General features: G+C 76.2%; 57 protein-coding genes (1 of these 57 cut by a window edge). 29 read left to right on the top strand and 28 right to left on the bottom strand.

Annotation, left to right across the window (positions count from 1 at the left end; translation table 11 throughout):
- Positions 1-190 precede the first annotated feature (190 nt).
- On the bottom strand, positions 191-406 hold the full coding sequence (locus tag LY71_RS16155; protein ID WP_106279724.1) for a hypothetical protein: 216 nt from the start codon (positions 404-406) through the stop codon (positions 191-193).
- Between the two features lie 107 nt (positions 407-513).
- Between LY71_RS16155 and LY71_RS16160 the strand changes: the two genes are divergently transcribed.
- The 12 genes from LY71_RS16160 to gcvP all read left to right on the top strand — a co-directional run bounded on the left by LY71_RS16160 (position 514) and on the right by gcvP (position 13,165).
- Positions 514-1,386 (top strand): PP2C family protein-serine/threonine phosphatase, encoded by an 873-nt coding sequence (locus LY71_RS16160; RefSeq protein WP_170121395.1) that lies wholly within the window; start codon positions 514-516, stop codon positions 1,384-1,386.
- 174 nt (positions 1,387-1,560) lie between these two features.
- The gene (locus LY71_RS16165) at positions 1,561-3,630 is read left to right on the top strand and encodes an elongation factor G-like protein EF-G2 (protein ID WP_106279510.1); all 2,070 of its coding nucleotides are present in this window, start codon (positions 1,561-1,563) and stop codon (positions 3,628-3,630) included.
- 125 nt (positions 3,631-3,755) lie between these two features.
- Positions 3,756-4,418 (top strand): cardiolipin synthase ClsA, encoded by a 663-nt coding sequence (clsA, locus tag LY71_RS16175; RefSeq protein ID WP_245887945.1) that lies wholly within the window; start codon positions 3,756-3,758, stop codon positions 4,416-4,418.
- Entirely contained in the window at positions 4,415-5,299 is an 885-nt protein-coding gene (locus LY71_RS16180; protein ID WP_106279512.1) for a DUF881 domain-containing protein, read from the top strand. Before clsA ends, LY71_RS16180 begins: the two co-directional genes overlap by 4 nt.
- Before the next feature lie 3 nt (positions 5,300-5,302).
- Positions 5,303-5,635: a small basic family protein gene (locus LY71_RS16185; RefSeq protein ID WP_091107512.1), complete on the top strand. Its 333-nt coding sequence runs from the start codon at positions 5,303-5,305 to the stop codon at positions 5,633-5,635.
- Positions 5,632-6,561: a DUF881 domain-containing protein gene (locus LY71_RS16190; RefSeq protein WP_106279514.1), complete on the top strand. Its 930-nt coding sequence runs from the start codon at positions 5,632-5,634 to the stop codon at positions 6,559-6,561. Before LY71_RS16185 ends, LY71_RS16190 begins: the two co-directional genes overlap by 4 nt.
- A 41-nt stretch (positions 6,562-6,602) precedes the next feature.
- Positions 6,603-7,007 (top strand): glycine cleavage system protein GcvH, encoded by a 405-nt coding sequence (gene gcvH, locus LY71_RS16195; RefSeq protein ID WP_106279516.1) that lies wholly within the window; start codon positions 6,603-6,605, stop codon positions 7,005-7,007.
- A 262-nt stretch (positions 7,008-7,269) separates the two neighbouring features.
- Positions 7,270-7,788 carry an oxoglutarate dehydrogenase inhibitor Odhl gene (gene odhI, locus LY71_RS16200; RefSeq protein ID WP_211297376.1) on the top strand — a complete coding sequence of 173 codons (519 nt, stop codon included), beginning with the start codon at positions 7,270-7,272 and terminating at the stop codon, positions 7,786-7,788.
- Between the two features lie 4 nt (positions 7,789-7,792).
- Positions 7,793-8,602 (top strand): transcriptional regulator FtsR, encoded by an 810-nt coding sequence (ftsR, locus tag LY71_RS16205; RefSeq protein ID WP_106279518.1) that lies wholly within the window; start codon positions 7,793-7,795, stop codon positions 8,600-8,602.
- 89 nt (positions 8,603-8,691) lie between these two features.
- On the top strand, positions 8,692-9,177 hold the full coding sequence (locus LY71_RS16210; protein ID WP_091107506.1) for a bifunctional nuclease family protein: 486 nt from the start codon (positions 8,692-8,694) through the stop codon (positions 9,175-9,177).
- Positions 9,178-9,433: 256 nt separating this feature from the next.
- Positions 9,434-10,009 carry a MerR family transcriptional regulator gene (locus tag LY71_RS16215; RefSeq protein ID WP_106279520.1) on the top strand — a complete coding sequence of 192 codons (576 nt, stop codon included), beginning with the start codon at positions 9,434-9,436 and terminating at the stop codon, positions 10,007-10,009.
- 162 nt (positions 10,010-10,171) lie between these two features.
- On the top strand, positions 10,172-13,165 hold the full coding sequence (gene gcvP / locus LY71_RS16220; RefSeq protein WP_106279522.1) for an aminomethyl-transferring glycine dehydrogenase: 2,994 nt from the start codon (positions 10,172-10,174) through the stop codon (positions 13,163-13,165).
- A gap of 69 nt (positions 13,166-13,234) precedes the next feature.
- Here gcvP and LY71_RS16225 read toward each other — a convergent pair whose 3' ends face one another.
- Positions 13,235-13,879 (bottom strand): DUF5701 family protein, encoded by a 645-nt coding sequence (locus LY71_RS16225; RefSeq protein WP_106279525.1) that lies wholly within the window; start codon positions 13,877-13,879, stop codon positions 13,235-13,237.
- Positions 13,880-13,992: 113 nt separating this feature from the next.
- On the opposite strand from LY71_RS16225, the gene LY71_RS16230 reads away from it, so the two are divergent.
- On the top strand, positions 13,993-14,787 hold the full coding sequence (locus LY71_RS16230; RefSeq protein ID WP_106279527.1) for a hypothetical protein: 795 nt from the start codon (positions 13,993-13,995) through the stop codon (positions 14,785-14,787).
- A gap of 79 nt (positions 14,788-14,866) precedes the next feature.
- Here LY71_RS16230 and LY71_RS16235 read toward each other — a convergent pair whose 3' ends face one another.
- Together LY71_RS16235 and coaA are read right to left on the bottom strand one after the other, a co-directional pair.
- Complete coding sequence (locus LY71_RS16235) at positions 14,867-15,067, bottom strand: DUF5999 family protein (protein WP_091367566.1); 201 nt, start codon at positions 15,065-15,067, stop codon at positions 14,867-14,869.
- Between the two features lie 269 nt (positions 15,068-15,336).
- Complete coding sequence (coaA, locus tag LY71_RS16240) at positions 15,337-16,299, bottom strand: type I pantothenate kinase (protein WP_106279529.1); 963 nt, start codon at positions 16,297-16,299, stop codon at positions 15,337-15,339.
- A 114-nt stretch (positions 16,300-16,413) separates the two neighbouring features.
- On the opposite strand from coaA, the gene LY71_RS16245 reads away from it, so the two are divergent.
- Positions 16,414-17,214: a GNAT family N-acetyltransferase gene (locus LY71_RS16245; RefSeq protein WP_106279531.1), complete on the top strand. Its 801-nt coding sequence runs from the start codon at positions 16,414-16,416 to the stop codon at positions 17,212-17,214.
- A 15-nt stretch (positions 17,215-17,229) separates the two neighbouring features.
- Here LY71_RS16245 and LY71_RS16250 read toward each other — a convergent pair whose 3' ends face one another.
- Positions 17,230-18,096: a serine hydrolase gene (locus LY71_RS16250; protein ID WP_245887947.1), complete on the bottom strand. Its 867-nt coding sequence runs from the start codon at positions 18,094-18,096 to the stop codon at positions 17,230-17,232.
- A 155-nt stretch (positions 18,097-18,251) separates the two neighbouring features.
- A complete protein-coding gene (locus LY71_RS16255) occupies positions 18,252-18,791 on the bottom strand; it encodes a YbhB/YbcL family Raf kinase inhibitor-like protein (RefSeq protein ID WP_106279535.1) in 540 nt (179 codons plus the stop codon).
- A gap of 199 nt (positions 18,792-18,990) precedes the next feature.
- Here LY71_RS16255 and LY71_RS16260 point away from each other — a divergent pair, with 199 nt between their 5' ends.
- The gene (locus LY71_RS16260; RefSeq protein ID WP_106279537.1) at positions 18,991-19,725 is read left to right on the top strand and encodes an HAD family hydrolase; all 735 of its coding nucleotides are present in this window, start codon (positions 18,991-18,993) and stop codon (positions 19,723-19,725) included.
- Complete coding sequence (locus tag LY71_RS16265; RefSeq protein ID WP_106279539.1) at positions 19,722-22,094, top strand: glycoside hydrolase family 65 protein; 2,373 nt, start codon at positions 19,722-19,724, stop codon at positions 22,092-22,094. The genes LY71_RS16260 and LY71_RS16265 overlap by 4 nt, the downstream gene beginning before the upstream one ends.
- Before the next feature lie 27 nt (positions 22,095-22,121).
- Here the strand turns inward: LY71_RS16265 and LY71_RS16270 are convergent, their stop codons facing one another.
- On the bottom strand, positions 22,122-22,826 hold the full coding sequence (locus tag LY71_RS16270; protein ID WP_106279541.1) for a M50 family metallopeptidase: 705 nt from the start codon (positions 22,824-22,826) through the stop codon (positions 22,122-22,124).
- 210 nt (positions 22,827-23,036) lie between these two features.
- Here LY71_RS16270 and LY71_RS16275 point away from each other — a divergent pair, with 210 nt between their 5' ends.
- From LY71_RS16275 to LY71_RS16285, 3 genes are all read left to right on the top strand, one after another.
- Positions 23,037-23,684 carry a LysE family translocator gene (locus LY71_RS16275; RefSeq protein WP_211297377.1) on the top strand — a complete coding sequence of 216 codons (648 nt, stop codon included), beginning with the start codon at positions 23,037-23,039 and terminating at the stop codon, positions 23,682-23,684.
- A 928-nt stretch (positions 23,685-24,612) separates the two neighbouring features.
- On the top strand, positions 24,613-24,777 hold the full coding sequence (locus LY71_RS23550; protein ID WP_170121396.1) for a hypothetical protein: 165 nt from the start codon (positions 24,613-24,615) through the stop codon (positions 24,775-24,777).
- Between the two features lie 552 nt (positions 24,778-25,329).
- Positions 25,330-25,572 (top strand): hypothetical protein, encoded by a 243-nt coding sequence (locus tag LY71_RS16285; RefSeq protein ID WP_091107458.1) that lies wholly within the window; start codon positions 25,330-25,332, stop codon positions 25,570-25,572.
- A 27-nt stretch (positions 25,573-25,599) separates the two neighbouring features.
- On the opposite strand, the gene LY71_RS16290 is transcribed toward LY71_RS16285, so the two are convergent.
- Positions 25,600-26,037 carry a hypothetical protein gene (locus LY71_RS16290; RefSeq protein ID WP_245887948.1) on the bottom strand — a complete coding sequence of 146 codons (438 nt, stop codon included), beginning with the start codon at positions 26,035-26,037 and terminating at the stop codon, positions 25,600-25,602.
- Between the two features lie 107 nt (positions 26,038-26,144).
- Between LY71_RS16290 and LY71_RS16295 the strand changes: the two genes are divergently transcribed.
- From LY71_RS16295 to LY71_RS16320, 6 genes are all read left to right on the top strand, one after another.
- The gene (locus LY71_RS16295) at positions 26,145-26,921 is read left to right on the top strand and encodes a glycerophosphodiester phosphodiesterase family protein (protein WP_211297378.1); all 777 of its coding nucleotides are present in this window, start codon (positions 26,145-26,147) and stop codon (positions 26,919-26,921) included.
- A complete protein-coding gene (locus tag LY71_RS16300; protein ID WP_245887949.1) occupies positions 26,918-27,817 on the top strand; it encodes a lysophospholipid acyltransferase family protein in 900 nt (299 codons plus the stop codon). The genes LY71_RS16295 and LY71_RS16300 overlap by 4 nt, the downstream gene beginning before the upstream one ends.
- A 123-nt stretch (positions 27,818-27,940) precedes the next feature.
- Positions 27,941-29,284, top strand: a complete 1,344-nt coding sequence (locus LY71_RS16305) for an MFS transporter (protein ID WP_245887951.1) — start codon at positions 27,941-27,943, stop codon at positions 29,282-29,284.
- Positions 29,281-30,018, top strand: a complete 738-nt coding sequence (locus LY71_RS16310) for a thymidine kinase (RefSeq protein WP_106279547.1) — start codon at positions 29,281-29,283, stop codon at positions 30,016-30,018. Before LY71_RS16305 ends, LY71_RS16310 begins: the two co-directional genes overlap by 4 nt.
- Positions 30,019-30,209: 191 nt before the next feature.
- On the top strand, positions 30,210-30,554 hold the full coding sequence (locus LY71_RS16315; protein ID WP_091367591.1) for an RNA polymerase-binding protein RbpA: 345 nt from the start codon (positions 30,210-30,212) through the stop codon (positions 30,552-30,554).
- A gap of 124 nt (positions 30,555-30,678) precedes the next feature.
- Complete coding sequence (locus LY71_RS16320; protein WP_106279549.1) at positions 30,679-31,227, top strand: dihydrofolate reductase family protein; 549 nt, start codon at positions 30,679-30,681, stop codon at positions 31,225-31,227.
- Positions 31,228-31,236: 9 nt separating this feature from the next.
- Here LY71_RS16320 and LY71_RS16325 read toward each other — a convergent pair whose 3' ends face one another.
- From LY71_RS16325 to LY71_RS16340, 4 genes are all read right to left on the bottom strand, one after another.
- Positions 31,237-31,731, bottom strand: a complete 495-nt coding sequence (locus LY71_RS16325; protein WP_106279552.1) for an FxsA family protein — start codon at positions 31,729-31,731, stop codon at positions 31,237-31,239.
- Positions 31,732-31,783: 52 nt separating this feature from the next.
- On the bottom strand, positions 31,784-32,578 hold the full coding sequence (locus LY71_RS16330; RefSeq protein WP_106279554.1) for a polyprenol monophosphomannose synthase: 795 nt from the start codon (positions 32,576-32,578) through the stop codon (positions 31,784-31,786).
- Positions 32,575-34,158: an apolipoprotein N-acyltransferase gene (lnt, locus tag LY71_RS16335; RefSeq protein ID WP_245887952.1), complete on the bottom strand. Its 1,584-nt coding sequence runs from the start codon at positions 34,156-34,158 to the stop codon at positions 32,575-32,577. Before lnt ends, LY71_RS16330 begins: the two co-directional genes overlap by 4 nt.
- A gap of 191 nt (positions 34,159-34,349) precedes the next feature.
- On the bottom strand, positions 34,350-35,867 hold the full coding sequence (locus LY71_RS16340; protein ID WP_106279558.1) for an amidohydrolase: 1,518 nt from the start codon (positions 35,865-35,867) through the stop codon (positions 34,350-34,352).
- Between the two features lie 54 nt (positions 35,868-35,921).
- Between LY71_RS16340 and LY71_RS16345 the strand changes: the two genes are divergently transcribed.
- Positions 35,922-36,455: a GNAT family N-acetyltransferase gene (locus tag LY71_RS16345; RefSeq protein WP_106279560.1), complete on the top strand. Its 534-nt coding sequence runs from the start codon at positions 35,922-35,924 to the stop codon at positions 36,453-36,455.
- Here LY71_RS16345 and LY71_RS16350 read toward each other — a convergent pair.
- The gene (locus tag LY71_RS16350) at positions 36,452-37,321 is read right to left on the bottom strand and encodes a lysophospholipid acyltransferase family protein (protein WP_106279562.1); all 870 of its coding nucleotides are present in this window, start codon (positions 37,319-37,321) and stop codon (positions 36,452-36,454) included. The genes LY71_RS16345 and LY71_RS16350 overlap by 4 nt on opposite strands.
- A gap of 30 nt (positions 37,322-37,351) precedes the next feature.
- Positions 37,352-38,500 carry a carboxylate-amine ligase gene (locus LY71_RS16355; RefSeq protein WP_106279564.1) on the bottom strand — a complete coding sequence of 383 codons (1,149 nt, stop codon included), beginning with the start codon at positions 38,498-38,500 and terminating at the stop codon, positions 37,352-37,354.
- A gap of 146 nt (positions 38,501-38,646) precedes the next feature.
- Between LY71_RS16355 and LY71_RS16360 the strand changes: the two genes are divergently transcribed.
- Positions 38,647-39,504 carry a hypothetical protein gene (locus LY71_RS16360; RefSeq protein WP_106279566.1) on the top strand — a complete coding sequence of 286 codons (858 nt, stop codon included), beginning with the start codon at positions 38,647-38,649 and terminating at the stop codon, positions 39,502-39,504.
- Positions 39,505-39,522: 18 nt separating this feature from the next.
- Here LY71_RS16360 and LY71_RS16365 read toward each other — a convergent pair whose 3' ends face one another.
- The 3 genes from LY71_RS16365 to LY71_RS16375 all read right to left on the bottom strand — a co-directional run bounded on the left by LY71_RS16365 (position 39,523) and on the right by LY71_RS16375 (position 43,503).
- Positions 39,523-41,700, bottom strand: a complete 2,178-nt coding sequence (locus LY71_RS16365) for an intein-containing Rv2578c family radical SAM protein (RefSeq protein ID WP_211297379.1) — start codon at positions 41,698-41,700, stop codon at positions 39,523-39,525.
- Between the two features lie 212 nt (positions 41,701-41,912).
- Positions 41,913-42,389, bottom strand: a complete 477-nt coding sequence (locus LY71_RS16370; protein ID WP_106279568.1) for an Lrp/AsnC family transcriptional regulator — start codon at positions 42,387-42,389, stop codon at positions 41,913-41,915.
- Positions 42,364-43,503, bottom strand: a complete 1,140-nt coding sequence (locus LY71_RS16375) for a M24 family metallopeptidase (RefSeq protein WP_106279570.1) — start codon at positions 43,501-43,503, stop codon at positions 42,364-42,366. The genes LY71_RS16370 and LY71_RS16375 overlap by 26 nt, the downstream gene beginning before the upstream one ends.
- A 76-nt stretch (positions 43,504-43,579) precedes the next feature.
- On the opposite strand from LY71_RS16375, the gene LY71_RS16380 reads away from it, so the two are divergent.
- A complete protein-coding gene (locus tag LY71_RS16380; RefSeq protein ID WP_106279741.1) occupies positions 43,580-44,500 on the top strand; it encodes a 5'-3' exonuclease in 921 nt (306 codons plus the stop codon).
- Between the two features lie 16 nt (positions 44,501-44,516).
- On the opposite strand, the gene LY71_RS16385 is transcribed toward LY71_RS16380, so the two are convergent.
- The 8 genes from LY71_RS16385 to LY71_RS16420 all read right to left on the bottom strand — a co-directional run bounded on the left by LY71_RS16385 (position 44,517) and on the right by LY71_RS16420 (position 52,837).
- A complete protein-coding gene (locus LY71_RS16385; protein WP_106279572.1) occupies positions 44,517-45,140 on the bottom strand; it encodes a DUF4333 domain-containing protein in 624 nt (207 codons plus the stop codon).
- A 138-nt stretch (positions 45,141-45,278) separates the two neighbouring features.
- The gene (locus LY71_RS16390; RefSeq protein ID WP_106279574.1) at positions 45,279-48,128 is read right to left on the bottom strand and encodes a DEAD/DEAH box helicase; all 2,850 of its coding nucleotides are present in this window, start codon (positions 48,126-48,128) and stop codon (positions 45,279-45,281) included.
- A gap of 216 nt (positions 48,129-48,344) precedes the next feature.
- Entirely contained in the window at positions 48,345-49,256 is a 912-nt protein-coding gene (locus LY71_RS16395; protein ID WP_106279576.1) for a diacylglycerol/lipid kinase family protein, read from the bottom strand.
- 62 nt (positions 49,257-49,318) lie between these two features.
- A complete protein-coding gene (tatC, locus tag LY71_RS16400; protein WP_245887954.1) occupies positions 49,319-50,266 on the bottom strand; it encodes a twin-arginine translocase subunit TatC in 948 nt (315 codons plus the stop codon).
- Between the two features lie 20 nt (positions 50,267-50,286).
- Entirely contained in the window at positions 50,287-50,577 is a 291-nt protein-coding gene (tatA, locus tag LY71_RS16405) for a Sec-independent protein translocase subunit TatA (protein WP_106279580.1), read from the bottom strand.
- Positions 50,578-50,662: 85 nt separating this feature from the next.
- Entirely contained in the window at positions 50,663-50,875 is a 213-nt protein-coding gene (locus tag LY71_RS16410; protein ID WP_106279582.1) for a hypothetical protein, read from the bottom strand.
- Between the two features lie 10 nt (positions 50,876-50,885).
- The gene (locus LY71_RS16415; RefSeq protein WP_211297380.1) at positions 50,886-51,863 is read right to left on the bottom strand and encodes a helix-turn-helix transcriptional regulator; all 978 of its coding nucleotides are present in this window, start codon (positions 51,861-51,863) and stop codon (positions 50,886-50,888) included.
- Positions 51,860-52,837 carry a helix-turn-helix transcriptional regulator gene (locus LY71_RS16420; RefSeq protein ID WP_106279584.1) on the bottom strand — a complete coding sequence of 326 codons (978 nt, stop codon included), beginning with the start codon at positions 52,835-52,837 and terminating at the stop codon, positions 51,860-51,862. Before LY71_RS16420 ends, LY71_RS16415 begins: the two co-directional genes overlap by 4 nt.
- A 114-nt stretch (positions 52,838-52,951) precedes the next feature.
- Here LY71_RS16420 and LY71_RS16425 point away from each other — a divergent pair, with 114 nt between their 5' ends.
- Positions 52,952-54,058: a DUF3866 family protein gene (locus LY71_RS16425; RefSeq protein WP_106279586.1), complete on the top strand. Its 1,107-nt coding sequence runs from the start codon at positions 52,952-52,954 to the stop codon at positions 54,056-54,058.
- 67 nt (positions 54,059-54,125) lie between these two features.
- On the opposite strand, the gene pafA is transcribed toward LY71_RS16425, so the two are convergent.
- The 3 genes in view from pafA to prcB are tightly spaced (at most 56 nt apart) and all read right to left on the bottom strand, a layout consistent with a single transcriptional unit that may run on beyond the window.
- On the bottom strand, positions 54,126-55,484 hold the full coding sequence (gene pafA, locus LY71_RS16430; protein WP_106279588.1) for a Pup--protein ligase: 1,359 nt from the start codon (positions 55,482-55,484) through the stop codon (positions 54,126-54,128).
- A gap of 56 nt (positions 55,485-55,540) precedes the next feature.
- Positions 55,541-56,464 carry a proteasome subunit alpha gene (gene prcA, locus LY71_RS16435; protein WP_106279590.1) on the bottom strand — a complete coding sequence of 308 codons (924 nt, stop codon included), beginning with the start codon at positions 56,462-56,464 and terminating at the stop codon, positions 55,541-55,543.
- Between the two features lie 5 nt (positions 56,465-56,469).
- Positions 56,470-56,965, bottom strand: the 3' portion of a protein-coding gene (prcB, locus tag LY71_RS16440; protein WP_106279592.1) for a proteasome subunit beta. Its footprint extends 347 nt past the window's final position; 496 of the gene's 843 nt are visible here — the last part of the coding sequence; its start codon lies beyond the right edge, outside the window — the gene reads right to left on this strand; its stop codon occupies positions 56,470-56,472.

The raw sequence follows: 56,965 nt of genomic DNA on the forward strand, positions 1-56,965 counted from the left end.
CAACCGCGTGGAGATCACCTTCGGCGAGCTCACCGACCGCATGGAGCTGGCCCGCCACGGCGCACACACCTTCTGGGGACTACTCACCCGCACCGCCGCCGTCATCGCAGCACATACCCTGCTGCGGACATGCCAGACCGAGCTCGAAGCCGGATAGATCAACCCACATAAGGCGCCTCAGGCGGGGGCCTCAGGCGGGGGCGATGCGGCGGCAGTCGGGACAGGGGTCGGCCGAGCCCAGCCCGCGCCGCCCCGACCACGACCCCTGGACGACGGCGACCGGCGTCCCGCAGGCGGCCACCCACGGCGGCGGCCCATCGGCGGCCGGGCGGGGCACCGCGTGCGCCCGGTCGCTCTCCTGGTCCCGCCCCGCCGCGTACCCGGCGGCCGCCTCCGCGCTCGTCACCGCCCCAGTCTGACCGCCGGCCACCCGGGGTGGGCGCGGGCGGGCTCCCCGTGGGCGGCGTGCGCCGTCCCGCTCCGGAACCGGCCCGCCGAGGCCATGCTGTCGCCGTGACCGCGCCCGTGACGCCGCTGCCGTGGTTCCCGGCGGCCGAGGCGCCCGGCGGGACGCGGTCCCCGGCCCCCGGCGGCGCCGTCGACCGGCTGGTCCTCGACCCCGCCGCGGTCGCGCTGGCCGGCCCGCGCGGGCAGGTCCAGGACGCCGGCCTCGCCGCGCCCACGCTGCTCGTCGTCGCCGACGGCGTGGGCGGCGGCAACGGCGGCGCGCAGGCCGCGCGGCTGGCCGTCACCGAGGTGGCCCGCCGGGCCGCCGCCGCGCGGGAGACGGGCGAGGACGGCGCCCCCGACGCCGGCCTGGCCGCCGCGGTCGCGGCCGCCGACGCCGCCATCCGCTCGGCCGCCTCGGCCGATCCCGCGCTGGCGGGCATGGCGACCACCTGCACCGCCGCCGTCCTCACCCGCGACGGGCGCGTCGTCGTCGCCCACGTCGGCGACAGCCGCGCCCACCTGCTGCGCGGCGGCGTGCTCACCCGGCTGACCACCGACCACACGCTGGTGCAGACGCTGGTCGCCTCCGGGGAGCTCACCCCCGAGCAGGCCGCGGCCTCCCCGATGCGCTCGGTGCTGCTGCGCGCGCTGGGCGGCTCGGCCGACCCCGGACCGGCCGACCTCCTCGCCGTCCGGGCCGAGCCGGGCGACCGGCTGCTCCTCTGCTCCGACGGGCTCTCCGGCGTCGTCCCGGCCGCGACCCTGCAGCGGGTGCTCACCGCCGAGCGGCGCCCCGCGGCCGCCGCCTCCCGGCTGGTCCTGGCCGCGCTGGCGGCCGGCACCCGCGACGACGTCACCGTCGTCGTCGGCGACGTCGCCCCGGCCGGCTGGGCGGGCGGCACCGCGGCGGTCGCCGTGGGCGCCGCCGGCGGCTGAGACGGCACGAGCGGGGGTCTTGCCCGGCGCGTCTCCACGGGGGCAGGGTGTGACGCGAGACACATCCCGTGACGACCCGGGAGGCCGCGGTGGGCGACCCAGCAGTCGACAGGACCGATCCCGACAGCGAGGGACCCGGCCGCCCGGCCGGGGACGACCGGCCGGGCGGCCGCCGTGGGTAGGGACGTCGTCCCGGCGCCGGCTCCCCGGGAGCCCGCGCGGGTCCGCAACGTGGCGCTGGTCGGGCACGCCGCCGCCGGCAAGACCACCCTCGCCGAGGCGCTGCTCGTGGCCACCGGGGCGCTGCCGCGCGCCGGGCGGGTCGAGGACGGCACCACCTGCCTGGACAGCGACGACGTCGAGGTCCGCCAGCAGCGCTCGGTCACCCTGGGCGTGGCCACCGTGGAGCACGACGGCACCCGCATCACCCTGCTCGACACCCCGGGCAGCCCGGACTTCGTCGGGGAGCTGCGGGCGGGGCTGCGGGCCGCCGACGCCGCCCTGTTCGTCGTCTCGGCCGTCGGCGGGGTGGACGCCTCCACCGTGGCGCTGTGGGAGGAGTGCGCGGCCGTCGGCATGCCCCGGGCCGTCGTCGTCACCCAGCTCGACCGGGCCCGCGCCGACGCCGAGGAGACCGTCCGGCTGTGCCAGACGGCGCTCGGGGCCGGCGTCTACCCGGTGCACCTGGTCGACCGCGGGCCCGACGGCGCCGTGCAGGGCGTGGTGAACCTGCTGCAGCCCGGCGCGCAGGCCCCCGACGCCGACCGGCTCCGCAGCGAGCTGATCGAGGGGATCATCGGCGAGAGCGAGGACGAGGCGCTCATGGAGCGCTACCTGGCCGGCGACGAGCTGGTCCAAGGCGACCTGATGAGCGACCTGGAGACCGCGGTCGCGCGCGGCCACTTCCACCCCGTGCTCTGCGCGGCGCCGCTGCTGGGCATCGGCCTCGACGCGCTGCTGTACCTGGTCGTCAACGGGTTCCCGTGCCCGGTGGAGCACGGCTGCCCGCCGGTCACCCGCCCGAACGGGGCGCCGGCGCCGGCGCTGTCGTGCGACCCCGACGGCCCGCTGGTGGCCGAGGTGGTCAAGACGACGACCGACCCCTACCTGGGCCGGGTGTCCCTGCTGCGGGTGTTCTCCGGGACGCTGAGCCCCGACACCCCGGTGCACGTCTCCGGGCACGGCGGCGCCGACCGCGGCCACCCCGACCACGACGCCGACGAGCGGGTCGGCGCCATCTCCTCCCCGCTGGGCGCGGCGCTGCGGCCGGTGGCGGCCTGCCCGGCCGGCGACGTGTGCGCGGTGGCCCGGCTGACCTCGGCGGAGACCGGCGACACGCTGTCCTCCCCGGGCGACCCGCGGCTGGTCCCGCCGTGGGAGCTGCCGGTGCCCCAGCACCCGGTCGCCGTCGAGGCCGCCTCGCGCGGTGACGAGGACCGGCTCGGCCCCGCGCTGACCCGGCTCGCCGCCGAGGACCCGACCCTGCGCGTGGAGCGCTCCCGCGACACCGGCCAGCTGCTGCTGTGGTGCGTGGGGGAGGCCCACGGTGAGGTGCTGCTCGAGCGGCTGCGCACCCGGCACGGCGTCGCGGTGACCACCGTGCCGGTGCGGGTGCCCATGGTGGAGACCCTCGCCGGCCCCGCGCGGGCCACCGGCCGGCTGGTCAAGCAGTCCGGCGGGCACGGGCAGTACGCCGTCGTCGTGGTGGAGGCCGAGCCCGGGGAGCCGGGGTCGGGCATCACCTTCGAGCAGCGCGTCATCGGCGGCGCGGTCCCGTCGCAGTACCACGGCAGCGTGGAGAAGGGGATCCGCGCGCAGGCGGCCAAGGGCGTCCACGACGACCGGCCGCTGGTCGACGTCCGGTTCGTCCTCGTCGACGGCAAGGCCCACTCGGTGGACTCCTCCGACGCGGCCTTCCAGTCGGCCGGGGCGCTGGCCGTGCGGGAGCTGGCCGCCGCCGCCGGCACGCAGGTCCTCGAGCCGTGGTGCGAGGTGGCGGTGACGGTGCCCGCCGAGCACGTCGGCGCGGTGATGAGCGACCTGTCCGCCCGCCGCGCGCGGGTGACCGGCAGCGACGCCGACCCCGACCGGGACCGCACCACCGTGCGCGCCGAGGTGCCCGAGCTGGAGCTGCTCGGCTACGCCGGGGCGCTGCGCTCGGTCAGCCACGGCACCGGGTCGTTCACCCGCCGCCCGCTGGGTCACGAGCCCGCGCCGGCGTCGCTCGTCGCGGTGCCCGTCTAGCGTCGGCCCCGCTGCGGAGCCCCGGAGGGGCCCCGTCCGGAGGCTCGCCGCGAGCTCGCGAGTGGTGAGGGGGACGGGGTCCTTCTACTAGCCTCGGGCACGGTGTGCAGCGGGGTGGAGGAGCAGTGACGTCGTCGCAGGGGCCGTCGGCCGCCGTGCCGGTGTCCGGCGTCGACCGCAACACGCTGCCCCGCCGCGTCTGGACGGTGCCCAACGCCCTGTCGGTGCTGCGGCTGCTCGGCGTCCCGCTGTTCCTCTGGCTGCTGCTGGGCCCGGAGGCCGACGGGTGGGCGGTCGTCGTCCTCATGGTCGCCGGCGTCACCGACTACGCCGACGGCAAGCTCGCCCGGGTGCTGGGGCAGTCCAGCCGGCTGGGCGCGCTGCTCGACCCCGCCGCCGACCGCCTCTACATCGTCTCGACCCTGATCGCCTTCGTGCTCCGCGACGTCGTGCCGCTGTGGTTCGTGGCGCTGCTGGTGGGCCGCGAGCTCGTGCTCGGCGTCATGCTGCTGGTGCTGCGCCGCCACGGCTACCCGCCGCTGCAGGTCCACTACCTGGGCAAGGCGGCCACCTTCATCCTGCTCTACGCCTTCCCGCTGCTGCTGCTCGCCGACGGGGACGGGGCGCTGGTCGCCGTCGTCACCCCGGTGGCCTGGGCGCTGACCATCTGGGGTGGCGCGCTCTACCTGCTCGCCGGCGTGCTCTACGTCGTCCAGGTGCTCGCCCTGGTGCGCGCCGAGCGGGCCGTCCCGGTCCGGGCGGGCACCGCGCCCCGTCCCGCGCCGTGACCGCCCCCCGCGGCGGCGGGGGCGTGCGGTCGATGGGCGCCTCGCTGCTCGACCAGGTGCTCGCCGAGACCCTCGACCCGGCCTACGCCCGGGCCGCCCGGGTCCGCGCCGCCCGCGGGGACGACGTCGGACCCCCCTGGCGGCGCCGGCTGGGCCCCGCGGCGGTCGCGCTCACCATGGTCGCCGCCGGCGTGCTGGCCGCGGTGACCTGGCACCAGGCCGCCTCGGGCGCCGAGGGCCGCCAGGAGGTGCGCGCCGCGCTGGTCACCGAGATCGAGGCCCAGTCGGCGACCACCGACGGCCTCGCGGCCGAGCTCGAGGCGCTGCGCCGGCGGGCCACCGGCGCGCGCGAGGACGCGCTGGCCGCCACCGCCCAGGGCCAGCGCGCCATCGACGACCTCGACGCCGCCGAGCGGGCCGCCGGCCTGGTGCCGGCGACCGGGCCGGGGCTGCTGGTCACCCTGGCCAATGCGGAGCCCGACGCCGACTCCGACCCGGTCGGCGGCGCGGGCAGCGAGGACAGCCGCGGCCGGGTCCAGGACGGTGACCTGCAGCTGGTGGTCAACGCGCTGTGGGCCTCCGGCGCCGAGGCGGTGTCGATCAACGGCCAGCGGCTGGGCCCGACGACGGCCATCCGCTTCGCCGGGGAGGCGGTCCTCGTGGACTTCCGCCCGGTCACCAACCCCTACGAGGTCAGTGCCATCGGCGACCCGGACGAGCTCCGGTCGCGGTTCCTGGCCAGCCCCGAGGTCGGCGCGCTCGCCGTCGTCTCGGACCTGTACGGCCTGCGCTTCGAGTTCGCCGAGGAGGACGAGCTGTCCGTGCCCGCCGGGGGAGTCCCCGAGCTGCGATCCGCCGCCCCGGCCGGAACGGGGGGCTGAGGCGTGCTGCCCGTGATCGGCCTGGCCGTCGGCATCGTCCTGGGCCTGGTGTTCGACCCGACCGTGCCGGTGGGGCTGCAGCCCTACCTGCCCATCGCGGTGGTGGCCGCGCTCGACGCGGTCTTCGGCGGGGTCCGGGCGCGGCTGGACGGCATCTTCGACGCGAAGGTGTTCGTCGTGTCCTTCGTGTCCAACGTCGTCGTCGCCGGGCTGATCGTCTTCCTGGGCGACCAGCTGGGGGTCGGCGCCCAGCTGTCGACGGCGGTCGTCGTCGTGCTGGGCATCCGCATCTTCGGCAACGCCGCGGCCATCCGCCGGCACGTGTTCCGGGCATGAGCGACACCCCGCGTCCCGACGACGCCGACCGGCCCGCACCTCCGGTCCAGGAGTCCGCTCCGCCGGTGGAGGCACCCCCCGGGGAGCCGGCCATCGTGGAGCCGGCCGCCGAGGAGCCGGCCATCGTGGAGCCGGCCGCCGAGGAGCCGGCCACCGAGGAGCCGGCCACCGTGGAGCCGGCCGCCGAGGAGCCGGCGACCGAGGAGCCGGCCGCCCCGCCGGTGCCCGGCCCGGCCCGGCGCCGGCAGCGGCGGGTCGCCGCCGCGCTGATCGCCGTGCTCACCCTGCTGCTGGGCTTCGCCATCGCCGTGCAGGTGCGCAACACCGACACCGGGGAGGCGCTGGCCGCCGCCCGCGAGGAGGACCTCGTCGGCATCCTCGACTCCCTCGACGCCCGCGAGGCGCAGCTGCGCGAGCAGATCGCCGACCAGCGCGCCGCGCTGCGCGAGCTGTCCGACACCGACAGCCGCACGGCCGCCGCCCTGGAGAACGCCGCTGAGCGCGCCGACGCGCTGGCCGTCCTGAACGGGACCGTCGCCGCCGAGGGCCCGGGGCTGGTGATGACCATCCGCGACCCGCAGGGCCGGGTGCGCGTCGCCGACCTGCTCGACGCCGTCCAGGAGCTGCGCGGCGCGGGCGCGGAGACGATGCAGATCGACGGCGTCCGGGTCGGCGTGTCGACCGCCGTCACCGGGGAGCCGGGCGCCCTGCGGGTCGACGGCCGGCCGGTGACCGCACCCTACGAGGTCGTCGTCATCGGCTCGCCCCAGGACCTGCAGACGGCGATGAGCATCCCCGGCGGCGTCGTCGACCGGGTCGGCCGGCAGGGCGGCAGCGTCGACGTCGAGCAGCGCGACCGCGTCCTGGTCGACGCGTTGCGGCCGCTCGACGAGCCTCAATACGCTCAACCGCAGCCGGGCGACTGACCCGCACCCACACCACCACGACCTCCCGGAGACGACGCCGCATGACCACGCCCGACGACCGCCGCTACACCGACCAGCACGAGTGGGCGCTCGTGCAGGGGGGCGGGGACAGCGGCACCGTGGTCCGCGTCGGCATCACCGACCACGCGCAGGACGCCCTGGGCGACATCGTCTTCGTGCAGCTGCCCGAGGTCGGCGCCGAGGTGACCCCCGGCAACCCGATCGGCGAGGTGGAGTCGACCAAGTCGGTCTCCGACGTCTACTCGCCGGTGGCCGGCGTCGTCTCGGCGGTCAACGAGACCCTCACCGACACGCCCGAGACGGTCAACGCCGACCCCTACGGGCAGGGCTGGCTGGTCGAGATCACCGTGTCCGGGAACGGCGCCGACCCCACCGCCGACCTGCTCGACGCGGCCGCCTACCAGGCGCTGGTCGACGCCTCCTGACCACCCCCGGGTCCCCGGAGGGACCCCCCGCGATCACTATGCTGCCCTCGGGAACGGGCCCCGCCCCGACCCGCTGGGACTGCTGTGACGTCGCCCCGACGACCGGTTGACCCTCGGGTCGACCGCTGGTTCCATGACCAACGGCCCGCCGTGCCCCGTGCGGCGGCCGACCCACGAACGGACCGTCCGGTCCGTCGTCCGCCGGCCGCCCGCGGCAACCCCCTCGCCCGCGGCGGTGCCCCCTGCACCGGAGGAGACAGACGTGCACTGCACTCGCTGTGGCCACGACAACCCCGAGGGCAGTCGCTTCTGCGCGCAGTGCGGCGCCGCCCTCTCCCAGGAGCGCGTGGGCGAGTCGACCAGCGTGATCCCCAAGGTCGGCGGCGAGGACTCCGGTGAGGTCCCCGAGGTCTCCGAGCCCGCTCCCGACGCGCACGCCGGCGCCGTGGAGTCGCTGCCGGCCGGGTCGGCCCTGCTGGTGGTCAAGCGCGGCCCCAACGCCGGCAGCCGCTTCCTGCTCGACCAGGACGTGACCACGGCCGGCCGCCACCCGGACAGCGACATCTTCCTCGACGACGTGACCGTCAGCCGCCGCCACGTGGAGTTCCACCGCGAGGGCAGCGGCTTCTCCGTCCACGACGTCGGCAGCCTCAACGGCACGTACGTCAACCGCGAGCCGGTCGACGTCGCGACGCTGGCCGGTGGCGACGAGGTGCAGATCGGCAAGTTCCGCCTCGTCTACCTGACCGGCCCCCGCACCGGCGAGCCCGCCGCCCGCTGAGCCGGTGCCCGGAGCGCCCGCCAGCGCGTCCGGGGACGGCGCCGCCGACGCGCGTGCCCCGCGCCTGACCATCGGCGCGGTGCTGACCGCCCTGCGCGACGACTTCCCCGACGTCACGATCAGCAAGATCCGGTTCCTCGAGAGCGAGGGCCTGGTCTCCCCGCAGCGGACGCCGTCGGGGTACCGGAAGTTCTCCCGGGCCGACGTCGACCGGCTGCGCTACGTGCTCACCGCGCAGCGCGACCACTACCTGCCGCTGCGGGTGATCAAGGAGCACCTCGACGCGCTCGACCGCGGGCTGCCGGTGCCCGGCACCGGCCCCGCGGCGCCCGGCACCACCGCGTCCGGCAGCACCGCGCCGGGCCCGGCCGCCGACGAGCGGCCGGCCGGGCGGCCGGCCGACCGCCCGGCCGCGTCGGCCCCCGCCGGGCCGCCCGCCGAGCGCCCGCCGATGCCCGCCGACGAGTTCGCCCGGGCGGCGGGCCTGGAGCCCGGGCAGCTGGCCGACTGCGTGCAGTACGGCCTGCTGGCCCCCGACGCCGACGGCCGCCACCCGGCCGGCGACCTGCCCATCGCGCAGGCCGCCGCCGGCCTGGCCCGGCACGGCATCGAGCCGCGCCACCTGCGGGTGTTCCGGACCGGCGCGGAGCGTGAGGCGGTGCTGGTCGAGCAGCTGCTCGCGCCGGTGCTGCGGTCGCGCTCGGAGGACGCTCGGGCCCGCGCCGCCGAGGACCTGGCGCAGCTCGCCGGCCTGTCCGCGCAGCTGCACCGGGCCTTGCTCGAGGCACGCCTCCGGGACCTCCTGCGCCCCTGAGTGCGGCGTACGGTGGACCTGCCGCCGGAGGCCGCCCGTCCGCGCCGACCCGGCGTCCACCCGTACGCCGCAGCTGAGGGAGCAAGACCGTGCAGGAACTCAGAGTCGTCGGGGTCCGGGTCGAGCTGCCCGGCAACCAGCCCATCCTGCTGCTCAAGGAGACGCAGGGGGAGCGCTACCTGCCGATCTGGATCGGGGCGGTGGAGGCCGCGGCGATCGCGTTCGAGCAGCAGGGGGTGCGGCCCGCGCGGCCGATGACCCACGACCTGCTGCGCGAGGTCGTGCGCACCCTCGGGGCCGAGCTCGAGGCGGTCAACATCACCGAGATGCGCGACGGCATCTACATCGCCGAGCTGGTCTTCGGCGACGACCGGGTGGTCAGCGCCCGGCCCTCGGACGCCGTCGCCCTCGCCGTGCGCACGGGGGCGCCCATCTACGGCGCCGAGGAGCTGCTCGACGAGGTGGGGATCGAGATCCCCGACGAGCAGGAGGACGAGGTCGAGAAGTTCCGCGAGTTCCTCGACCAGATCTCGCCCGAGGACTTCGGCGCCGGGTCCGGTTCCGGCGGCTCCTGACCGGGCGGGGCGGGTGGGACCCCGCCCGTCCCGTCCGTCACACGCGTCCCGACCGGCGCGGACGGGCTACAGCAGCGCGACGCACCTGCCGATACCACCCCTCTGGGGTGCTTGCGGCGACACGCCGCCCGCGTCAGTTGACCGCCCTGGGGGCCCGGCTTACGGTCGCGGACAACACCGGTGTGATCCGTGGGGAAGCGGATCTGACCGGGACGCCCGCCGCGACCGTGGCGGCACGCGAAGGAGGACCGCTGACGTGAGCGACCAGAGCGAGGGCTCCCAGGGTCAGCTCTTCAGCGACGCCGCCGTCGGGGCACCGGACTACGACCAGGTCGACAACGACCTGGTCGGGTACCGCGGCCCGACGGCGTGTGCCGCGGCCGGGATCACCTACCGCCAGCTCGACTACTGGGCCCGTACCGGACTGGTCGCACCCTCGGTGCGCAGCGCCACCGGCTCGGGGACTCAGCGGCTGTACTCGTTCCGCGACATCCTGGTGCTCAAGGTGGTCAAGCGGCTGCTCGACACCGGGGTGTCGCTGCAGAACATCCGCAGGGCCGTCGACCACCTGCGCAACCGCGGCACCAAGGACCTCGCCAACGTCACGCTGTTCTCCGACGGCGCGACGGTCTACGAGTGCACCTCGGCCGAGGAGGTCGTCGACCTGCTCGCCGGCGGCCAGGGCGTGTTCGGCATCGCCGTGTCCGGCGCGCTGCGCGAGCTGTCCGGGGAGCTGGCCGAGCTGCCCGCCGAGCGGCTCGACGGCGCCCCGCTGCACGCGGCCGAGGACGAGCTGGCGCAGCGTCGTCAGCGCCGCGCGCAGACCGCCTGACCCACCGCGGGCCGCCCGGACCGCACCGCGGCCCGGCGCCGCGCCGCGCCCCACTGCCGGCGTTGCTCGCGCCGTGCCCGTGCGGCAGCACCCCCGCTGCGCGGGGACGACCGGCGATCCGGCCGGGACGGCGGTGCGGATCCCGCTGGTAGCGTCGGGACAATGGCGGACGCTGCTGCTGGCCCCCTCCCGTCACTGTCCGCGCTGAGCCCGGCGGGCTCGTTCGCGGCCCGGCACATCGGCCCCCGCGCCGACGAGACCGCCGCGATGCTCGAGACGGTCGGCTTCGACTCGCTGCGGTCGCTGGTCGACGCGACCGTCCCCGAGGTGGTGCGCGACCGCGACGACCTGACCCTGCCCCCGGCCGCCGACGAGGCCGCCGTGCTCGCCGAGCTGCGCGAGCGGGCCGCGGCCAACGAGGTCAGCGTCCCGATGATCGGCCTGGGCTACTCCGGCACGGTCACCCCGGCGGTGATCCAGCGCAGCATCCTGGAGAACCCCGCCTGGTACACCGCCTACACGCCCTACCAGCCCGAGATCAGCCAGGGCCGGCTCGAGGCGCTGCTCAACTTCCAGACGATGGTCGCCGACCTCACCGGCCTGCCCGTCGCCGGCGCCTCGATGCTCGACGAGGCCACCGCCGCGGCCGAGGCGATGACCCTGGTCCGCCGCGCCGGGCGCGCCCGGGCCGGCGCCGTCTTCGTCGTCGACGCCGACACGCTGCCGCAGACCCTCGCGGTGCTCGAGACCCGCGCCGAGCCGCTGGGCATCGGCCTGCACGTCGCCGACCTGTCGCAGGGCTGGCCCAACGACCTGCCCGAGGCCGGCGCGTTCGGCGTCCTGGTGTCCTACCCCGGCGCCAGCGGCGCGGTCCGCGACCACCGGGCGCTGGCGCAGGCCGCGCACGCCGCGGGCGCGGCGGTCGTGGTGGCCGCCGACGTGCTGGCGCTGACCCTGCTCGAGGCGCCCGGGGAGTGGGGTGCCGACGTCGCCTGCGGCAGCACCCAGCGCTTCGGCGTCCCGCTGGGCTACGGCGGGCCGCACGCCGGCTACCTGTCGGTGCGCGAGGGCCTGGCCCGCCAGCTGCCCGGCCGGCTGGTCGGGGTGTCGGTGGACGCCGACGGCGACGTCGCCTACCGGCTGGCGCTGCAGACCCGCGAGCAGCACATCCGCCGCGAGAAGGCGACGAGCAACATCTGCACCGCCCAGGTGCTGCTCGCCGTCATGGCCGGCACCTACGCCGTCTACCACGGGCCCGAGGGCCTGACCGCGATCGCCGCCCGCGTGCACCGCAGCGCGCTGGCGCTGGCCGGCTGGCTGCGCGCCGGCGGCGTGGAGGTCGTGCACGACGCCTTCTTCGACACGGTGCAGGCGCGCGTGCCCGGCCGGGCCGACGAGGTGGTCGTCGCCGCCGCGGCGCGCCGCATCGACCTGCGCCGGGTGGACGCCGACACCGTGGCGGTGGCCTGCGACGAGACGACGACGCCGGCGGTGCTGCGCGAGGTGGCCGCGGCGTTCGGCGTGGCCGCGGACGACGCGGCGCTGGACGACGACGGCCCCGACGCCCTGCCCGACGCGCTGCGCCGGCGCACCCCGTTCCTCACCCACCCGGTCTTCTCCGCGCACCGCTCGGAGACGGCGCTGATGCGCTACCTGCGCGCGCTGTCGGACAAGGACCTGGCGCTCGACCGCACGATGATCCCGCTGGGCTCGTGCACGATGAAGCTCAACTCCGCCGTCGAGATGGCCGCGATCACCTGGCCGGAGTTCGCCGGGCTGCACCCCTTCGCGCCGGCCGGGCGGGCCCGCGGCTACCGGCGGCTGATCGACGAGCTGTGCACCTGGCTGGCCGAGATCACCGGCTACGCCGCCGTGAGCGTGCAGCCCAACGCCGGCTCGCAGGGCGAGTTCGCCGGGCTGCTGGCCATCCGCGGCTACCACCGCTCGCGCGGTGAGGAGCACCGCGACGTCTGCCTGATCCCGAGCTCGGCGCACGGCACCAACGCCGCCAGTGCGGTGATGGCCGGCATGCGGGTGGTCGTGGTGGCCTGCGACGAGGCCGGCAACGTCGACCTCGCCGACCTGCGGGCCAAGGTCGACCAGCACGCCGTCCGGCTGGCCGCGATCATGGTCACCTACCCGTCGACGCACGGGGTCTTCGAGACCGACATCCGCGACATCTGCGCGGCGGTGCACGACGCCGGCGGCCAGGTGTACGTCGACGGCGCCAACCTCAACGCGATGGTCGGGCTGGCCCGGCCGGGGCGCTTCGGCTCCGACGTCAGCCACCTCAACCTCCACAAGACGTTCTGCATCCCGCACGGCGGCGGCGGCCCGGGCGTCGGCCCGATCGGCGTCCGGGAGCACCTGGTGCCCTTCCTGCCGGGGCACCCCCTGGTCGACACCGGCGGGCAGGGCCCGGCGGTGTCGGGGGCGCCGTGGGGGTCGGCCGGGATCCTGCCGATCTCGTGGGCCTACCTGCGGCTGATGGGCCCCGACGGGCTGCGGCGGGCCACTGAGCACGCGGTGCTGGGCGCCAACTACCTCGCCGCCCGGCTGCGCGAGCACTTCCCGGTGCTCTACACCGGCGCCGGCGGGCTGGTCGCCCACGAGTGCATCCTCGACCTCCGCCCGCTGACCCGGGCGACCGGCATCACCAACGACGACGTCGCCAAGCGGCTGGTCGACTTCGGCTTCCACGCGCCGACGATGAGCTTCCCGGTGGCCGGCACGCTGATGGTCGAGCCCACCGAGAGCGAGGACAAGGACGAGCTCGACCGGTTCGTCGAGGCGATGGTGACCATCCGCGGCGAGATCGAGCAGGTGGCCACCGGCGGGTACGACCGCGAGGACAACCCGCTGCGCAACGCGCCGCACACGCTCAAGATGCTCGCCGGCGACTGGGACCGGCCCTACGACCGGGCCGCCGCGGTATTCCCGGTGTCCTCGCTGACCACCCGTGGCTACCTGGCCCCGGTGCGCCGGATCGACCAGGCCTTCGGCGACCGCAACCTGGTCTGCTCCTGCCCGCCGCCGGAGGCGTTCGCCGAGCCGGAGCCCGCGCACGCGCCGCAGACGCACGTGCCCGACCGCGGCGAGGGCGCCCCCGACGACCTCGGCACCGCCGCCGACGTGGTGGGCGCAGGCCAGGCCTAGTCCCCGCGAGACCTGCCCACCGGGGGGCGTCCCGCGCCCGGGAGCCCCCGCTGTGCGCAGATCTCGCGCTCAGGGCAGCGGGGTGCGGCCGGCGGCCGAGGCGATGCCGAGCCAGGTGTGCCGGTTGCCCGCCCAGCACCAGCCGACCTTGGCCGTGCCCCGGCGCTGCGGTCCGTCGCGCCCGGTGCCGTTGCTGATCCACAGCGCCGGCGTGCGGGCGTCCAGCGACCCGTCCGGCCGCCGCAGCCGGGAGCAGATGGTCATCGTGCAGGCGTTGCGCTCGAGCACCTCCGGGCACTGCAGCAGCCAGGTCAGCCCCTCGGTCACGGTGAGCGGCGTCCGCCCGGCCGCACGGATCCGCGGCAGCGTCTCGTCCGGACTGCAGTTGCGGTGGGCGTCGCCGCGGTCGGGGTCGCGCAGCGCGTAGGCCGGGCCCGGTGGCGGGTCGGCGTCGGCCGCCGGCGTGAAGTCGTCGAGGTCGGTCATGTCCACGACCACGAACGCGGGCCGGTCCCGCCAGCGCACCGCGGGCACCAGCGCCGAGGCCGGCACCCGGTCGGGCGCGAGCACCAGCAGCGCGTCGCGGGGGCACCCGGCGGCGGCCGCCCGCAGCCCGGCGGCGGAGAGCCCGACGCGCTCGTGCAGGCCCAGGGCGACCAGCCGGTCGGCCTGGGCGGCGGGGGAGGGCAGCGTCAGGGGGACGGCGCGGGTCACGGGACACCTCCGGGGAGGGGACGGCGGACCGATCGGCAACGCACGGGGGTCCGCTCCGGTTCCTCCCGACGACGGGTCGACGCCCTCCCGCCCCCGGGGGGACGATCGGCGGCATGGGGCGCAGCGGGCGGCGGGGACGGACCACGACGGCACGGCCGACGACGGCACGGGCCGCGACGGCGTGGGCGGCCCTGGCGGCCGGCGCGCTGCTGACCGCCGGGTGCGCGGGCGCTCCCGACGCCGCGGCCCCGGTCGGCCCGGCGGCGACCACCTCTGCGTCGGGTGCGGCGTCGGCCGACGACCTGCGCGACCGGCTGCTGCCCGCCGCGGACTTCGGCGCCGACGCGACCGTCGTCGGCGTCACCCTGGAGCAGGCCGGCACGGGCCTGTCCGGCCTGCTGGGGGACCGGCACGGCGGTGCCGGCGGGGACGCGGCGGCCCCCACCGTCGAGCCGGCGCCGTGCGGCTCGGCGCTCGAGGCGCTGTCCGCAGCCGGTGGCGGGGACGGTGCGGGCGACGCGCCCGTGCTGGCGGGCCAGGCGGCGCTGGGGCCGCAGGCGCGGACGCTGCAGGTGCTCTCCGAGTCCCCCGCGCTCGCCGGCGTGCAGCTGCCGGTCGACCAGCTCCTGGCGGCCTGCGCGACGGTCACGGTGACCGCGGCGGACGGGCAGAGCGCGACGATCGGGCTGGCCGAGCTCGACGCCCCCGAGCTGGGGGACGCGAGTGCCGCGCTGCGGGTGACGGTCGACCGGGCGGGCCAGGACACCCTGACCGCGCTGGTCGGTGTCGTGGTGGACGGGAGCCGGGGGCTGCTGCTGGCGCAGACGGGCGCGCCGGGCGCGGGCGCCCCGGACGAGGAGGCCTTCACGGCGCTGCTCGGCGACGCCGTCGAGACCGCCGCCGGCTGAGCGCAGGGCGCCCCCGGGGCCTGCGGACCCCGGGAGCGCCCGGTGACGCGCTGGAACGCCCCCGCAGGAGGGTCCTGCGTCAGGCCGGGACGAGTCCGGTGCGCCACTCGTGGTGGTCGGGGACGGCGCGGCCGTCGGGGAGCAGCTCGCCGTCGTCGTCGAAGAGGACGACGCCGTTGCACAGCAGGCTCCAGCCCTGCTCGGGGTGGCTGCTCACGACGGCGGCGAGGTCACGCGCCTCGCTGCTGGGGTCGGGGCACGGGGTGGGGTGTACGCACATCAGGATCGACTCCCGATCGGCCGGCGGGGAGGCCGGGGTGACTGGTGGTGAGCGTCCGACTACCGGACGTTCCGAGTGTGCGCCGCCGATCTGGCTTGGTGCGGTGACGAACCTCACGACCTGACCCCAACGGGTCGTCAGCACCTGCCAGGGCGGGTGGCGGCCGGAGCGACGACATCGACTTCCCCCTGTACCGTTATCCCCAACACAACTGCGCGCACAACGGTTTGGACAGCGCGATGGGGACACCGAAGGAGGGGGAGTGGACGTCACAGCTTGCGGAGCAGGACGCGGCGCACCGAGTGGTCGGCCGCCTTGTGCAGCACCAGCCGGGCGCGGGACCGGGTGGGCGCGATGTTCTGCCGCAGGTTGGGGCCGTTCACCGCGTCCCAGATCGACAGGGCGGTGGCGCGGGCGTCGTCGTCGCTGAGGCCGGCGTAGCGGTGGAAGTAGGCCGAGGAGTCGGCGAAGGCGGTGCGCCGCAGCGCGAGGAACCGCTCCACGTACCACTGCTGGACGTCGGACTCGGCGGCGTCGACGTAGACGGAGAAGTCGAAGAAGTCCGACAGGAACACCTCGGGCACCCGGCCGTCGTCGCGGCGGCCGGCCTGCAGCACGTTGAGCCCCTCCAGCACGAGGATGTCGGGCCGGTCGACCACCTGGCGCTGTCCGGGCAGCACGTCGTAGCTCTGGTGGGAGTAGACCGGCGCGCTGACCTCGCCGCGGCCGGACTTCACGTCGGCGAGGAAGCGCACCAGCGCCCGCCGGTCGTAGCTCTCGGGGAAGCCCTTGCGGGTCAGCAGCCCGCGCTGCTCGAGGACGGCGTTGGGCCACAGGAACCCGTCGGTGGTGACCAGGTCGACCCGCGGCGAGCCCGGCCCGGCGGCCAGCAGCGTCTGCAGCAGGCGCGCGGTGGTGCTCTTGCCGACGGCGACGCTGCCGGCGACGGCGATGACGTAGGGCACCTTGGCGGTGGTGTCACCGAGGAAGCGGCTCTGCGCGGCCCACAGCCGTTGGCTGGCGGTGACGTGCAGGGCGAGCAGCTCGGCCAGCGGCAGGTAGACGGTGGCGACCTCGCGCAGGTCGATGCGGTCGCCGAGGCTGCGCAGCGCGCGCAGGTCGGCCTCGTCCAGCGGCAGCGTCCGGTCGCCGGCCAGCGCCCGCCACGTGGCGCGGTCGAACGCCGCGTAGGGCGAGATCTGGGTACGGGTCCCTGCCGTCACGCCGCCCATCGTGCCGCCCGTGCTCCTGCGGGCGGGTCGCCGGGGTCCCCCCTCGGGGGGAGTCCGCGCCGGGGACGGCGTCGCGCGCGGGCCGCCGTCACGGCCCGCGTCTAGGGTGCCGGTGTGCCGCCCCTCCCCGGCCTGCTCGACCGCGTCGAGCAGTACGCCGCCGCCGCGCCGCTGGCCGACGCGCGGATCGTGCCGGTCGGCGCCCTCGACGTCCCGGTCGGCTCGCCGGCCTGGCCCTATCCGGCGCGCCCGCGGCCGGGGACGCGCACCGTGGGGGCCGAGGACGTGCGGCGGGCGGTGGCGCTGCAGGACGAGGCGGGGCTGCCGGCCGCGGTCGAGTGGGTGGTCGAGCGCACGCCGTCGCTGGCGGCCGCCGCCCGCGCGGCCGGTCTGGTGGTGACCGAGTTCCCGCTGCTGGTCGCCGACGACCCGGTCGAGCTGCTGCTGCCGCACGGGGTGCGGCTGTACCTGGTGGGCGCGGAGGACCCGCTGCTGCCCCGGTACCAGGAGTTGCTGGAGTCGGCGTTCGCGCCGGACGTCGAGGCGGCCGGGACCCCGGACGGCGCGGACGCCGAGGACGCGCGCACCGCGGTGCTGCGCGAGCGGGTGGCCACCGGGCGCACGGTGGTGATGGTGGCGACCGAGGACGGCCGGCCGGTGGCGGTCGGCGCCCACCAGCCGGTCGACGTCGGCGGCCGGGAGGTCAGCGAGGTCGTCGGGGTCGCCAGCTCCCCGCGCCGCCGGGGCCGCGGCGTGGGCGCGGCGCTGGCCTCGGCGCTGGTGGCGCACGCCCGCGAGACCGCCGACCTGGTCTTCCTCACCGCCGGCGACGACGACGTGGCCCGCACCTACGAGCGGGTCGGCTTCGCGTGGCTGGGCGCCACCGGCGTGGCCGACCGGCCCGCCCCGCGCTGAGCCCGGTGCGCGCCGTCAGCCGGCGGTCGGCGACGGCAACGCGGCAGCGGCCGCGGTGAGCGCGGCCGTCGCCCGCGCGTAGGACACCCCGCGGGGCACCTCGCTGAGCAGCACGACCACCCGGCTGCCGACGATCCCCACCGAGTGCAGGTGCCGCTGGCCGCTCAGGCAGCACATCCAGCCCTGCTTGACCGCGGTGGACGGCGGCGCGGTGCCGAAGACACCGAAGCGCTGGTCGAACCCGTCGGCGGCGACCGGGGTGGCGCTGCGCATCCAGGTCAGCAGCGTGGCGGCGTCGGCGGGGTCGGCGACCAGACGCAGCGTGCCGAGGAAGCGGGCCAGGTCGCGGGCGGTGGTGGTCGTCTCGCCCCACTGGCTCGGGTCGGCCGGGGGAGCGGTGCCGCTCAGGCCGTAGCGGGCGGCCACGTCGCGCACCATCTGCGGGCCGCCGAAGCGGTCCCACAGCTCCGAGGCGGCCGGGTCGTCGGACGCGCTGACCATGTCCTGCAGCAGCCGCCAGTCCCGCTCCCCGAGGGTCACGGCGCCGGTGCGGGCCCGGTGCAGCAGGTCCTCGGCGAGGAACAGCTTGACCAGCGAGGCGGTGGGGAGGGGCTGGGCGGCCGCGGTGCCGTTGTCGGCGGTGCGCAGCACGAACCGGCTCCCGGGGCCGTCCAGCGCCGGCTGGGAGAGTCCGGGGGCGGCGGGGACCAGGGCGGAGACCGCGACGGCGAGCGTGCTCCCGGGGACGTCGTAGGCGCCGACCACGGCGGGCACCAGCCCCGGCGACGGGGCCCGGGCCGGCGGCGCGGCCGCGGCGCGGCCGGGACCGCCGAGGAGCATCGAGGCCAGGAGCACGGCCAGCACGATCACGGGGACGAGCACGCGCCGCGACGCCGGACGGGCCGGCACGGGGGGCTCGGGGGCCGGCCGGGGGAGCTCCCGGGACACCATGATCCCTGGATACCCGGTGCCGGCCCCGCGCGCGGCCCCCGTCGGGGGACGATCCCGTTACCCTTTCGTGTCCTGACGGAGCGTCGTCACTCCTGGGAGTAGACCGGTACCAGGACAGCGCGGGCCAGGGTGTGCCCGAAGAGGTTGAACCCGTGGAACGCCGGGGAGGCGTCCTCGGGCACGCCCATGTCCTCCACGTCGAGGGCGTGCACCACGGTGAAGTAGCGGTGCGGGCCGTGCCCGGCCGGGGGAGCCGCACCGACGTAGCCGGGGAAGCCCGCGTCGTTGCGCAGCTGCCGTGCGCCGGCCGGCAGCCCCGAGCCCTCCCGGTCGCCGGCGCCGGCGGGCAGCTCGGTGACCGAGGCGGGCAGGCCGGTGACGATCCAGTGCCAGAAGCCGCTGGCCGTCGGGGCGTCGGGGTCGTAGACGGTGACGGCGAACCCCTTGGTCTCCGCCGGGAAGCCCGACCACGACAGCTGCGGGGAGCGGTCCTCACCGCCGGCGCCCATGACCCCGCTCACGTGCGGCATCGGCAGCACCTCACCGTCGCGGACGTCGGTGCTGGTCACCGTGAACGACGGGACCGGGGGCAGGGCGTCGTAGGGGTTCGGGGGCCGCTCGGCCATGGGGGTCCTCTCCTCGGGTCCGGGGCGGCGCGTCCTGCCGCCTCCGCCGACCCTAGTGAAAGGACCCCGCTGCCCCCCACCGCTCGCAGGCTCGCGGCGGGCCCCTGCAGCGGGGCCGGAGGGTGCCGCGCCCCCCGGCGCCGGCACCCGGCAGGGTGCTCGACGGGTCCCCCGCCGCGTGCGCCGGTAGCGTCGTCGCGTGCTCGGACTCCCCGACGGCATCCGTGCCTGTCTCTTCGACATGGACGGCGTGCTCACCCGCACCGCGACGGTGCACATGGCCGCGTGGAAGCGCACGTTCGACGAGTACCTGCGTGCCAGCGACCCGCAGGCGCCGCTGTTCACCCAGCTGGACTACAACCGCTACGTCGACGGCAAGCCGCGGGCCGACGGCGTCCGCGACTTCCTGGCCAGCCGCGGCATCACGCTGCCCGAGGGCAGCCCCGACGACCCGGCGTCCGCGGCGACCGTGCACGGCATCGGCCGCCGCAAGAACGAGCTGCTGCTGGCCGAGCTCGCCGAGAACGGCGTCGAGGTCTACCCCGGCTCGATGGCCTACCTGCGCGCGGCCCGGGACGCCGGGCTGGCCACCGCGGTGGTCACCGCCTCGGCCAACGGCGAGCAGGTGGTCGCCGCCGGCGGGTTCGCCGACCTCATCGACGCCCGCGTCGACGGCGTGGTCACCGCCCGCGAGGGGCTGCGCGGCAAGCCCGCCCCCGACACCTTCCTCGCCGGCGCGCGGGCCCTGGGCGTCGAGCCCGCCGAGGCCGCCGTCTTCGAGGACGCCCTGGCCGGTGTCGAGGCCGGCCGGGCCGGGGCCTTCGGCCTCGTCGTCGGGGTGGACCGGGTGGGCCAGGCCGAGGCGCTGCGCGCGCACGGCGCCGACGTCGTCGTCACCGACCTCGACCAGCTGCTCGACGGCGGTGCCCGGTGACCGAGGGCCGGCCCAGCTTCCCGATCGAGCCGTGGGCGCTGACCGAGATCGGCCTCGACCACGCCTCCCTCGGCGTCCACGAGTCGGTGTTCGCGCTGGCCAACGGGCACATCGGCATGCGCGGCTCGTTCGAGGAGGGCGAGCCGATCGTCGTCCCGGGCACCTACCTCAACGGGTTCTTCGAGGAGCGGCCGCTGCCCTACGCCGAGGCCGGCTACGGCTTCCCCGAGCAGGGGCAGACCGTCGTCAACGTCACCGACGGCAAGCTCGTCCGGCTGCTGGTCGGCGACACCCCGCTCGACCTCGACTACGGCGAGATCGTCGAGCACCGCCGCACCCTCGACCTGCGCCGCGGGGTGCTGCGGCGGGTCACCGAGTGGCGCTCGCCCAACGGGCGCACGGTGAAGGTCACCAGCACCCGGCTGGTGTCGCTGCGGCGACGCTCGATCGCCGCGATCGAGTACTCGGTGGAGTGCACCGACGACCGCGGCGACCTCTACGTGGCGCTGCAGTCGGACCTGCTGGCCAACGAGCCCGTCGACAGCGGCACCGAGGGCGACGACCCTCGCGCGGCCGCCGCGCTGCGCCGCCCGCTGGTCAACGAGCTGGCCGTGGGCCGCGGCCAGCGCGCGGTGCTGGTGCACCGGACGCGGCGCAGCAAGCTGCGGATGGCCGCCGGCATGGACCACGTCGTCGACGTCCCCGACACCGCCACCCAGGACATGGAGGCCGGCGAGGACCTCGCCCGCTTCACCCTCGCCGCCCGGCTGCCGCAGGGCTCCTCGCTCAAGCTGGTCAAGTACCTGTCCTACGGCTGGAGCTCGCGCCGCTCGGCCGCGGCGCTGCGCGACCAGGTGGAGGGCGCGCTGGCGACGGCGAAGCTGGCCGGCTTCGAGCGGCTCATGCGCGAGCAGAAGGAGGTCCTGGACTCCCACTGGGCGCTGGCCGACGTCGAGATCGACGGGGACGGCGAGCTGCAGCAGGCGGTGCGGGTCGGCGTCTTCCACGTCCTGCAGGCGGCCCTGCGCGCCGAGCGCCAGCCGATCCCGGCCAAGGGGCTCACCGGCCCCGGCTACGACGGGCACACCTTCTGGGACACCGAGACCTACGTGCTGCCCGTGCTGACCTACATCGCGCCCGACGCCGTCCGCGACGCGCTGCGGTGGCGGCACTCCACGCTGGACCTGGCCCGCTCCCGGGCCCGCGAGCTCGGCCGGCAGGGCGCCGCCTTCCCGTGGCGGACCATCCGCGGTGAGGAGACCAGCGGCTACTGGCCGGCGGGGACGGCGGCCTTCCACATCAACGCCGACATCGCCGACGCCGTCGTCCGCTACCTGCACGCCACCGGCGACGAGGAGTTCGAGCGCGACTTCGGCGCCGAGCTGCTGGTGGAGACCGCCCGGCTGTGGGCGTCGCTGGGCCACTTCGACGCCGAGGACGGGTTCCGCATCGACGGGGTGACCGGGCCCGACGAGTACACCGCGGTGGTGGACAACAACGTCTACACCAACCTCATGGCGCAGCGGAACCTGCGCGAGGCGGCCGCGGCGGTCGAGCGCCAGCCCGACGTCGCCGGCCGGCTGGAGGTCACCGAGGAGGAGGTCGCCCACTGGCAGCGCGCCGCCCGGCTGATGCGCGTGCCGTGGGACCCGCGCCTGGGCGTGCACATGCAGTCCGAGGCGTTCACCCACCACGAGGAGTGGGACTTCGCCGCGACCCCGCCCGACCACTACCCGCTGCTGCTGCACTACCCGTACTTCGAGATCTACCGCAAGCAGGTGGTCAAGCAGGCCGACCTGGTGATGGCGCTGCACCTGCGCGGCGACGCCTTCACCCACGAGGAGAAGGTCGCCGACTTCGCCTACTACGAGGCGCGCACCGTGCGCGACAGCTCGCTGTCGGCCGCCCAGCAGGCGGTCGTGGCCGCCGAGACCGGGCACCTGGAGCTGGCCTACGACTACTGGGGCGAGGCCGCGCTCACCGACCTGCAGAACCTGCACGGCAACGCCGGGCACGGTCTGCACATCGCCTCGCTGGCGGGGGGCTGGATGATCGCCGTCGCCGGGTTCGGCGGCATGCGCGACCACGACGGCCGGCTGCTGTTCAGCCCGCGGCTGCCCTCGCGGATCGAGCGGCTGCGCTTCCGGCTGGCCTACCAGGGCCGCTGCCTGCAGGTGACCATCGAGAAGGAGCGCACCACCTACTGCCTGCGCGACGGGGAGCCGCTCGACATCCACCACCACGGCCGGCGGGTCACCGTGGGCGACACCGACCTGGTGCTCGACAACCCGCCCGCGCCGGAGGTGGCGCCGGTGTCCCAGCCGCCGGGCGCCGCGCCGCGCCGCCGGGGCAACGGCCGCCGCGACTAGCGGGCGGACCCGGGTGCGGGTCCGTGCTCAGCCCACCAGCAGCCAGGTCGCGGCCAGGGCCAGGGCGGCGACGTCGACGAGCAGGAAGACGGCCACCCACACGACGCCGGGGACGTGGGTGAGCCGGGCGAGCTGGTCGGCGTCAGAGTCCGGGGCGCCCCGGCGGCGCCGTTCGGCCTGCAGCTCGAGCACCGTCCGCGGCGCGGCGAGCAGCAGGAACCAGGTGACGACAGCGGCGAACGCGGCCTGCGCGGCCGCCGGCAGCCAGCCGGTGACGCCGACGAGGACGGCGCCGGTCACCAGCACCGCTCCCAGGCCGAAGAAGTTGCGGATCTGCAGCAGCAGCAGCGCCAGGAGGGCGAGCACGGCCCACAGCACCCCGACCGCGTAGCCGGCCGCCAGCAGCGCGGCGGCGCCGAGACCGAACAGCCCGGGGCCGACGTAGCCGGCCAGCAGGGTGAGCACCATGCCGGGACCGGTGGGGCGTCCGGCGGACACGGTCAGCCCCGAGGTGTCCGAGTGCAGCCGCATGCCGGCCAGCCGGCGGCCCGTGGCGACCGCGGCCAGGCCGTGCGCGCCCTCGTGGGCGATGGTCACCACCGTGCGGGCCGGCCGCCACAGCGCCGGGCTGGCCACCACCACGAGCGCGACCAGGGCGGTCAGCACGAGCACCTCGAGGGGGAGCGACACCTCGGCGGTCGCGCGGGTCCAGAGACGGTCGAGGGCGTCCACGGCGGCGAGTGAACAGCACGACCCTGGAAGCAGGCCGGATAGACGTCATGGGCACCGTGGGTGTCGCTGTCACGGGGACACCCGAGGTCGGCGCCCAACCCTCCCTCTGACCGTTATCCCCAACTAGCTCGCGACAACTGATCACAGGAAAGACAAGCGCGACGAAAACGGGTCGCACTCGCCGAGTGGCGACTGCGACCATCCGCGGACGTGGACGCCGTCGCACCGCTGGGAGCCGTTCCGGCCTTCCTCGGTGTCGTCCTGCTCATCGCGGCGACACCGGGTCCGGCGGTCGCGCTGATCGTGCGCCGTGCCGCGCTGCGGGGGGCAGCCGCCGCGGTGCCCACCGTGCTGGGCCTCGAGGTGGGGCTCCTGGTGTGGGCGCTGCTCGCCGGCGCCGGCGTCGCGGCCGCGGTCGCTGCGTCCGAGGCTGCCTACCTGGTGCTGCGCGTGGCCGGGGCCGTGGTCCTGCTGTGGCTCGGCGGCCGCGCACTGTGGCGCGCGTGCCGAGGGGACGCGGACGCACCCGGGTCCGGCGGGGGAGGGGAGCGGGCCGGCGCGGCCCGACGGGCGTTCGGCGAGGGCGTGGTGGTGCAGCTGGCCAACCCGAAGCTCGCCGTCCTCGTGGTGGCCCTCTACCCGCAGTTCGGATCCGCGGACGGTCATCCGCTGCTCACCGCGGGGGTGCTCGGCCTGCTGCAGGTCGCCGTGGAGTCGGTGCTCTACCTGGCGCTGGCGGCCGGCGTCGGCCGGGCCGGTGCGTGGTTCCGGCGTCCCCGGGTGCGCCGAGGGCTGGACGCCGTCGCCGGCACCGTGCTCGTCGGCATGGGCGTCCGCGTCGCCGGCACGGCCCGCTGAGCCGGGCGACACGTCCGCCCGAGCGCATCCCGCACCAGGAGCTGCCGGGCGGGCAGCATGCGCTGCCGGGACCGGCCGACGGCGGTCGTGCTCCGTTCGCCACCGACTGCACCGTGTACCGTTATCCCTAACAAACTCGCCAACAAACTGGTGAGCGCGCACTCGTCAACAACAGCGACACGCCGACCTTTCCGCCGTCGTGAGGTCGATGGGGTGACCGCTGGGCGTTGCGCGCGTGTCAGGTGTCCCTCCATGGCACGTCGACCGACGCCGGCACCGGAACGCCGGACCGGGGGAGGGCGTCGAGGCACGCGCCGCGGTGACGACCGACCGGCGCGGCGTGCCGCGAGCTGAGCAGAGTGATCCTCCCGAGGACCAGCGGGACGCCCAACCAGGCGTCGATGACGCTCGAGAGGACGCTCACGAGCGGGCCTCCGGCACAGCCGGCCAGCGCGCTCGGCACGACGGCGGCCGTGTCGGCACCGTGGACGGTCTTGGCCGCCAGGTCGCACCCGAAGACGTCCCGGCCGAGCGGGTGCACCACGACGGCGTCTCGAGGGAGGCACCCAGGTCGCAGGACCGCGGATCGGCGGCGGTGGACATGCCCGGCGCCACCGCCATCGCCGCAACACCCTGGTTCGTCGCCGTGACGCAACTGCCCGGTGACCCGGTGCGGGCGCTGTGGTCTCTCGCCACCGCCACCGGAGCTCCACGCGCGGATCCGCACCGACCTCCGCCTCGACCAGCCGCTGGCCGTGCCGTACGGCGTGCACCTGCGCGACCTGGTGACGGGGGACTGAGGCCGGGGTCTGCCGATCCTGCACGCGGACGCCGTCGCGCCCGGGCCGGCCGTCGTCGACGTGCTGACGGTGACGACGCCGGTGAGCGCGCTCGTCGTGGGGCTGGTCGTCGTGGAAGGGTGTTCGGCATGCCCGGCGTCGGTGACGCGATCCTGGGCGCCATCGAGGGTGGTGACCCGGCGCTGCTGGTCGGGCTGGCGACGGTGGTGATCGCCGCGGTCATCGTGACCACCGCGATCGCCGACGTCCTCGAAGCGGCCCTGGACCCTCGGCTCCGCCCGGACACGACGTGACGGAGGAGTGGCTGTCAGGACGTGGTCGAGCGGGGTCCCGACGCCCTGGTTGACATAATGTGCATTATCGGCACGCGATGGAGAGGTGGCAGGAGGGGCTCCGTGGAGCTCCGACGGGCCGCTCCCTGCCGGCCTGATCGACACGTCGACACCCGCGACGACGCCGCGTGTCGACGACCGGAACGTGGTGCGTCGGCCCTTGGCGGCGTGCACCCGAGGCCGGGCGCATCCGTCGTCCCGTGTCGTCGTCCCGTGCCACTTGCAGCATCGCCACCGGTGCAGCGTGCCGTCCTGATGCCCGACGTTCGGCCTGCCGGCTCCCGCCGGCCCGCGGCGTCGACCCGCCTAGGGTCCGTCCCGCCGACACCCGCCCGTCCGGCCGTCACGTCCGGTCCGGGCGTCCGATCGGTCCACCCGGACCTCGGCCGGCCGACGGCCCGCCCCTCCCTGGCACCCACCGACACCACCGTCATTGCGTCACTGTGACGCAATGACGGTGGTGTCGGTCGCTTCGACGGGCGGTCCGTGCGGGTGCTCCGTAGGGTCGACGACATGGAACTCCGACGTCCGATCGCCGCACTGATGACCGCGCTGGCACTGTTCGGCGGCGGTGCCACGCTGACGGCGTGCGGCGACCCGGCCGGCACGGACCGCAACGACGGCACGACCGACGACAGCGAGAACACCAGCGGCGAGGACCCCTCGGAGGAGTCGCAGGACAACCTCCCGGACAACAGCAACCCCGACCCGGGCGCCCCGGAGGACCAGGACGACGACACGCAGGACCCGGACTGACCGGCAGCCCGCGCGGGGACGCGGGGATCAGCCGGCGGCGCGCTCGGTGACCCAGAGCTTGTCCAGCCGGCCCGTGGAGTGCACCAGGTCGGCCAGCGAGCGCTCGAGCTCGGCCTTGGTGTGCCGCTCGGCCAGCAGCGTCTGCACGTCCTCGATGGCGCAGCGCAGCTGGTAGAGCCGGTCCTGCAGGCCGTCGAGCTCGGCGCGCTTGACCAGCACGACGTCGCCGGGCAGGCCGGCCTGGGCGGTGGCGTTGCGCTGCTCGTAGGCGCGCTGCCGGCAGGCCTGCCCGCAGTAGAGCCGGGGCCGGCCGACCGACCCGGCTTGCGGGAGCACCCGGCGGCACCAGCCGCAGCGGCGCTCTGCGCCGCTCCCCTGCCGCCCCTCCACCGGGGCGTCCGTCTCCAGCTGCGTCGTCGTACCGACCGCCTTCCCCACCGTCCTGCGGGCGCGCTGCTCTGCCACGGCCCGCACGGTAGACGGAGCCACCGACAGTCCCGGCGGACACGCCCCGCGACGCGCTGCCGGAGGGCCCGTCCGGCGTGTCGGGCGGCGACGCTAGCGTGTCGGCCGTGCCCCCCGCCCGGTTCGCCTACCTCGACGGACCGACACCGCTGGCGATGGCCCACCGGGGCGGGGCGATCGAGCACCTGGAGAACACCCGGCCGGCGTTCGAGGCGTGCGTGGCCATGGGCTACCGGTACCTGGAGACCGACGTCCGGGTGACCGCCGACGGCGTGCCGGTGGTGTTCCACGACCCGACCCTCGACCGGGTCACCGACCGCACCGGCCGCATCGAGCACCTGCCGTGGGCGGAGGTCGCCACCGCGCGCATCGGCGGCCGGGAGCCGGTCATGCGCCTCGAGGAGCTCTTCGGCGCCTGGCCCGACGTGCGGTTCAACCTCGACATCAAGGCCGCCGGGGTGCTGGCGTCGCTGGTCCCCCTGGTGCGGCGGACCGGGGTGGCCGACCGGATCTGCCTCGGGTCGTTCTCCGACGCCCGGGTGGCCGCGGCCCGCCGGCTGTTCGGCCCCTCGGTGTGCACCTCGCTGGGCCCGCGCGGGGTCGCCGCGCTGCGGCTGTCGTCCTACTCCCCCCGCGCCGCCGGGCTGGTGCGGCTGCCGGCCGGCTGCGCGCAGGTGCCGCTGCAGCTGGGGGGCCGGGCGCTGGTGGACGAGCGGTTCGTCGCCGCCGCGCACGCCCGCGGCCTGCAGGTGCACGTGTGGACGGTGGACACCCCGGAGGAGACCGCGGCGATGCTCGACCTCGGGGTCGACGGGATCATGACCGACCGCCCGGCGATGCTCAAGGACGTGCTGGAGACCCGGGGCCAGTGGACGCCGCGGTGAGCGGGTGGGCCGAGTGGCTGGGCACGGCGGTCCGGGAGTGGCGGCCGACCCCACCGCCGCTGCCCGACCACCTCGAGGGCATCCTGCGCGCCGGCGACCCCGAGTGGTTCGCCCGCGAGCTGGCCATCGCCGCGGCGCCGCCGTGGGAGGTGTGGCTGTTCCTGCTGCGCCGGTTCTCCTGGCTGGTCGACCTCGTCGGCCGGGTCGAGGTCACCGGGTCGATCCCCGAGGAGCTGCGCCGCGGTCCGCTGCTGCTGGCGGCCAACCACGTCGGCGACTTCGACCCGTTCGTCATCGCGGTCGCGCTGTACCGCCTCGGCGTCGTCCCGCGGATCATGGCCACCGGCGGGATCATGGCCGCGCCGGTCGCCGGCCCGCTGCTCGAGCGCGCCGGCGGCATCCGGGTGGAGCGCGGCACCGAGGTGGCCCGGCACGCGGTGCGGGTCACCGAGGTGGCGCTGGTGCACGGCGGGCACGTGGTGGCCTACCCGGAGGGGCGGGTCGGCCTGGCGCCCGACGGCTGGCCCGAGCGCGGCCGCACCGGCATGGCGCGGCTGGCCCTGGGCGTGCGGGTGCCGGTGATCCCGGTCAGCCAGTGGGGTGCCCAGGAGGTGCTGCAGTACGGCAACGACTGGGGCAAGCTGCGCACCCTGGCGCGGTCGCTGGTGCAGCGGCCGGTGCTGCGGGTGCACGTCGGGCCGCCGGTGTTCATGGAGGACCTGGAGGTGGGCCGGGTCGGTGACGCCAACCGGGCCCGGATGCGCATCGCCGCCGCGATCACCCGGGGGCTGGTGCCGCTGCGGGCGGCCGGCCCTGAGCTGCACCCGGACCCGACCCGGCCGACGACGGGTGCGGCGGCCTTCCCCGGCGGCGTCGTCCCCGACGACATCCCGTGACCGGACGGTGCTGGACCGCAACGGTCCCGGCTGACACCCTGCGCTCGTGACCGAGCTGGCGAGGTCACGCGGAAGCACAGCACCGTCGGTCACGACGCCGACGAGCGCAAGCGAGGAGGAGTCGTGACCGCCCCCGTCGCCGCCCGCACCGTCGATCCCGCGCTGCGCCGGGAACGCCTGGGCTGGTACTCCTACGACTGGGCGATGTCGGTGTTCAACACCAGCGTCACCACGGTCTTCCTCGGGCCCTACCTGACGTCGGTGGCCGAGGACGCGGCCGGGCCCGACGGGCGGCTGCCGTTCCTGGGCCTGTCGATCCCGCCGGGCAGCTGGTTCTCCTACGTGCTGTCGGTCTCCGTCGTCCTGCAGGTCGTCGTCCTGCCGCTGACCGGTGCCGTCGCCGACCGCACCGGCCGCAAGCGGCACCTGCTCGGGGCGCTCGCGGCGCTGGGCGCGCTGGCGGCGACCTGCCTGTTCTTCGTCGCCGACGGCCGCTACCTGCTGGGCGCGGCGCTGTTCGTGGTCGCCAACGTCAGCTTCGGCGCGGCGACCGTCGTCTACTACTCGTGGCTGCCCGACCTGGCCGCGCCCGACGAGCGCGACGCGGTGTCCAGCCGCGGCTGGGCGTTCGGCTACGTCGGCGGCGCGCTGCTGCTGGCCGTGCACCTGGGGCTCTTCCTCGGCGCCGGGTCACTGGGGCTGACCGAGGGCGAGGCGGTGCGCATCTGCCTGGCCACCGCGGGCCTGTGGTGGGGCCTGTTCACCCTGGTCACCGTCTCGCTGCTGCGCGACCGCCGGCCCCGGGAGGCCGCCGCCGGGCCGGCGACCAGCGGCTTCCGCCAGCTGTGGGGGACGCTGCGCGAGATGCGGGCGTTCCCGCTGACGCTGTGGTTCCTGGGCGCCTACCTGCTGTTCAACGACGGCGTGCAGACCGTCATCTCGCTGTCGGCGACGTACGCCACCGAGGAGCTGGGGCTGTCCCAGTCGGTGCTCACCGGCGCGATCCTCATGGTGCAGGTGGTCGCCGTGTTCGGGGCGCTGGGCCTGGGCCGGGTGGCGGCGCGCTACGGCGCCAAGCGCACGGTGCTGGGCTGCCTGGTGGCCTGGACGGCGGTGCTGGTGGCCGCCTACACGCTGCAGGAGGGCGCGGTCGCGCAGTTCTACGCGCTCGCCGCGGTGATCGGGCTGGTGCAGGGCGGCACCCAGGCGCTGTCGCGGTCGCTGTTCAGCCACCTGATCCCGGCGGGCAAGGAGGCGGAGTACTACAGCTTCTACGAGATCAGCGACCGCGGGACCAGCTGGCTGGGGCCGCTGGCCTTCGGCCTGACCTACCAGCTCACCGGCTCCTACCGGTACGCGATCATCAGCCTGGTGGTGTTCTTCCTCGCCGGCTTCCTGCTGCTGGTGCGGCTGCCGATGCGCCGCGCGGTGCTCGCGGCGGGCAACACGCCGCCGGAGCGCCTGTGACCGACCCGTCCGTCCCGCCGGCGGCCGTGCCCGCCGCCGGCGACCGCCGCCGCGCGCCCGCACCGGCCCACCTGCGCTTCTTCCACGGCCCGATGGACTGCGGCAAGTCCACCCTCGCCCTGCAGGTCGACCACAACCAGAGCCGCCAGGGCCGCTCCGGGCTGCTGCTGACCCAGGGCGACCGCTCGGCGCGGCCGCTGATCAGCTCCCGGGTGGGCCTGTCGCGCACCGCCGTCGAGGTCGACGCCGGCACCGACCTGCTGCTGCTGGTGCGCAGCCACTGGGCCGAGGGCCGCCGAGTGGACTACCTGATCGTCGACGAGGCGCAGTTCCTCACCCCCGGTCAGGTCGACCAGCTCGCCGAGCTCGTCGACGCCTCGCACGTCGACGTCTACGCCTTCGGCCTGACCACCGACTTCCGCGCCCGGCTGTTCCCGGGCACCCAGCGGCTGCTGGAGGTCGCCGACGACGTGCAGCGCATCCAGGTCGAGGTGCTGTGCTGGTGCGGCCTGCCCGGCCTGCTCAACGCCCGCGTCGCCGACGGCGCCATGGTGCGGTCGGGCGCCACCGTCGTCGTCGCCGACACCGCACCCACCCCCGCCCCCGGGGACGGCGACGGCGACGGTCCCGAGCCCGGCTCGGAGGTGCACTACCAGGTGCTGTGCCGGCGCCACCACGTGCTCGGCCAGCTCGGGCCCACCGCGGCCGGTCCGGGGCAGCTGGCCCTCCCCTGAGTCGGGTGGTCCCCCGACCGGGGGGTGCGCGCAGCGGCCGATACCACTCCATGCGATGATGGGGAACCGACTCAGCGGAATCTCTTCGCGAAATCCGTCGTTGGTCCCTTTCGACTCCCCTGCGCAGTGGGTACTCCCTGCTGCGACGTGGACTCCTGACCGACACCCGAAGCACGAGAGGACGGTGTGCCATGGGCGAGCGTTCCCTGCGCGGCAGCCGACTGGGCAGCGTGAGCTACGAGACCGAGCGGAACACCGCTCCGATCGAGCGGCAGTACGCGGAGTACAAGTGCCCCACGGGTCACCAGTTCACCGTGCCGTTCGCCGACGACGCCGAGGTGCCCGACACCTGGGAGTGCAAGTTCGACGGCGCCGCCGCCAAGCTGGTGGGCGGCAGCGAGCCGGCCCCCAAGAAGGTCAAGCCGCCGCGGACCCACTGGGACATGCTGCTCGAGCGGCGCTCCGTGGAGGACCTCGAGGAGGTCCTCGCCGAGCGCCTCGAGGTGCTGCGCGGCCGGCGGACCCGCGCCAGCTGACACCCGCACCACGCGCGACGGCCCCGGTGGGACACCCCACCGGGGCCGTCGCGCGTCCGGGGACCGGTGAGTTCCCACGCTCCGGCGGGTCTGCACCGGCAGCACCCCACCGAGGAGGACCACCGTGGCGCACCTGATCGCCGGCACGACGATGTCCCTGGACGGCTACGTCGCCGACCCCCACGGGGACTCCGGTGTGCTGTACGCCGACCTCGGTACCCCGGCCGGCAGTGCGTACCTGGCGGCGTCACAGGCCGAGACCGGGGCGGTGCTCATGGGCCGGCGCACCTACGACGGCGCGCCCGACCCCGACTCCTACGCCGACGACTACGAGTACCAGGTGCCGATCGTCGTCCTGACCTCGCGCCCGCCGGCCACCCCGCCGCGGCGCAACGACCGGCTGTGGGTCACCTTCTGCGGCGACCTGCACGAGGCGGTCGGCACCGCCCGGGAGCTGGCCGGGGAGAAGGCGGTCACCGTCGTCGGCGGCGCCGACCTCAACCGCCAGCTGCTCGCCGCCGGCCTGTTCGACGAGCTGCAGGTCGACGTCGTGCCGGTGCTGCTCGGCGGCGGCCTGCGCGCCTTTCCCGGCGTGGCTCCCGGCCGGCTGGAGGCGACCGGCGTCGAGCAGGTGGGCGAGCGCACCTGCCTGCGCTTCCGGCCCCTGCCCTGAGCCCGACCGTCAGGCGCGCGGGCCGGCGTCGACCACGTCGCCGGCCACCTCCCCCTCGATGACGTGCACCCGCGGACCGGCCGCCGTCGCGCCGGGCACCCGGGTGCTGCGCACCCGCACCGGGCCGGCGGGGAGGAGCCCCAGCCGGGCGGCCAGGCCGCGGCCGACCAGCGTGCGCACCAGCGGCCGGGTGGGCGGCAGCAGGCACAGCAGGCCGACGACGTCGCCGAGGAAACCCGGCAGCACCATCAGCGCGCCGCCGACGGCGACCAGTCCCCCGTCCCCGATCGTCCGGCCTCGCTGCAGGGGCCCGCCGCGGGCGTGCGAGCGGAGGGGGGCAGCGAGGTCCTTCAGCTGGCGCGCCATCAGCACCCAGCCCAGCACGGTGGTGGCCAGCGCGACCAGCACGGTCGCGCCGACGCCGATCCAGCTCGCCACCAGCACGAAGACGACGACCTCGGCGAGCGCCCACAGCCCCGCCAGCACCCGTACCCGTCGACCCACAGCCCGTCCCACGGCTCTCCTCGGCCCGGCCTCGCGGGCGGCCCGGGTCCGCCTACCGGACCTCGCTGGACCGCCCGCGGTCGCGGACCCGTCCTGGCACGGCGCGGGGGACCCGGCCCGGCAGGCGGTCGGCCAGCCGGTCCTGCAGGCCCCACCACGTGACCCGCACCAACGCCTCCTCAACGATCGAGGCGGTCATCTTGCTCCTGCCGAACTCACGTTCGCTGAAGGTGATCGGCACCTCGGTCACCCGCGCGCCCGCGCGCACCGCCCGCCAGGCCCAGTCCACCTGGAAGCAGTAGCCCTGGCTGGCCACCTCGTCGAAGGGCAGCCGGTCGACCAGCTCCCCGCGGACGGCGCGGAACCCGCCGGTGGCGTCGGCCAACGGCAGCCGCAGCGCCGAGCGGGTGTAGCGGTTGCCCAGGCGGGAGAGCAGCAGCCGCCGGCGCGGCCAGTCCTCCACCCGCCCGCCGGGCACCCACCGCGACCCGAGCACCAGGTCGGCGTCCTCCAGCGCGGCGAGCAGCAGCGGCAGCTGCTCGGGGTGGTGCGAGCCGTCGGCGTCCATCTCGACCAGGACGTCGTAGCCGTGCGCGCGGCCCCAGCGGAACCCGGCGACGTAGGCCGGGCCGAGGCCGGCCTTCTCCGTGCGCCGCAGCACGTGCACCCGCGGGTCGCCGGCGGCCAGCTTCTCGGCGAGGTCGCCGGTGCCGTCGGGTGAGCCGTCGTCGACGACGAGCGCGTGCGCGGCCGGCACGGCGGCGTGCAGCCGGTCGAGGATCGGCTCGAGGTTCTCCACCTCGTCGTAGGTCGGGACGACGACGAGGACCCGTGAGGGGCCGCTCACCGGCTCCCCCGCCGCGCGCGCACGGCGACGGCGAGCACCGCGCCGGCGCCCAGCGCGGCCAGCACCCACTCGGGGCCGGCGCCCAGGCGCTGCGCGAGCGTGGTGGTGTCGCGCCGGGCGATCTCCTCGACGAACACCGCCGAGGTGAACAGCTGCGACTGGCGCACCAGGGTCCCGTCGGGCGCGATCACCGCGGAGATGCCGCTGGTGGAGGCCAGCGCCACCGAGCGGCCGGTCTCCACCGCCCGCACCTGCGCGGCGGCGACCTGCTGGGCGCTCTCGTCGCTGTAGCCGAAGGTGGCGTTGTTCGTCTGCACGACGAGCAGCTCGGCGCCGGCCTCCACGGTGTCGGCCACCAGGGAGTCGTAGACCACCTCGAAGCAGATGACGTCGCCCACCCGCGCGCCGCCCGTCTCCAGCACGCCGACCTCGCTGCCCCGGGTGAAGTCGCGGCGGACCAGGTCGACCTTGTCGCTGAAGAAGCGGAAGAAGGCGCGGGCGGGCACGTACTCGGCCAGCGGCACCGGGTGGCGCTTGACGTAGGTGTCACCGGGACCGGTCCCCGGCTCCCACACGATGCCGGTGTTGCTCAGGTACTGCCCCGGGCCGTCGACGACGGCGCCGACCAGGATCGGCGCGCCGATCGCGTCGGCGGCGCCGCTGATGGCCCGGGCGGCGTCGGCGTTGGTGTAGGGGTCGATGTCGGAGCTGTTCTCCGGCCAGACCACCAGGTCCGGCTGCGCCCGGTCCCCGGCGGCCACCGCGGCGGCCAGCTGCAGGGTCTGCTGCACGTGGTTGTCCAGCACCGCCCGGCGGCGGGCGTTGAACTCCAGGCCGGCCGCGGGCACGTCGCCCTGCACGACGGCGACGGTGACCGTCGGCCCGCCCGCGGTGAGCGAGCTGCCGGGCAGCGGCAGCCAGGCCAGCCCCCCGAGCAGCGGGACGGCGAGCGCGCCGGCCACCGCCGCGGCCGCCGGGCGCAGCGCCGGTCCGCGGACGGCGGCGAGCACGGCCGCGGCCAGCAGCGCGCCGCACAGCGCGACGGCGAAGCCGACCAGCGGCACCCCGCCGTAGGCGGCCAGCGACAGGAACGGCCCGTCGGTCTGGCTGAACCCCAGCCGGCCCCACGGGAAGCCGCCGAACGGCAGCCGGCCGCGCAGCGCCTCGTCGGCCACCCACAGCGCCGCCGTCCACAGCGGCCACAGCCGCAGCCGCGAGGTGGCCGCCGTCGCCGCGCCCAGCAGCGCGAGGAACAGCGCCTGGGAGACGGCCAGCGCCAGCCACGGGACGGCGCCGACGTAGGTGCCGCTCCACGACAGCAGCGGCACGAAGAAGGCCAGTCCGAACACCAGGCCCAGCCAGGCGCCGCCGCGGGCGCGCTGCCCGTGCACGGCCACGGCCAGGGCGGCGGTGGCCGGCACCGCCAGCAGCGGCAGCGACCATCCCGGGAAGGCCAGCAGCAGCAGGAGGCCGCCGGCCGCGGCCAGCGCGGTGCGCCACGGCACGCGGCGTCGGGCGGCGGGCGGCCGGTCGGGGCCGGTGCGGGGCCGCTGCGTGTCCGGCGCGGCTGCTGCGGGCACCCTCGGCCTCCCCGCGACGTGGTGCTCCGGGCGGGCCCGGGCCTCCGGCTGGCGCCCGCCGCGCGGCGGACGCGGACCACCGCGTGGTCCACCGACCAGCATCCCATCCCCGTGCGCGCTCCCGGCCGACCGACCGGCGGCGTCCCCGGCCCGGGCGGTGCCGGCCGGTCGCTACAGCGACCGCAACACGGTCACTGCAGCGGCTGCCCCGCCACCACCAGTGCCCGGCAGCCGGGCCGCTCGCGGGCGTCGAGCACCCCGGACAGCGTCGCGCCGGTCGCCCAAAGGGCCAGGTCGGCCGGGGCGCCCGTCGACAGCGGCCCGGCGGGGACCTCGGCCCGGACGGCGTGCCAGCCGCCGTGCGTGGCGGCGTCGAGCGCGTCGAAGGGCCGCAACCCCGCGCCGGGGGTGCGGTGGTCGACGGCGGCGTGCACCCCGCCCCACGGGTCCATCGGGGTGACCGGGGCGTCGCTGCCCAGCGCGAGGGCGACCCCCGCGTCGGCGAGGTCGGCGAACGGGTTGGTCGCCAGCGCCCGCTCGACCCCCAGCCGCTCGGCGTACATCCCGGCGTCCCCGCCCCACGCCGCGTCGAAGGCCGGCTGCACGCTGGCCACCACGCCCCAGGCCCGCATCCGCTCGGCGGCGCCGGGAGGCGGCATCTCCACGTGCTCGAGGCGGTGCCGGCAGGCGCGCACCGCGGCTACCCCGAGCTCCTCGACCACCGCGCCGACCACGTCGAGCACCTGGGCCACCGCGGCGTCGCCGATGCAGTGGAACCCGGCCTGCACGCCGGCCTCGGTGCAGGCCCGCACGTGGTGCACCAGGGAGGCGGCGTCGAAGCGCAGCGCGCCGGAGGTGTCCGGGCGGTCGCGGTAGGGACCGCCCAGCGCCGCGGTGTGCGATCCGAGCGCGCCGTCGCAGAACAGGTCGCCGCCGGCGCCGGCCAGTCCCAGCTCGCGCACCAGGTCCAGGCCGCCGCGCTCGGCCAGCTCCCCCCAGTAGCCCACCACCCGCGGGCCGGGCCGCTCGCCGGCCAGCGCCAGCAGTGCCCGCAGGTCCTCCGCACTGGACACCTCCGGCCCCGCCATCTCGTGCACGGTGCCGATGCCCAGCCGCGCCGCCTCGGCCAGCGCCGCCGCCTGCGCGGCCGCCCGCTGGAGGCCGTCCACGGCGCCGTACGCGGCCTGCCGGGCGGCGTGGTGGGCGTCGAGGCGCAGCTGCCCGTCGGGCGAGAAACCGGGCAGCTCCCGGATCCCGGGCACGAGGTGCAGCAGCGCGGTGGACACCGTCGCGGAGTGCACGTCCACCCGGGCCAGGTAGGCCGGCCGGTCGCCGACGACGGCGTCGAGGTCGGCGCGGGTGAGGCCACGGCCCTCCGGCCAGCCGGTCTCGTCCCAGCCGGTGCCCAGCACGATCCCCGGCGGCGCGGCGCGCACCGCGTCGGCGACGGCGGCGACCGCCGCGGCGAGGCTCGACCTCGAGTGGAGGTCGAGACCGGTGAGCGCCAGGCCGGTGGCCGTGGCGTGCACGTGCGCGTCCACGAACGCCGGGGTGAGCAGCGCGCCCTCCCCCGCCAGCACCCGGCCGGCGCGCGGGGCGTCGGCGGCGTCCCCCACCCAGGCGATCCGGCCGTCGACGGCGTGCACCGCCCGGCCGCGGCGGTCCCCGACGGTGACGTCGGTGATCAGCAGGTCCGGTGCGGCGCTCATGCCGCGAGCATGACGGCGGCGCGTGAGCGACCCGGCCCCGGGTAGGCAGCGACGATGCCGGACGGCGACGGGGAGCTGCGCACCGAGCGGCTGCGGCTGCGCCCGTGGACCACCCGCCCCGACGACCTGGCCCGCCTCACCGACCTCTACGGCCGCGAGGAGGTCACCCGCTGGCTGGGCGGGCCCCCGTCGGTCGGCCCGGTGGAGCTGGTGGCCCGCTGGGCGCAGGTGTCCCGCGCCGACCCCCGCTGCGGCGTCTGGGCGGTCGAGCCGCACGCGGACCCCACCCGGGTCGCCGGCACGCTGCTGCTCAAGCCGCTGCCCGACGGCGTCGGCGAGGTCGAGGTCGGCTGGCACCTGCACCCCGACAGCTGGGGCCGCGGGTACGCCACCGAGGCCGCCCGGGCGGTCGTGCAGGAGGCCTTCGGCGCCGGCCTGCCCGAGGTTTACGCCGTGGTGCGGCCGGGCAACGAGGCGTCGCTGGCGGTCTGCCGGCGGCTGGGCATGGCCCCGCTGGGGCGGCTGCGCCGCTGGTACCACGTCGAGCTCGAGGCCTTCCGGCTCATCGCGCCCCCCGTCGTGGACTAGGCCGCCCGGCCGCCGCGGCGCAGCCGGGCCCGCAGCCGCGCCCGGCGGGAGGTGCGCGCCCGCTGCCGCTGCCCGGCGGCGTCGGCGCGGTCGCGGGCCGTGGCCTCCTCCAGCGTGGGCGCGGTACCGCCCAGGTGCACCGGCAGCCACCACCTGTCCTCGGGCCCGGCGGGCTGCTGCGGATAGCTGCGCTGCGCCTCGTCGAGCAGCGCCTCCATCGCCGTCCGGGTGCGGGCCAGCAGCGCCGCCGGCGCCTCCCCCGGCTCCGGCCACAGCGGCTCGCCCAGCAGCACGGTCACGGCCTTGCCGCCCGACAGGTCGACCGGGTGCTTCTTGGTGGCCACCCGGTGCCCGCCCCACACCGCCGCCGGCAGGATCGGCACCCCGGCGTCGATGGCCATCCGCGCCGCGCCGGCCTTGAGGTCCTTGAGCGTGAAGCTCTGGCTGATCGTCGCCTCGGGGAACACGCCGACCAGCTCGCCGTCCTTGAGCGCGCGGACGGCGGCGTCGAACGCCGCCGCACCGGCCTTGCGGTCGACCGGGATGTGCCGCATCGCCCGCATGAACGGCCCGGAGAACCAGTGGCCGAACACCGCGGCCTTGGCCATGAACCGCACCAGGCGGTGCTGCGGCAGGGCGGCCAGGCCGAGGAAGGTGAAGTCGAGGTAGCTCACGTGGTTGCTGCTGACCACCGCCCCTCCGGTCGCCGGCACGTGCTCGGCGCCCCGGACGTCGAAGCGCAGCCGCAGCAGGCGGAACACCACCAGCGCCAGCCGGACGACCAGCCGGTAGGGGCGGTCCCGCGGGTCGGGGCGGGGGCCGAACAGGTCGCGGCGGACGACGTCCCGCCAGCTCGCGGTGTACACGGCGGGGACGATAACGGGCGCGGACGGGCGTCACCCGCCGGGCGACCCCGTCGCGGTGAGCCCCACGGCCGCCCGCACGACCGCGGCCAGGTCGCCGCTGTCCCCGAACACGCGGCGCTGCAGGTCGGCGCCGGTGCCGCGGGCTAGGACCGCCGCCACGCCGTCGGCCACCCGCGCCCCGTCGCCCGCGTCCGCCAGCGCCGGACCGGCGTGCTCGAGCAGCGCGCCGACGACGTCCGCGGCGGGGGCGGGGCGGCCGGTGAGCGGGTGCAGCAGGTCGCCGCTGGTGCCCGACCGCCCGGCCCGCCAGGCGGCCACCCGCAGCACGTCGGCCCGCACGTCGGGCGCCGGCACACCCTCGCGCCACTCCCGGGCGGCAGTCTCCACCAGGCCGCGGACCAGGCCGGCGTGGGTGACGGCGTCCTCGACGCGCAGGCAGACGTCGGCGACGCGCACCTCGACGGTGGGCCAGGTCTGCGACAGGCGGGCGTCGAAGTAGACCATCCCCGCGTCGACGATCGTCCCGGTGGCCACGAGATCGGCGACCACCCGGTGGTAGCCGGCGGCGTCCCCGAACCGCTCCGTGGCGCCGGAGGAGGGCCAGCGGTTCCACGCCTGGGAGCGGAAGCTCGCGTAGCCGCTGTCGCGGCCCAGCCAGAACGGCGAGTTGACGGTGAGCGCGGTGAGCACCGGCAGCCAGACCCGGATCCGGTCGAGGACGGCCACCCCCTCCTCGTCGTCGGCCACCGAGACGTGCACGTGGCAGCCGCAGGTCAGCTGCTCGAGCGCGGTGAGGCCGAAGGTCGCCGCCATGAGCTCGTAGCGCTCCCCCGGCGTGGTCACCGGCTCCACCGACACCGGGGAGCTGGCCAGCGCGGCCACCCGGGCGCCCACGGCCCGCGCCGCGGCGTCCGCCCGGCCGCGCCAGTGACGCAGCTCCGCGGTCACCTCGGCCAGGTCCGTGCACACCCGGGTGCCCAGCTCGACCTGCTGCTGCATCAGCTCGGGCACCAGGTGACCCGGCGACCCGGCAGGCCCGTCCTCGGCGCGGTCGTGCTCCTCCGGGGTCTCCCCCTCCCCGCGCCGGGAGGCCACCGCGAGCGCCTCCGGGCCCAGCGGCACCGGCACGCCCGACGGGTCGACGACCAGCAGCTCCTCCTCGACTCCCAGCGTGCGCACCGGCACATCGTCGGCGTGGTCGCCGGCCTCCGCACCGCGGACGGGGTGAGGACCCGGCACGGGGGGTTGCGGGGTTGGTGTTTTCCCGCTGGTTGTCTCCACGGTTGTTGTGGCCCTTCGTTGGGGATAACGGGTATGGTGGGGAGGTGGACAAGGGTTGGCAGCACCCCCTCCCGGAGATGCCGGCGCCCCCGGCGGCCCGGGCCTGGCAGCGCCTGACGCCCCCGGAGGGCTATGCCGTGCAGTGGCGACGGCTGATCGACGCCGCACTGGAGCTGGGCCTGGGCCCCGAGGACCTGGCCGCCGGCGGCATGGACGACGTCGCCGCGGCCCGCGGGTGGAAGCCGGCCACCGTCACCCTCTACAGCAAGGTGGCGCGCTACGGCGGCGTCCCGCTGCCCGTGCCGCCCACCCCGGAGCCCGATCCGCGCTCGCTCGACCTCCGGCCGCTGACCGAGGTGCGCAGCGAGGACCCCGAGCACCTCCGCACCGTCGTGTGGTGCGCCATCGCCCTCGGCTGGCCCGCCCCGGTGGGCACCTTCCGCGACCTGCGCCGCGAGCAGGTGCACCCCACCGCGCGCCGGCTGGTGGTGCACACCGACGACGGCGAGTGGTCCGTGCCCGGCGCGCTGCTGGCCTGGCACGCGTGGGAGGAGGTGCGCAGCCGCTTCCCCGCCCTCGCCGACAGCCCGTGGGTGCTACCGGCGCTGCGCCGCGGCCCCGGCTACACGTCCACGGTGGGCGGGCGGCTGTCCAGCCAGGCGTTGCAGGTCACCTTTACCAAGCACGCCGTCCGGACGGCGCTGTACCTGCGCGCCACCACCACCGGGGCCCGGCGCGCCCGGGCCGAGGCCCTGGCGGCCGTGTACGAGACGCTGTCCTACGACTCCTACCGCCGGCTGGCCCTGGCCGGCGGGGTCGAGCCGGTGGCCGAGCGCGGCGCGGTGCGGGCCGAGCGGGCCGCCCGGGCCAACCGGGCGTCCGCCGCCCCACCGGCCGGTTGAGCCCCTCCCCCACCAGGGTCACAGCAGCGCGAGCTGCCCGGGGACGGCCTCCTCCCGCGCCGCCCGCGTGCGGCTCCGCCGCGCCGCGGGCGCGGTGGTCCGGCCGGCCGGCGGGAGGCTGCCGGCGGGGAACGCCGCCTCGTCGTCACCGGGGACGCCGGAGGCCGCCGCGCCGTCGACCCCGCGCGCTCCGCCGCTCCCCTGTCCGGCGAGCCCGTGCCGGCGCAGCAGCGGGGCGACCCGCGCGGCCAGCCACGACCGGTACTCCACCGTCACGTAGGCCCCGCCGCGGTAGAGCTGCCGATAGCGGCCCACCAGAGCGGGGTGCTCGCGGGCCAACCAGGCGGAGAACCACTCCCGCGCGCCGGGCCGCAGGTGCAGCGGGACGACGGTGACACCGGTCGCGCCCGCGGCCGCGATCGCCTCCAGCGCGGCGTCGAGGTCAGCCAGCCGGTCGGTGAGGCCGGGCAGCACCGGGGCGAGGAAGACGCCGCACGGCAGGCCGGCGTCGGTCACGGCGCGGACCAGGTCCAGCCGGGCCCGCGGCGAGGGGACCCCGGGCTCGAGGCCGGCGTGCAGCTCCTCGTCCCAGATCGCCAGGGAGACGCCGAAACCGACCGGCACGTCCCGCGCCGCCGCGGCGAGCAGCGGGACGTCCCGCCGGGCCAGCGTGCCCTTGGTGAGGACGGAGAACGGCGTCCCGGAGTCGGCCAGCGCGCGGATGACACCGGGCATCAGGCGGTAGCGGCCCTCGGCCCGCTGGTAGGGGTCGGTGTTGGTGCCCAGCGCCACGTGCTCGCGCCGCCAGGAGGGCCTGGCCAGCTCGCGGCGCAGCACCTCGACGAGGTTGGTCTTGACCACGATCTGGGTGTCGAAGTCCCGCCCGGCGTCCAGGTCGAGGTACTCGTGCGTCGACCGGGCGAAGCAGTTGTGGCTGATCACGCCGTTCGCGACGAAGTCGCCGGTGCCGGTGGTGATGTCGAACATCGGCACCTCGACGCCCAGGTCCCGCACCTCCACGACGCGGAGGTCGGCGTCACTCTTCACCGCGACGCCGTCGATGCTGCACTTGCGCCGGATGGCCGGGTCGACGAGGTGGATGAAGCGCAGGTGCTCGCGCAGCCCTCCGCGCACCCGGACGGAGGCCAGGCCGTTGGCCAGCCGACGGTCCTCGAGGACGGCGTCGAAGCCGAAGGCCGCCAGCGCCGCCCGGGTGCGGTCGAGGATCTCGGTGTCGGTGTTGCTGATCCGCAGCGCGTGGGCGCTCCGCCCGCCCTCGGCGTCGAAGATCCCGGCGAGGAACCCCCGCTGCCAGGCCGCACTCACGACGTCGGGCCACGCGACGAGGTCACCGATCCGGGCGACGGCTGCCGCGGACGACGTGCGGATGGCGGTCATGCCACGCCGGGTGTCGGTGGCGGCCGAGAAGGCGAACCGGTCGGTGTGCACCCCGGCCTCGCTCAAGTAGGCCTGCGTACGGTCCAGCCCCTCCACGTCGGCCAGCGCCAGCCGGAAGCGGTACTGGTCACCGTGCCGGCGGCCGGGGCGCTCGTACCGGTAGACGCCGAGGTGCCCGTCCCCGCGCACCATCCCGGTGAGATAGCCCCGTCGGTAGTCCGCGCACACCCTCGACGCGGCTCCGGAGGACCCGAACCCCAGCAACTCGTCGTTGGTCGTCAGGTGCGGTCGGCGGGCCCGCCCCGACGTCGTCCCCCGTACGTACTTCCAGCCCCGCGCACTGAGGAAGCGGTGGTCACCGCTCGCGACGAGCTCCGTGCCGTCGGCCAGCACCACCCGATGAGCCGGCTTCACGGTGCCCCAGTGCGCGAGGACCTCGGTCTCGACGTAGTGCCGGTAGGTGCCGCGTCGCTCCGTCCCGACGATGCGGTCGCCCACGCGCAGGTCAGCGATGGGCCGCTGGCGGCCGTCGGCCATGAGGACGAGGGTGTCCCCGGCGAGGCAGTACACGCACTGGTGGAGGCAGCCCCGGTAGGGGTTGATCGTGTAGGAGAACGGCACCCGGGAACCGTCCGGCACCTTGTTCAGCGCCGAGCGGGCCAGCACCTCGTGCAGCGTCACACCGGGGAACTCGGACACCTCGACGCTGCGCAGCAGGCCACGAGCACTCGGCATGCCGGGCAGCAGCGTCCCGTCCCCGTCGTCGAGCCGCTGACCGTCCCACCGCACGGCGCCCATGCGAACACACGTTCGACTCCCTGTCCAGGCGTCCCCTCCGTGTCGCGGCTTCTCTCCCAAGGAGTCCTGGTGGTTGTAGGACTTAGTTGGGGATAACGGTCATCAACCGGTGTCGGTGGGCTTCCTCCCGCAGTGCCGGCGCTGCGGGACCGGCGCCGGACGAGGAACGCCGGCACCGCGCCCCGGGACGGCGACACCCGCGAGGACGGGCCTCAGAGCGGCGGGCGGTCCTCGTAGAAGGTCGAGAGGACGACGGTCGTGCGGGTGTTGACGTTCGCCGTCGCCCGGATCTCCCGCAGCAGCGCCTCCAGGGCCTCCGGCGAGGCCACCCGCACCTTGAGCAGGTAGCTCTCCACCCCGGCCACCGAGTGGCAGGCCTCGATCGCGTCGAGGTGGGCGAGCTTGGCCGGGGCGTCGTCGGCCTCGGCCAGGTCCAGCGGGGTGATCGAGACGAACGCCGTCATGCCCAGGCCGAGCTTGCGGGCGTCGACGCTGGCCCGGTACCCGGTGATCAGCCCCCGCTGCTCGAGGCGCCGCACCCGCTGGTGCACCGCCGACACCGACAGGCCCACCCGCTCGGCGAGGTCGGTGTAGCTGGCCCGGCCGTCGCGGGCCAGGGCGGCCAGCAGCGCCCGGTCGACGTCGAGGGCGGCGGCCCCGGGCTCAGCCGGGGAGGACGACGAGCTCACGGGGACCCCGGTTGAGTGCGCGCACGCCCTCGTCGGTGCAGACGACGATGTCCTCGATCCGCGCGCCGCAGCGCCCGGCCAGGTAGATGCCCGGCTCCACGGAGAAGGCCATCCCGGCCTCCAGCGGCAGGTCGTTGCCCGCGACGATGTAGGGCGCCTCGTGGGTGTCCAGGCCGATGCCGTGCCCGGTGCGGTGGATGAAGTGCTCACCCCACCCGGCGGCGGCGATCCGGTCGCGCGCCACGGCGTCGACCTGCTCGGCGGTCACCCCGGGGCGGACGGCGGCCACCGCGGCCTCCTGCGCGTCCTGCAGCACGGCGTACCACTCGGCCACCTCGGCGCCCGGCTCGCCGCCGACGGCGTAGGTGCGGGTGCAGTCCGAGCGGTAGCCGGTGGCGGTCTGCCCGCCGATGTCGACCACCACGAGGTCGCCGGCCTGCACCACCCGGTCGGAGAGCTCGTGGTGCGGACTGGCCCCGTTGGGCCCGGAGCCGACGATGGTGAAGTCGACGCCGACGTGTCCCTCGGCCAGGATCGCCGCGGCGATGTCGGCGCCGACCTCGGCCTCGGTGCGGCCCACCCGCAGCCACTCCCCCATCCGGGCGTGCACCCGGTCGATCGCCGCGCCGGCCGCGGCGAGCTCCTCGACCTCGGGCGCGGTCTTGACCATGCGCAGCCGGTCGACGACCGGGGTCGCCAGCTCCAGCGTGGAGCCGGGCAGCGCACGGTGCACGCCGAGCGCGTGCTCGGCCCAGGTGCGGGCACCCACGGCCACCCGGGTGGGCGCGGCGCCGAGCCGGGCGGTGACCTCCGCGGCGAGCAGCGCGAAGGGGTCGTCGGTCTCGTCCCAGGCGCGCAGCTCCAGGCCCAGCGCGCCGGCCGGGCTGGCGTCGACCATCGGCGCCTCCAGCCGCGGGACGACCAGCAGCGGGTCGCCACTGCGGGGCACCACCAGGGCGGTCAGCCGCTCCATCGCGTGGGCGTCGTAGCCGCACAGGTAGCGCAGGTCCGACCCCGGCGTGAGCACCAGGACGTCGACGCCGAGCTCCGCGGCGACGGCCCGCGCGGCGTGCACGCGGTCGATGCTGACGAGGGCCCCCGTGCTGTCTGCCACGCCGGGACACTAACCCGGGTGGCGACCGCGCCCGCCGGTGTTCCCCGGACCGTTACCGTCCCCGCCCGTGACGACGATGCTGCTCGACGCCGCGAGCCTCTACTTCCGGGCCTTCTACGGCGTCCCGACCAGCGTGACCGCGCCCGACGGCCGGCCGGTCAACGCCGTCCGCGGGTTCCTGGACATGACCGCCCGGCTGCTCACCGCGCACGCCCCCGACCGGCTCGTCGCCTGCTGGGATGACGACTGGCGCCCCGCCTTCCGGGTCGAGGCGCTGCCGTCGTACAAGGCGCACCGGCTCTCCCCCGACGGCGGGGAGGAGACGCCCGAGGAGCTCGGCCCGCAGGTGCCGGTGCTCGTCGACGTCCTGGCCGCGGCCGGCATCGACCGGGTGGGAGCGCCGGGGTACGAGGCCGACGACGTCATCGGCACGCTGGCCACCCGCGCGCGCGGGCCGGTCGACGTCGTCACCGGCGACCGTGACCTCTTCCAGCTGGTCGACGACGCGCGCGGCGTCCGGGTGCTCTACACCAACCGGGGCATCGCCGACATCGAGGTGGTCGACGAGGCGGCGGTGACGGCGAGGTACGGCATCCCGGGGCGGGCCTACGCCGACTTCGCCGTCCTGCGCGGGGACCCCAGCGACGGGCTGCCCGGGGTGGCCGGCATCGGCGCGAAGACCGCGGCGGCGCTGGTCAGCGAGTTCGGCGACCTGGCCGGCGTCCGGTCGGCCGCGGCGCGGACGGTGGTGCCGAGGGCACCGCTCACCGCGGCGGTGCTGAAGAAGCTGCACGCCGGCGCGGACTACCTCGACGCCGCGCCGGTCGTGGTCGCGGTCGCCCGCGACATCGCGCTGCCCGCCGTCGAGGGGGCGCTGCCCCGGCGGCCGGCCGACCCGGCGGCGCTGGCCGCGCTGGCCGACGCGCACGGGCTGCGGTCGTCGCTGGGCCGGCTGGGCGCGGCGCTGGGCTGGCCGGCCGACGTCCTGGACCGGTGAGACCCGGCCGGACGGGTCAGACGACCTCCCAGGTGTAGGCGGCGGTGTCCGCGTCGGTGATCACGACGCGGATGGTCACGTCCTCGTCGTCCTCGGTCGTGCCCGAGCACTCGTAGGTGGCTCCGTCCTCCACCACCATCTCGTCGTCGCACGAGACGTCGATGCCGACGCCGAAGGTCTCCTCGAACTGGGTGGCGATGTCCGCCTCGGCCCGGTCGTCGTCCAGGACGTCGCGGCCGAGGAGCAGCGCCAGGAGGATCCCGACGCCGATGATGACCACCGCCAGTCCCGTGCCGATGAGCGGGCCGGTACGCGACCTCCTCGGCGGCTGGCCCGCTCCCCCGGGCTGCCCGACGCCGGGCTGGGCGTACTGCCCCGGCTGCCCGTAGCCGTACGGGGCCGGCTGGCCGTACTGCCCGGGCGGACCGTACTGCCCCGGCTGCCCGTAGCCGCCGTACTGGCCGGGCAGGCCGGGCTGGCCGTACTGCCCCGGCTGCGGGTACGGGCCCGGCTGCCCGCCGGGCTGGCCGTACTGCCCGGGCTGCGGGTACGGGCCACCCTGCGGCGGCTGCTGACCCGACGGCTGCCCTGGCTGCGGCCCGTACTGCCCCGGCTGGCCACCCTGCGGCGGGTTGGTCATGACGCTCCTGTCCCCTCCGACCCGGCGGGTCGTCGTCCGGCACCGTGCCCGGCCCTGTCTCGCCCCTGACGGTGCGTCACGGGAGCGGGGCGATTCTGCACCACGCGGACCGCTGCCCCGCCGCGTCCGGCCCGGCGCTCAGCCGCTGACGGCGACCGCGACCACGCCCCGCCGCACGCGCTCGACCGCGGCGCGGGCGACCCGGGCGACCGGCTCGTCGGCGACCTTGGCCAGCTGGTCGAGCACGTCGACCAGCTGCCGCGCCCACCGGACGAAGTCGCCGCCGGAGAGCTCGGTGCCGGCCTGCTCGGCACCGGCGAGCACCCGGTCCAGGCTCTGCCCGTCGGCCCAGCGGTAGGCCGCCCAGGCGAAGCCCAGGTCGAGGTCGCGGGTGGCCGGCAGGCCGCGGTCGAGCTCCACGTCCTGCAGCCGCGCGCGGATGCGGCGCATCTCGCCGATCGCGGCCGCGACCTGGCCCGCCGGCACCGCCGGCTGCCCGGGCAGCTCGCGGCGCGCCTCGAACACCAGCGTGGAGACGGCGGCGGCCAGCTCGGCCGGGCCCAGCCCGCGCCACGCGCCGGCGCGCAGGCACTCGGCGATGAGCAGGTCGCCGTCGGACCAGATCCGCGCCAGCCGCCGTCCCTCGTCGGTGACCCGGGGGACGTCGTCGACCGGGACCTCCTCCGCGGTGTCGGCGGGCACCAGCGGCACCACCTCCGGCACCAGGTAGCCCAGCTCCTCGAGGACGTCGCAGGTGCGGTCGAACTGCCGGGTCAGCGACCCGGTCCGCTCGGCCATCCTCCGGTGGGTGGCCTCGGCCTCGCCGACCGAGCGCAGGTACCGCTCCGCGGCGCGCACCCGGTCCTCCCGGTCGGGCAGCGTGTGCACCGGGTGGGCGCGCAGGGCGCGGCGCAGGTCGTGCAGCACCGGGTCGTCGGCGGCCGCGGACCGCTGCCGGACCCGGCGGGCGCCCAGGTCGTTCTCCACCCGCGCGGCGCGCAGCGTCGAGGCCAGGTCGCGGCGGGCGTGCGGGCTGCGGTGGTTGAAGTTCCGCGGCACCCGCACGCGGGCCAGCGCGGTGACCGGCGTCGGGAAGTCGACGCTGCCCAGCCGGCCGGCCCACTTGTCCTCGGTGAGCACCAGCGGGCGCGGGTCGGCCAGGTCGGTGATGCCCGGGTCGAGGACGACGGCGAGCCCCTGCCGGCGTCCCGAGGGCACCCGGATGACGTCGCCGGGGCGCAGCGCGGCCAGCGCGTCGGCGGCCTCCATCCGCCGCTTGGCCTGCGAGTCGCGGGACAGCTCCTTCTCCCGGTCGGCGATCTCCCGGCGCAGCCGCGCGTACCCGGCCACGTCGCCGCCGTCGGAGTGCATCTCCCCGGCGGCCCGCTCGGCCTCCTGCTCGTGGCGGGCGGCGGCCCGGGCCAGGCCGACCACCGAGCGGTCGGCCTGGAACTGCGCGAAGGACGACGCCAGCAGCTCGCGGGCGCGGGCCCGGCCGAAGCTGCCGACCAGGTTGACCGCCATGTTGTAGCTGGGCCGGAACGACGAGCGCAGCGGATAGGTGCGGGTGCTGGCCAGCCCGGCCACGACCGAGGGGTCCATGCCCGGCGCCCAGAGGACGACGGCGTGCCCCTCGACGTCGATGCCGCGCCGTCCGGCCCGGCCGGTGAGCTGGGTGTACTCCCCCGGCGTGACGTCGACGTGCGCCTCGCCGTTCCACTTCACCAGCCGCTCGAGGACGACGGTGCGCGCGGGCATGTTGATGCCCAGCGCCAGCGTCTCGGTGGCGAACACGGCCTTCACCAGGCCGCGGACGAAGCACTCCTCGACGGTCTCCTTGAACGCCGGCACCAGCCCGGCGTGGTGGGCGGCCAGCCCGGCGAGCAGGCCCTCGCGCCACTCCCAGAAGCCCAGCACGTGCAGGTCCTCGTCGGGCAGCGAGCCGGTCCGCTCGTCGATGATCCGGGCGATCTCGGCGCGCTCGGCCTCGTCGGTGAGCCGCAGGCCCGACTGCAGGCACTGGGCGACGGCGGCGTCGCAGCCGTTGCGGCTGAAGATGAAGGTGATCGCCGGCAGCAGCCCGGCGCGGTCGAGCCGCTCGACCACCTCCGAGCGGGCCGGGGGCCGGTAGCGCGGCTTGTGCCAGTCGCGGTCGCGCCGCGAGCCGCCGTTGCCACCGCCGCCCCAGGTGTCCAGCCGGCGCTCGTACTCGCGGACGTAGCGCACCAGCTCCGGGTCGACCACGCTGGCGCCGCGGTCGCGGGTGGACCGGCCGCGGGGGTCCTCCCCCTGCTCGGCGGCGTGCGCGGCCGGGCGCAGGCTGAACAGGTCGAACACCCGGGTGCCGACGAGCATGTGCTGCCACAGCGGGATCGGCCGCACCTCGCTGACGACGACCCGGGTGTGACCGCGGACGGTGACCAGCCAGTCGGCGAACTCCTCGGCGTTGCTCACCGTCGCCGACAGCGACACCAGGGTCACCGACGCCGGGAGGTGGATGATCACCTCCTCCCACACCGCGCCGCGGAAGCGGTCGGCGAGGTAGTGCACCTCGTCCATGACCACGTAGCCGAGGCCGTCGATGGCCGGGGACTCCGCGTAGAGCATGTTGCGCAGCACCTCGGTGGTCATCACCACCACCGGGGCGTCGCCGTTGATCGCGTTGTCCCCGGTCAGCAGCCCGACCGCGGACTCGCCGTAGCGGTCGACGAGGTCGTTGTACTTCTGGTTGGACAGCGCCTTGATCGGCGTCGTGTAGAACGCCTTGCGGCCCTCGGCGAGCGCCTTGTGCACGGCGAACTCGCCGACGACGGTCTTGCCCGCGCCGGTGGGTGCGCAGACCAGCACGCCCGCGCCCTCGTCGAGCGCCTCGCACGCCTCGACCTGGAACGGGTCGAGGGAGAAGCCGAGCTCGGCGGTGAAGTCGGCGAGGGTGGGGTGCGCGCTGCGCCGCCGGGCAGCCGCGTACCGCTCGGCGGGGCTGGACATGTCCTCCACGTTAGGCGCACCGGCGGCGGCTCTCAGATCGGCGCCGTCGTTGTCGGCGTCCTCGCCGCTCTCCCTCCCCCCGTCCGTACCGGCTGTGTGACGTGCAGTTGGGGATAACGGACGTCTGGCGGGCGACCGCGAGCCGGCCGCGGCGCGTCCTCCCTCACCGCGGCGCGTCCCACCCCACCGCCCACCGTCCGGTGGGACGCGCGATGATCAGGTGACCTGATCGTCGCGGGGCGGCCGGGCGCTGCCGACCACGCGCAGGGCGCCGGGGACCGCCTCCGCGACCACGGGCAGCGCGGCCACCGGCTCCCCGTCGGCCCAGGTGGTGAGCCCGGTCCCCGCCAGCTCGACCCGCGCGGCGCGGTGCACCGCCACCGCCGGGTGCTCGACGTGGGTGCCGTGCGTCAGCCGCGGGCGGGTGCGCACCAGCTCGCGGCGCGACACCGGGCCGACGACGGTGACGTCGAGGCGCCCGTCGGCCGGGTCGGCGGTCGGGCAGACCCGCATGCCGCCGCCGTACCAGGCGGTGTTGCCGACCGCGACCAGGGTGACCGGCAGCGTCCGCGGCACGCCGTCGAGGGTCAGCGTCACCTCGCGCGGCCGCAGCCGGGCCAGCTCGGCGAGGATCGCCACGTCGTAGCGTCGGGGACCCCGCGGCCAGCGCAGCCGGGCCGCCCGGTCGGTGACCGCCGAGTCGAAGCCGCAGCACAGCACGGTGGCCCACCAGCGCCCCGCCGTCCGGCCGGCGTCGAGGGTGCGGACGGCGCCCTCGCGCAGGTCGGCCGCGGCCGCCGCGGCCGCCGCCACCGGCTCCGGCGGCACCCCGAGGGCGAGGGCCAGGTCGTTGCCGGAGCCCGCGGGGACCACCGCCAGCGGGGTGGCGGTGCCGGCGACGGCCTGCAGCGCGGCGTGCGCGGTGCCGTCACCCCCCACCGCGACCACCGCCCCGGTGCCGGCGGCCACGGCGTCCGCCGCGGCCCGCTCCGCCCCCGCGCGGTCGGCGGCCGGCAGCAGGTGCGGCCTCAGGCCGCGGCGGCGCAGCACGTCGAGGACGGCGCCGGAGACGGTGCGCGCCCGCCCCCGCCCGGCGGCCGGGCTCACCAGGACCGCGACGTCGGTCATCGGCGCCCCCTCCCGGTGCGGCGGGTCACCCTACGGCCCGGCGCGGTCGCCGGGCGGGGAGGTCAACCGCGGGAGGCGGTGCGCCGGTCGGCGGGCTGGACGGCGGGGTCGGCGTCCAGGCGCGAGGGTGCGGCGTCCAGCGCGGACGGGCGGACGTCGAGGGGCGAGGCCTCGTCGTCGCCCACGTCGTGGAAGTGCTCGCGGGCGTCGCGGCGGGCCCGCCGCCGGTCGACCAGCCGCGCCACCTGGATGGCCAGCTCGAACAGCAGGATCATCGGCCCGGCCATGAGCAGCATGGTGAACGGGTCCTGGGTGGGGGTGACGAAGGCGGCGAAGACGATGGTGAGGAAGAAGATCCAGCGCCGGCTGCGCCGCAGCGCCTCGTAGGAGAGCACGCCGACCGCGTTGAGCGCGACGGCCACCAGCGGCACCTCGAAGCTGACGCCGAAGGCGACCAGCAGGGAGAGCACGAAGCCGATGTAGTCCTGCGCGGTCAGCGCGATGACCACGCCGTCGCCGGCCAGGCCCAGCAGCAGCTCCAGGCCCGCCGACAGCGACACGTAGGCCAGCACCGCGCCGAGGGCGAACAGCGTCGAGGAGACCAGCACGAAGCCGACGCCGTAGCGCCGCTCGTTGCGCTTGAGGCCCGGGGTGACGAACGCCCACAGCTGGTAGAGCCACACCGGCGCCGACAGCACCGCCCCGGCCAGCAGGCTCACCTTCAGCCGGATGAACACCCCGCCGAACACGTCGGTGATCAGCAGCCCGCAGCCGCCGTCGGCGTCCCCGCCGTAGCGCAGCTCGGGCTCCAGGCCGCAGTAGGGCGCCCGGATGAAGTCCCCCAGGCCGTGCTCGTACCACCAGAACGCGACGGCGGAGGCCAGCAGCAGCGCCAGCAGCGCCTTGGCGACCCGGTTGCGCAGCTCGGTGAGGTGCGCGACGAGGGTCATCGTCGCGTCGGGGTCGCGCGGTGGCCGGCGACGCCGGCGGCGCGGGGCGGGCCCGCTCACGTCGGTGCTCCGGGGCGGGCTCAGCGCGGGTCGGCGGCGCCGGGCCGGCCGGCGCGCGCCCGCAGCTCCGCCGCGCGGGCCTCGGCGGCGGCCGCCTCGGCCTCGAGCTGGGCGCGGCGGTCGGCGTCGGCCGCGTCGAGGGCGACGGGGCCCGATCGGCCCTTGTCGTCGTCCTTCATGCCCTTCATCTCGCCCTTGAAGATGCGCAGCGAGCGGCCGAGCGAGCGCGACGCGTCGGGCAGCTTCTTGTACCCGAACAGCAGCAGGATCGCGAGGATGATCAGGATGATCTCCGGCGCGCCGAGGTTCATGCGTCCTCCAGGTCGAGGGGCGACGGCGGAGATGCTACGCCGCGGAGGGGGCGATCCCCGTCCCCCCAAGGCGGGGGACCGGCGGTCAGCCCGCGTTCCGGCGCTGCTCCACCGACGGCAGCGCGGCCGCGCGGGCGCCGGTGGCCTGCGCCTGCTCCAGGAGGGGCCGCACGTCCCGCTCGGCCGCCTGCAGCTCCCGGCCCAGCCGCTGCAGCGCCCCCAGCACGCCGTGCACCAGCGCGCCGAGCACGACCAGAGCCAGCACGACGACGACGATCCACACCACGAGCAGCAGCACGGCGACGACCCTAGGCCCCGGGCTGCTCGCCGTAGCGCGTCAGGGCGGCCCGGGCGTCGGCGGCCACGGCCCCGGCGAGCTCGGCGGGCTCCTCCACCGTGGCCGCCCCGCCGAGGGAGGCGACCAGCCGGCGCGCCCACGCCAGGTCCCCGGTGCGCAGCGCCACGGCCAGGCCGCCGGGCGGGTCGTCGACCTCGCGCACGTCCTCGACCGGGTAGTACTCGGCCACCCAGCGGGCGGTGCGGGCCAGCCGCAGCCGCACCACCGGGGCACCGGGCTCGGGCTGGTAGATCCCGTTGTCCAGGTCGCGCAGGTGCACCCCCGGCGGCGGTGCGGCGGGCTCGTCGAGGACCTCGACGTCGTCGACCCGGTCCAGCCGGAACAGCCGCAGCCCCTCGGCGCGGCGGCACCACGCCTCCAGGTAGGAGCGGCCGTCGACCAGCAGCAGCCGCAGCGGGTCGACGGTGCGCTCGGTGCGCTCGTCGCGGGTGGGCACGTAGTAGTGCAGGTGCAGCGCCCGGCCCTGCTCCAGCCCGCGGCGGACGACGGCGAGGGACTGCTCCCGCGCGTCCACCGACAGCGCCACCGGGGTGACCCGCTCGGCGGCGTGCCCGGCCGCGGCCGACACCTTGGCCAGCGCGCGGCTGACCGCCTCCTGCTCGGCCAGCCCGGGCAGCTCCAGCAGCGTGCGCAGGGCCACGACCAGCGCCACCGCCTCGTCGGTGGTCAGCCGCAGCGGGCGGACCATGCCGGCGGTGAAGGTGACCCGCACCCGGTCGCCCTCGAAGGCGAGGTCGATGAGGTCGCCGGGCCCGTAGCCGGGCAGCCCGCACATCCACAGCAGGTCCAGGTCGCGGCGCAGCTGCCGCTCGGGGACGCCGAAGTCGCGGGCGGCCTCGGCCAGCGGCACGCCCTCGGGCCGGGCGGTGAGGTAGGGGACCAGGGACAGCAGCCGGGTCATCCGCTCGTTGGTGGCCGGGCTCGTCACGACCGCTCCCCCATCGCCGCCAGGCGGGTGAGCCGCTCGACGACGGCCGCGCGCACCGCCTGCGGCGACTCCACCACGACGTCGGGCCCGTAGGCGGCCAGCTGGTCGGCCAGCCGCCACGGCTCGGTGGTGCGCAGCTGCAGCCGGTCGTCGCCGTCGGGGCCGGCGCCCAGCGGGGTGGCCCAGCGGCGCAGGCCCACGGCGGCGCCCGGGCGGGCGCGGACCACGACCAGGTGCTCCTCGCCGCCGGCCTGCCGGGCGACCAGCGCCGACAGGTCGACGTCGGCCGGCGGCTCGAACGCGCCCTCCGGCCCGGTGGCCCGCGGGGTGCCGACGACGCGGGAGAGCCGGAACACCCGCGGCGCCTGCCGGTCGAGGTCGAGGCCCACCAGGTACCAGCGGCCGTGCCAGGCAACCACGCCCCACGGCTGCACCCGCCGCCGGGCGGGGGCGTCCTCGTCGGGACGGCGGTAGTCGAAGGTCAGCACCCGGCGGTCGCGGGCCGCGGTGTAACAGGGCTCGAAGGCCGGCTCGTCGGAGTCCAGCCGCGGCTGCACCGGCAGCGACCGGGCCGGGTCGACGTCCACCCCGGCGGCGCGCAGCTTGACCAGCGCGCTCTGCGCCGCCCCGGCCAGCTGCGCCGACTCCCACAGCCGCAGCGCCAGGCCGACGGCGGCGGCCTCCTCGCCCGTGAGCGTGATCTCGGGCAGCTCGTAGTCGGCGCGGGCGATGCGGTAGCCGTCCTCGGTGTCGAAGACGCTGGTGCGGCCGGTCTCCAGCGGCACGCCCATCTCGCGCAGCTCGGCCTTGTCCCGCTCGAACATCCGCTTGAACGCCTCGTCGGCGCGGGCGGTGCCGTCGTCGGGCTCGTAGCCGGGCACGGTGGCGCGGATCCGCGCCGCGGTCACGTACTGCCGGGTGCCCAGCAGGGCGATGACCAGGTTGACCAGTCGCTCCGCCCGCTTCGCCGACACGCACCCCAGCCTAGACACAGGGCCCCCTGCCCCCAGCTCCTCGCGGGCTCGCCGCGGGCCCCCGCAGGGGGCCACGGGGGCGCCGGGGGCACCGGGGTCCCTACGCTCGCCCCCGTGGGGGAACCGACGACGACGCACCGGATCCGCTGGCGACGCGGGCGGGTGACCGCGACCGGCCGCAGCTGGCGCGACGCCCTCGAGCTCACCGTCGAGGTGCCCGGCGACGGCGAGGTCCGGTCGCTGGCGCACCCCTCGCTCGTCGGCGTCCCCGAGGTCGGCGACGAGGTGCTGCTCAACACCACCGCCTGGGCGCAGCGGCTGGGCACCGGCGGGTACGCCCTCGTCGTCGCCGTCCCCGACCGTTTGCCGCCCGACCCCACCGGCCCCGGCCACCTGGTCAAGGCCCGCTACACCCCGATGCAGGTCAGCGTGCAGGGCGTCGACGAGCAGGACACCGAGCACCACGCGGCGATCGCCGAGGCCGACGACCTCGGCGGCATGCCGGTCGTCGTCGCCGACCTGCACTCGGCGCTGCCGGCGGTGCTCATCGGCGTGCTGGCCACCGACCCCGACCTCAAGGTCGCCTACGTGATGACCGACGGCGGGGCGCTGGTCGCCGGGTTCTCCCGGACGCTGCACACGCTGGCGCCGTCGCTGGCCGGCGTGGTCACCGTGGGCCAGGCCTTCGGCGGCGACCTGGAGGCGGTCACCCTGCACAGCGGGCTGCTCGCCGCCCGGCACGTGCTCGGCGCCGACGTCGCGATCGTCACCCAGGGCCCGGGCAACCTGGGCACCGGGACGCCGTGGGGCTTCTCCGGGGTGGCCGCCGGCGAGGCGTGCAACGCCGTCTCGGTGCTGGGCGGGGAGCCGATCGGCGCGCTGCGCATCTCCGACGCCGACCCCCGCCCGCGCCACCGCGGCGTGTCCCACCACTCGCTGACCGCCTTCGGCCGGGTCGCGCTGGCCGGGGTGACGCTGGTGGCGCCGCGCGGGCTGGGCTCGGAGCTGGGCAGCCAGGTCGACGAGGACCTCGCCTCCCAGCCCGAGCGCAACGAGGTCGTGTGGGTGGACACGGAGAACCTCGACGAGGCGCTGCAGCTGTCCCCGGTGACGCTGTCGACCATGGGCCGCGGCTGGCCGGAGGAGCGCGCCTACTTCCTGGCTGCCGCGGCCGCCGGCCGCTACGCCGCCGTGCAGGTGCCGCTGCCCGACGACGCCTGACCGCGCAGATCCGCGGACCTGCACCGCGCAGATCCGCGGATCTGCACGAGCAGATCCGCGGAGGCGGTCACATCGAGGCGATGAGCTTCTCCACGCGCTCGTCGACGCTCTTGAACGGGTCCTTGCACAGCACGGTGCGCTGGGCCTGGTCGTTGAGCTTGAGGTGCACCCAGTCGACGGTGAAGTCGCGCCGCTTCTCCTGGGCCTTGCGGATGAACTCCCCACGCAGCTTCGCCCGGGTGGTCTGCGGCGGCACGTTCTTGGCCTCGAACACCCGCGGCTCGTGCGCCACCCGCTCCACCTGGCCGCGCCGCTCCAGCAGGTAGTACAGCCCCCGCCGGCGGCTGATGTCGTGGTAGGCGAGGTCCATCTGCGCCACCCGCGGCGAGGACAGCGACAGGTCGTGCTTGGCCCGGTAGCGCTCGATGAGCGAGAGCTTGGTGGCCCAGTCGATCTCCCGGTCGATGAGCGAGAGGTCGCCGGAGTCGACGGCCTTGAGCACCCGCCCCCACAGCTCGAGCATCTGCCGGTGCACCGGGCCGAAGCCCTCGCGGTCGACGAACTCCGCGGCCCGGGCGTGGTACTCGGCCTGGATCTCCAGCGCCGACATCTCCTTGCCGTTGGCCAGGCGCACCTTGCGGCGGCCGGTGATGTCGTGGCTGATCTCGCGGATGGCGCGGATCGGGTTCTCCAGCGCCATGTCCCGGATCGGCACCCCGGCCTCGATCATCCGCAGCACCAGGTCGGTGACGGTGACCTTGAGCAGCGTCGTCGTCTCGTTCATGTTCGAGTCGCCGACGATGACGTGCAGCCGCCGGTAGCGCTCGGCGTCGGCGTGCGGCTCGTCGCGGGTGTTGATGATCGGCCGGGAGCGGGTGGTCGCCGAGGAGACGCCCTCCCAGATGTGCTCGGCGCGCTGGCTGACGCAGTAGATCGCCCCGCGCGGGGTCTGCAGCACCTTCCCGGCGCCGACCACCAGCTGCCGGCTCACCAGGAACGGGATGAGCACGTCGGCCAGCCGGCTGAACTCCCCGTGCCGGCCGACGCAGTAGTTCTCGTGGCAGCCGTAGCTGTTGCCCGCCGAGTCGGTGTTGTTCTTGAACAGGTAGATGTCGCCGGTGACACCCTCCTCGGCCAGCCGCTGCTCGGCGTCGACCAGCAGGCCCTCGAGGATCCGCTCACCGGCCTTGTCGTGGACGACCAGTTCGGTGAGGTCGTCGCACTCGGCGGTGGCGTACTCGGGGTGGCTGCCGACGTCGAGGTAGAGCCGCGAGCCGTTGCGCAGGAACACGTTGGAGCTGCGCCCCCACGACACGACGCGCCGGAACAGGTAGCGCGCGACCTCGTCCGGGGACAGCCGCCGCTGCCCGCGGAAGGTGCACGTGACGCCGTACTCGGTCTCGATCCCGAAGATCCGTCGGTCCACGGACCGAGCCTAGGCGCCGGATGCGACTCCGGCCGGTTCCCGGCGCGGCCCGCCGCTCAGGACGACGTCGCGCCGTCCGCCCCGCCGTCGGTGCCGCCGCCCACGCCGTCGGCCGGGCCGGTCTGCGGGCCGCTGCCCTCACCGGAGCCGGCCGTGCCGCCGGCGGTGTCCGGCGCCGCCGGGTCGCCCAGGCCGGCCGGGGTGCCCGGCTGCGGCGCGCTCGGCGTGTGCGCGTGCGTGGCGCCCTCGGCCGCGCCGTCCCCCGCCGACCGGTCACCGAGCAGGCTGCCCAGCGCGGCGCCCACGACCCGGCGGAAGGCCCGCTTGGGCCGGCGCCGGTCGAGCACGGCGACCTCGAGCTGCCCGGCCGGCAGCAGGCCGCCGTCGCCGCCGTTGCCCGACATCGCCGGGCTGGACGCCGACAGCGCGCGGACGCCGACCATGAGCGCGTCGCGCAGGTCCAGGCCCGCCCGGAAGTTCTCCCGCAGGTGCGCGGTGACGGCGTCGGCCTGCCCGCCCATGACGATGAAGTCCGGCTCGTCGACGACCGAGCCGTCGAAGGTCAGCCGGTAGAGCTGGTCGGCCTCGGAAGTCTCCCCCACCTCGGCGACGCACAGCTCGACCTCGAAGGGCTTGGTCTGCTGGGTGAAGATCTCGCCGAGGGTCTGCGCGTAGGCGTTGGCGATGACCCGGCCGGTGACGTCCCGGCGGTTGTAGGAGTAGCCGCGGACGTCGGCCAGCCGCACGCCGGCCACCCGCAGGCTCTCGAACTCGCTGTAGCGGCCCACCGCGGCGAAACCGATGCGGTCGTAGATCTCGCCCACCTTGTGCAGCGTGGAGCTGGGGTTCTCGGCGATGAACAGGACGCCGTCGGCGTAGGTGAGGACGGCGACGCTGCGGCCGCGGGAGATGCCCTTGCGGGCGTACTCCGAGCGGTCGCGCATCAGCTGCTCGGGCGAGGCGTAGTACGGCATGGTCATGGCGGTCAGCCCTGCCCCTCGGCGGCGGCCCGCTCCTCGGTGATGGCCCCGGCGACGGCGGACACCTCGTCGTCGGTCAGGCGGACGGCGCCCTCGGCGTCGACCCGGTAGACGATCGGGTACAGCCGGCGCACCGGGTCGGGGCCGCCGGTGGCGGAGTCGTCGTCGGCGGCGTCGTAGAGCGCCTCGACCAGGCTGCGGGTGGCCGCGTCGCCGTCGAGGCCCGGGCGCCAGGTCTTCTTCAGCGAGTTGCGGGCGAACAGCGAGCCCGAGCCCACCGCGGAGTAGCCGCGCTCCTCGTAGTTCCCGCCCGTGACGTCGTAGCTGAAGATCCGGCCCGGGGTGGTGCCGGGCGCCGCGTCGAGGTCGTAGCCGGCGAACAGCGGGACGACGGCCAGGCCCTGCAGCGCGGCGCCGAGGTTGCCGCGGATCATCTGCGCCAGCCGGTTGGCCTTGCCGTCGAGGCTGAGGGTCAGGCCCTCGATCTTCTCATAGTGCTCG

The organism is Geodermatophilus tzadiensis (assembly GCF_003002915.1).
In the GTDB taxonomy this organism is placed as follows: Bacteria; Actinomycetota; Actinomycetes; order Mycobacteriales; family Geodermatophilaceae; genus Geodermatophilus; species Geodermatophilus tzadiensis.

What these genes read in the sequence shown, in the direction of transcription:
- LY71_RS16365 (WP_211297379.1), bottom strand. Translation starts at nt 41,700, where the DNA reads ATGGGCGCCGTGCGGTGGGACGGTCAGCGGCTCGACGACGGGGACGGG.
- prcA (WP_106279590.1), bottom strand. Translation starts at nt 56,464, where the DNA reads ATGACCATGCCGTACTACGCCTCGCCCGAGCAGCTGATGCGCGACCGC.
- LY71_RS16190 (WP_106279514.1), top strand. Translation starts at nt 5,632, where the DNA reads ATGAGCGACACCCCGCGTCCCGACGACGCCGACCGGCCCGCACCTCCG.
- tatA (WP_106279580.1), bottom strand. Translation starts at nt 50,577, where the DNA reads ATGAACCTCGGCGCGCCGGAGATCATCCTGATCATCCTCGCGATCCTG.
- LY71_RS16285 (WP_091107458.1), top strand. Translation starts at nt 25,330, where the DNA reads ATGGAACTCCGACGTCCGATCGCCGCACTGATGACCGCGCTGGCACTG.
- gcvH (WP_106279516.1), top strand. Translation starts at nt 6,603, where the DNA reads ATGACCACGCCCGACGACCGCCGCTACACCGACCAGCACGAGTGGGCG.
- LY71_RS16345 (WP_106279560.1), top strand. Translation starts at nt 35,922, where the DNA reads ATGCCGGACGGCGACGGGGAGCTGCGCACCGAGCGGCTGCGGCTGCGC.
- LY71_RS16340 (WP_106279558.1), bottom strand. Translation starts at nt 35,867, where the DNA reads ATGAGCGCCGCACCGGACCTGCTGATCACCGACGTCACCGTCGGGGAC.
- LY71_RS16390 (WP_106279574.1), bottom strand. Translation starts at nt 48,128, where the DNA reads ATGTCCAGCCCCGCCGAGCGGTACGCGGCTGCCCGGCGGCGCAGCGCG.
- LY71_RS16385 (WP_106279572.1), bottom strand. Translation starts at nt 45,140, where the DNA reads ATGACCAACCCGCCGCAGGGTGGCCAGCCGGGGCAGTACGGGCCGCAG.
- LY71_RS16235 (WP_091367566.1), bottom strand. Translation starts at nt 15,067, where the DNA reads ATGTGCGTACACCCCACCCCGTGCCCCGACCCCAGCAGCGAGGCGCGT.
- LY71_RS16230 (WP_106279527.1), top strand. Translation starts at nt 13,993, where the DNA reads ATGGGGCGCAGCGGGCGGCGGGGACGGACCACGACGGCACGGCCGACG.
- gcvP (WP_106279522.1), top strand. Translation starts at nt 10,172, where the DNA reads ATGGCGGACGCTGCTGCTGGCCCCCTCCCGTCACTGTCCGCGCTGAGC.
- LY71_RS23550 (WP_170121396.1), top strand. Translation starts at nt 24,613, where the DNA reads ATGCCCGGCGTCGGTGACGCGATCCTGGGCGCCATCGAGGGTGGTGAC.
- LY71_RS16315 (WP_091367591.1), top strand. Translation starts at nt 30,210, where the DNA reads ATGGGCGAGCGTTCCCTGCGCGGCAGCCGACTGGGCAGCGTGAGCTAC.
- LY71_RS16380 (WP_106279741.1), top strand. Translation starts at nt 43,580, where the DNA reads ATGCTGCTCGACGCCGCGAGCCTCTACTTCCGGGCCTTCTACGGCGTC.
- coaA (WP_106279529.1), bottom strand. Translation starts at nt 16,299, where the DNA reads ATGGGCGGCGTGACGGCAGGGACCCGTACCCAGATCTCGCCCTACGCG.
- LY71_RS16255 (WP_106279535.1), bottom strand. Translation starts at nt 18,791, where the DNA reads ATGGCCGAGCGGCCCCCGAACCCCTACGACGCCCTGCCCCCGGTCCCG.
- LY71_RS16395 (WP_106279576.1), bottom strand. Translation starts at nt 49,256, where the DNA reads ATGACCGACGTCGCGGTCCTGGTGAGCCCGGCCGCCGGGCGGGGGCGG.